Source organism: Mycolicibacterium fluoranthenivorans (genome assembly GCF_011758805.1).
Taxonomy (GTDB): Bacteria; Actinomycetota; Actinomycetes; order Mycobacteriales; family Mycobacteriaceae; genus Mycobacterium; species Mycobacterium fluoranthenivorans.
The window spans coordinates 1,885,436-1,943,106 of the sequence record NZ_JAANOW010000001.1 but is presented as its reverse complement, the minus strand read 5'-3'; the positions used below and the strand labels follow the sequence as shown (position 1 = coordinate 1,943,106).

The 57,671-nt window shown below is 64.3% G+C and carries 56 protein-coding genes (2 of these 56 running past the window's edge); 29 read left to right on the top strand and 27 right to left on the bottom strand.

Annotated features, from left to right (window positions below; translation table 11 throughout):
* Both FHU31_RS09505 and FHU31_RS09500 read right to left on the bottom strand, forming a co-directional pair.
* Positions 1–600, bottom strand: the 5' portion of a protein-coding gene (locus FHU31_RS09505; protein ID WP_167157752.1) for an alpha/beta hydrolase. The gene continues 291 nt to the left of window position 1, outside the view; only the first 600 of its 891 coding nucleotides appear in the window; its start codon is at positions 598–600; its stop codon lies off the left edge, out of view.
* Positions 601–657: 57 nt separating this feature from the next.
* Positions 658–1,254, bottom strand: coding sequence for a TetR/AcrR family transcriptional regulator (locus FHU31_RS09500; protein ID WP_167157750.1), 597 nt, complete (start codon positions 1,252–1,254; stop codon positions 658–660).
* Between the two features lie 54 nt (positions 1,255–1,308).
* Here FHU31_RS09500 and FHU31_RS09495 point away from each other — a divergent pair, with 54 nt between their 5' ends.
* Positions 1,309–2,490 carry a phosphotransferase family protein gene (locus tag FHU31_RS09495; protein WP_167157749.1) on the top strand — a complete coding sequence of 394 codons (1,182 nt, stop codon included), beginning with the start codon at positions 1,309–1,311 and terminating at the stop codon, positions 2,488–2,490.
* Positions 2,487–3,629 (top strand): Rv3169 family protein, encoded by a 1,143-nt coding sequence (locus FHU31_RS09490; protein ID WP_167157747.1) that lies wholly within the window; start codon positions 2,487–2,489, stop codon positions 3,627–3,629. The genes FHU31_RS09495 and FHU31_RS09490 overlap by 4 nt, the downstream gene beginning before the upstream one ends.
* Before the next feature lie 73 nt (positions 3,630–3,702).
* Here the strand turns inward: FHU31_RS09490 and FHU31_RS09485 are convergent, their stop codons facing one another.
* Entirely contained in the window at positions 3,703–4,053 is a 351-nt protein-coding gene (locus tag FHU31_RS09485) for a DUF4345 domain-containing protein (RefSeq protein ID WP_263988135.1), read from the bottom strand.
* Positions 4,054–4,090: 37 nt separating this feature from the next.
* On the opposite strand from FHU31_RS09485, the gene FHU31_RS09480 reads away from it, so the two are divergent.
* Positions 4,091–4,846 carry a helix-turn-helix domain-containing protein gene (locus tag FHU31_RS09480; protein WP_167157745.1) on the top strand — a complete coding sequence of 252 codons (756 nt, stop codon included), beginning with the start codon at positions 4,091–4,093 and terminating at the stop codon, positions 4,844–4,846.
* On the opposite strand, the gene mug is transcribed toward FHU31_RS09480, so the two are convergent.
* From mug to FHU31_RS09465, 3 genes are read right to left on the bottom strand one after another with little or no spacing between them, the layout of a single operon-like run.
* On the bottom strand, positions 4,811–5,329 hold the full coding sequence (mug, locus tag FHU31_RS09475) for a G/U mismatch-specific DNA glycosylase (RefSeq protein ID WP_167157742.1): 519 nt from the start codon (positions 5,327–5,329) through the stop codon (positions 4,811–4,813). The two genes, FHU31_RS09480 and mug, sit on opposite strands and share 36 nt — an antisense overlap.
* Positions 5,330–5,377: 48 nt before the next feature.
* A complete protein-coding gene (locus FHU31_RS09470) occupies positions 5,378–6,976 on the bottom strand; it encodes a flavin-containing monooxygenase (RefSeq protein WP_167157740.1) in 1,599 nt (532 codons plus the stop codon).
* Between the two features lie 45 nt (positions 6,977–7,021).
* The gene (locus FHU31_RS09465; protein WP_167160830.1) at positions 7,022–7,993 is read right to left on the bottom strand and encodes a TIGR03617 family F420-dependent LLM class oxidoreductase; all 972 of its coding nucleotides are present in this window, start codon (positions 7,991–7,993) and stop codon (positions 7,022–7,024) included.
* A gap of 59 nt (positions 7,994–8,052) precedes the next feature.
* Between FHU31_RS09465 and FHU31_RS09460 the strand changes: the two genes are divergently transcribed.
* Positions 8,053–9,381 carry a flavin monoamine oxidase family protein gene (locus FHU31_RS09460; protein WP_167157738.1) on the top strand — a complete coding sequence of 443 codons (1,329 nt, stop codon included), beginning with the start codon at positions 8,053–8,055 and terminating at the stop codon, positions 9,379–9,381.
* A 2-nt stretch (positions 9,382–9,383) separates the two neighbouring features.
* Here FHU31_RS09460 and FHU31_RS09455 read toward each other — a convergent pair whose 3' ends face one another.
* Both FHU31_RS09455 and FHU31_RS09450 read right to left on the bottom strand, forming a co-directional pair.
* Positions 9,384–10,307 (bottom strand): alpha/beta fold hydrolase, encoded by a 924-nt coding sequence (locus FHU31_RS09455; protein WP_167157736.1) that lies wholly within the window; start codon positions 10,305–10,307, stop codon positions 9,384–9,386.
* 53 nt (positions 10,308–10,360) lie between these two features.
* Positions 10,361–11,449, bottom strand: coding sequence for an NAD(P)-dependent alcohol dehydrogenase (locus tag FHU31_RS09450; protein ID WP_167157734.1), 1,089 nt, complete (start codon positions 11,447–11,449; stop codon positions 10,361–10,363).
* Between the two features lie 23 nt (positions 11,450–11,472).
* Between FHU31_RS09450 and FHU31_RS09445 the strand changes: the two genes are divergently transcribed.
* Positions 11,473–12,441 (top strand): NADPH:quinone oxidoreductase family protein, encoded by a 969-nt coding sequence (locus FHU31_RS09445; RefSeq protein WP_090355495.1) that lies wholly within the window; start codon positions 11,473–11,475, stop codon positions 12,439–12,441.
* On the opposite strand, the gene FHU31_RS09440 is transcribed toward FHU31_RS09445, so the two are convergent.
* From FHU31_RS09440 to FHU31_RS09395, 10 genes are all read right to left on the bottom strand, one after another.
* Complete coding sequence (locus FHU31_RS09440) at positions 12,438–14,096, bottom strand: CocE/NonD family hydrolase (protein ID WP_234901169.1); 1,659 nt, start codon at positions 14,094–14,096, stop codon at positions 12,438–12,440. The genes FHU31_RS09445 and FHU31_RS09440 overlap by 4 nt on opposite strands.
* Before the next feature lie 15 nt (positions 14,097–14,111).
* On the bottom strand, positions 14,112–15,641 hold the full coding sequence (gene mbtM / locus FHU31_RS09435) for a long-chain-fatty acid--ACP ligase MbtM (protein WP_263988153.1): 1,530 nt from the start codon (positions 15,639–15,641) through the stop codon (positions 14,112–14,114).
* 192 nt (positions 15,642–15,833) lie between these two features.
* Positions 15,834–16,655: a BtpA/SgcQ family protein gene (locus FHU31_RS09430; RefSeq protein ID WP_263988134.1), complete on the bottom strand. Its 822-nt coding sequence runs from the start codon at positions 16,653–16,655 to the stop codon at positions 15,834–15,836.
* 46 nt (positions 16,656–16,701) lie between these two features.
* Positions 16,702–17,472: an SDR family NAD(P)-dependent oxidoreductase gene (locus FHU31_RS09425; protein WP_167157728.1), complete on the bottom strand. Its 771-nt coding sequence runs from the start codon at positions 17,470–17,472 to the stop codon at positions 16,702–16,704.
* Between the two features lie 35 nt (positions 17,473–17,507).
* Entirely contained in the window at positions 17,508–18,578 is a 1,071-nt protein-coding gene (locus FHU31_RS09420; protein WP_167157726.1) for an ABC transporter ATP-binding protein, read from the bottom strand.
* A gap of 23 nt (positions 18,579–18,601) precedes the next feature.
* Positions 18,602–19,417, bottom strand: coding sequence for a carbohydrate ABC transporter permease (locus FHU31_RS09415; protein WP_167157723.1), 816 nt, complete (start codon positions 19,415–19,417; stop codon positions 18,602–18,604).
* Entirely contained in the window at positions 19,414–20,265 is an 852-nt protein-coding gene (locus FHU31_RS09410) for a carbohydrate ABC transporter permease (RefSeq protein WP_167160826.1), read from the bottom strand. The genes FHU31_RS09415 and FHU31_RS09410 overlap by 4 nt, the downstream gene beginning before the upstream one ends.
* A gap of 65 nt (positions 20,266–20,330) precedes the next feature.
* Positions 20,331–21,665, bottom strand: a complete 1,335-nt coding sequence (locus tag FHU31_RS09405) for an ABC transporter substrate-binding protein (protein WP_167157721.1) — start codon at positions 21,663–21,665, stop codon at positions 20,331–20,333.
* A 25-nt stretch (positions 21,666–21,690) separates the two neighbouring features.
* Positions 21,691–23,172, bottom strand: a complete 1,482-nt coding sequence (locus FHU31_RS09400; RefSeq protein ID WP_167157719.1) for an FGGY-family carbohydrate kinase — start codon at positions 23,170–23,172, stop codon at positions 21,691–21,693.
* Entirely contained in the window at positions 23,169–23,969 is an 801-nt protein-coding gene (locus FHU31_RS09395; protein WP_090355516.1) for a DeoR/GlpR family DNA-binding transcription regulator, read from the bottom strand. The genes FHU31_RS09400 and FHU31_RS09395 overlap by 4 nt, the downstream gene beginning before the upstream one ends.
* Positions 23,970–24,259: 290 nt before the next feature.
* Between FHU31_RS09395 and FHU31_RS09390 the strand changes: the two genes are divergently transcribed.
* The 3 genes from FHU31_RS09390 (at position 24,260) to FHU31_RS09380 (ending at position 26,440) form a co-directional block, all read left to right on the top strand.
* Positions 24,260–24,502, top strand: a complete 243-nt coding sequence (locus tag FHU31_RS09390) for a hypothetical protein (protein WP_167157715.1) — start codon at positions 24,260–24,262, stop codon at positions 24,500–24,502.
* A 67-nt stretch (positions 24,503–24,569) separates the two neighbouring features.
* Positions 24,570–25,781, top strand: coding sequence for a sensor histidine kinase (locus tag FHU31_RS09385; protein WP_167157713.1), 1,212 nt, complete (start codon positions 24,570–24,572; stop codon positions 25,779–25,781).
* Complete coding sequence (locus FHU31_RS09380) at positions 25,778–26,440, top strand: response regulator (protein WP_167157711.1); 663 nt, start codon at positions 25,778–25,780, stop codon at positions 26,438–26,440. Before FHU31_RS09385 ends, FHU31_RS09380 begins: the two co-directional genes overlap by 4 nt.
* Positions 26,441–26,444: 4 nt before the next feature.
* On the opposite strand, the gene FHU31_RS09375 is transcribed toward FHU31_RS09380, so the two are convergent.
* Both FHU31_RS09375 and FHU31_RS09370 read right to left on the bottom strand, forming a co-directional pair.
* Positions 26,445–27,020: a hypothetical protein gene (locus FHU31_RS09375; protein WP_263988133.1), complete on the bottom strand. Its 576-nt coding sequence runs from the start codon at positions 27,018–27,020 to the stop codon at positions 26,445–26,447.
* 439 nt (positions 27,021–27,459) lie between these two features.
* On the bottom strand, positions 27,460–27,822 hold the full coding sequence (locus FHU31_RS09370) for a histone-like nucleoid-structuring protein Lsr2 (protein ID WP_167157709.1): 363 nt from the start codon (positions 27,820–27,822) through the stop codon (positions 27,460–27,462).
* Between the two features lie 431 nt (positions 27,823–28,253).
* Here FHU31_RS09370 and FHU31_RS09365 point away from each other — a divergent pair, with 431 nt between their 5' ends.
* Positions 28,254–28,454, top strand: coding sequence for a hypothetical protein (locus tag FHU31_RS09365; protein WP_167157707.1), 201 nt, complete (start codon positions 28,254–28,256; stop codon positions 28,452–28,454).
* 35 nt (positions 28,455–28,489) lie between these two features.
* Here FHU31_RS09365 and FHU31_RS09360 read toward each other — a convergent pair whose 3' ends face one another.
* Complete coding sequence (locus tag FHU31_RS09360; RefSeq protein ID WP_090355530.1) at positions 28,490–28,795, bottom strand: DUF4193 family protein; 306 nt, start codon at positions 28,793–28,795, stop codon at positions 28,490–28,492.
* Positions 28,796–28,970: 175 nt separating this feature from the next.
* Between FHU31_RS09360 and FHU31_RS09355 the strand changes: the two genes are divergently transcribed.
* Both FHU31_RS09355 and FHU31_RS09350 read left to right on the top strand, forming a co-directional pair.
* Entirely contained in the window at positions 28,971–29,600 is a 630-nt protein-coding gene (locus FHU31_RS09355) for a TetR/AcrR family transcriptional regulator (protein ID WP_167157705.1), read from the top strand.
* Complete coding sequence (locus FHU31_RS09350) at positions 29,597–30,421, top strand: hypothetical protein (RefSeq protein ID WP_167157703.1); 825 nt, start codon at positions 29,597–29,599, stop codon at positions 30,419–30,421. The genes FHU31_RS09355 and FHU31_RS09350 overlap by 4 nt, the downstream gene beginning before the upstream one ends.
* Positions 30,422–30,464: 43 nt before the next feature.
* On the opposite strand, the gene FHU31_RS09345 is transcribed toward FHU31_RS09350, so the two are convergent.
* Complete coding sequence (locus tag FHU31_RS09345; RefSeq protein ID WP_167157701.1) at positions 30,465–30,824, bottom strand: Rv2640c family ArsR-like transcriptional regulator; 360 nt, start codon at positions 30,822–30,824, stop codon at positions 30,465–30,467.
* A gap of 102 nt (positions 30,825–30,926) precedes the next feature.
* On the opposite strand from FHU31_RS09345, the gene FHU31_RS09340 reads away from it, so the two are divergent.
* A complete protein-coding gene (locus FHU31_RS09340) occupies positions 30,927–31,409 on the top strand; it encodes an ArsI/CadI family heavy metal resistance metalloenzyme (RefSeq protein WP_167157699.1) in 483 nt (160 codons plus the stop codon).
* 399 nt (positions 31,410–31,808) lie between these two features.
* On the opposite strand, the gene FHU31_RS09335 is transcribed toward FHU31_RS09340, so the two are convergent.
* On the bottom strand, positions 31,809–32,426 hold the full coding sequence (locus FHU31_RS09335; RefSeq protein ID WP_167157697.1) for a DJ-1/PfpI family protein: 618 nt from the start codon (positions 32,424–32,426) through the stop codon (positions 31,809–31,811).
* A 78-nt stretch (positions 32,427–32,504) separates the two neighbouring features.
* Here FHU31_RS09335 and FHU31_RS09330 point away from each other — a divergent pair, with 78 nt between their 5' ends.
* Together FHU31_RS09330 and FHU31_RS09325 are read left to right on the top strand one after the other, a co-directional pair.
* Positions 32,505–33,842 carry an aminotransferase-like domain-containing protein gene (locus FHU31_RS09330; protein ID WP_167157695.1) on the top strand — a complete coding sequence of 446 codons (1,338 nt, stop codon included), beginning with the start codon at positions 32,505–32,507 and terminating at the stop codon, positions 33,840–33,842.
* Positions 33,843–34,177: 335 nt separating this feature from the next.
* A complete protein-coding gene (locus FHU31_RS09325; RefSeq protein ID WP_167157693.1) occupies positions 34,178–34,534 on the top strand; it encodes a hypothetical protein in 357 nt (118 codons plus the stop codon).
* A gap of 710 nt (positions 34,535–35,244) precedes the next feature.
* Here the strand turns inward: FHU31_RS09325 and FHU31_RS09320 are convergent.
* The 3 genes from FHU31_RS09320 to FHU31_RS09310 all read right to left on the bottom strand — a co-directional run bounded on the left by FHU31_RS09320 (position 35,245) and on the right by FHU31_RS09310 (position 38,810).
* Positions 35,245–35,640, bottom strand: coding sequence for an ankyrin repeat domain-containing protein (locus tag FHU31_RS09320; protein ID WP_167157691.1), 396 nt, complete (start codon positions 35,638–35,640; stop codon positions 35,245–35,247).
* Positions 35,582–36,829, bottom strand: a complete 1,248-nt coding sequence (locus FHU31_RS31220; protein ID WP_208410183.1) for a hypothetical protein — start codon at positions 36,827–36,829, stop codon at positions 35,582–35,584. The genes FHU31_RS09320 and FHU31_RS31220 overlap by 59 nt, the downstream gene beginning before the upstream one ends.
* Positions 36,830–38,048: 1,219 nt before the next feature.
* On the bottom strand, positions 38,049–38,810 hold the full coding sequence (locus tag FHU31_RS09310; RefSeq protein ID WP_167157689.1) for a hypothetical protein: 762 nt from the start codon (positions 38,808–38,810) through the stop codon (positions 38,049–38,051).
* Between the two features lie 296 nt (positions 38,811–39,106).
* Between FHU31_RS09310 and FHU31_RS09305 the strand changes: the two genes are divergently transcribed.
* The 8 genes from FHU31_RS09305 to FHU31_RS09270 all read left to right on the top strand — a co-directional run bounded on the left by FHU31_RS09305 (position 39,107) and on the right by FHU31_RS09270 (position 50,645).
* Positions 39,107–40,297, top strand: a complete 1,191-nt coding sequence (locus FHU31_RS09305; RefSeq protein ID WP_263987922.1) for an MCE family protein — start codon at positions 39,107–39,109, stop codon at positions 40,295–40,297.
* Entirely contained in the window at positions 40,297–41,328 is a 1,032-nt protein-coding gene (locus FHU31_RS09300) for an MCE family protein (RefSeq protein WP_167157685.1), read from the top strand. Before FHU31_RS09305 ends, FHU31_RS09300 begins: the two co-directional genes overlap by 1 nt.
* Positions 41,318–42,385 (top strand): MCE family protein, encoded by a 1,068-nt coding sequence (locus tag FHU31_RS09295; protein ID WP_167157683.1) that lies wholly within the window; start codon positions 41,318–41,320, stop codon positions 42,383–42,385. The genes FHU31_RS09300 and FHU31_RS09295 overlap by 11 nt, the downstream gene beginning before the upstream one ends.
* The gene (locus FHU31_RS09290; protein WP_167157681.1) at positions 42,382–43,776 is read left to right on the top strand and encodes an MCE family protein; all 1,395 of its coding nucleotides are present in this window, start codon (positions 42,382–42,384) and stop codon (positions 43,774–43,776) included. The genes FHU31_RS09295 and FHU31_RS09290 overlap by 4 nt, the downstream gene beginning before the upstream one ends.
* Positions 43,773–44,939, top strand: coding sequence for an MCE family protein (locus tag FHU31_RS09285; RefSeq protein ID WP_167157679.1), 1,167 nt, complete (start codon positions 43,773–43,775; stop codon positions 44,937–44,939). The genes FHU31_RS09290 and FHU31_RS09285 overlap by 4 nt, the downstream gene beginning before the upstream one ends.
* On the top strand, positions 44,939–46,588 hold the full coding sequence (locus tag FHU31_RS09280; protein ID WP_167157677.1) for an MCE family protein: 1,650 nt from the start codon (positions 44,939–44,941) through the stop codon (positions 46,586–46,588). Before FHU31_RS09285 ends, FHU31_RS09280 begins: the two co-directional genes overlap by 1 nt.
* A 217-nt stretch (positions 46,589–46,805) precedes the next feature.
* A complete protein-coding gene (locus FHU31_RS09275) occupies positions 46,806–47,453 on the top strand; it encodes a TetR/AcrR family transcriptional regulator (RefSeq protein ID WP_167157675.1) in 648 nt (215 codons plus the stop codon).
* A gap of 1,740 nt (positions 47,454–49,193) precedes the next feature.
* Positions 49,194–50,645 carry a hypothetical protein gene (locus FHU31_RS09270; RefSeq protein WP_167157673.1) on the top strand — a complete coding sequence of 484 codons (1,452 nt, stop codon included), beginning with the start codon at positions 49,194–49,196 and terminating at the stop codon, positions 50,643–50,645.
* 102 nt (positions 50,646–50,747) lie between these two features.
* On the opposite strand, the gene FHU31_RS09265 is transcribed toward FHU31_RS09270, so the two are convergent.
* A complete protein-coding gene (locus FHU31_RS09265; RefSeq protein WP_167157671.1) occupies positions 50,748–51,371 on the bottom strand; it encodes a hypothetical protein in 624 nt (207 codons plus the stop codon).
* 24 nt (positions 51,372–51,395) lie between these two features.
* Between FHU31_RS09265 and FHU31_RS09260 the strand changes: the two genes are divergently transcribed.
* The 7 genes from FHU31_RS09260 to FHU31_RS09230 form a co-directional block, all read left to right on the top strand.
* A complete protein-coding gene (locus FHU31_RS09260) occupies positions 51,396–52,256 on the top strand; it encodes a hypothetical protein (protein WP_167157669.1) in 861 nt (286 codons plus the stop codon).
* Positions 52,256–53,224 (top strand): hypothetical protein, encoded by a 969-nt coding sequence (locus FHU31_RS09255; protein WP_167157667.1) that lies wholly within the window; start codon positions 52,256–52,258, stop codon positions 53,222–53,224. Before FHU31_RS09260 ends, FHU31_RS09255 begins: the two co-directional genes overlap by 1 nt.
* 270 nt (positions 53,225–53,494) lie before the next feature.
* Entirely contained in the window at positions 53,495–53,746 is a 252-nt protein-coding gene (locus tag FHU31_RS09250; protein ID WP_167160822.1) for a tyrosine-type recombinase/integrase, read from the top strand.
* An 11-nt stretch (positions 53,747–53,757) separates the two neighbouring features.
* Positions 53,758–54,111 (top strand): type II toxin-antitoxin system RelE/ParE family toxin, encoded by a 354-nt coding sequence (locus FHU31_RS09245; RefSeq protein WP_167157665.1) that lies wholly within the window; start codon positions 53,758–53,760, stop codon positions 54,109–54,111.
* Positions 54,111–54,440: a type II toxin-antitoxin system RelB family anti-toxin gene (locus FHU31_RS09240; RefSeq protein WP_167157663.1), complete on the top strand. Its 330-nt coding sequence runs from the start codon at positions 54,111–54,113 to the stop codon at positions 54,438–54,440. The genes FHU31_RS09245 and FHU31_RS09240 overlap by 1 nt, the downstream gene beginning before the upstream one ends.
* A gap of 586 nt (positions 54,441–55,026) precedes the next feature.
* Positions 55,027–55,524, top strand: coding sequence for a toll/interleukin-1 receptor domain-containing protein (locus FHU31_RS09235; protein WP_208410182.1), 498 nt, complete (start codon positions 55,027–55,029; stop codon positions 55,522–55,524).
* A gap of 35 nt (positions 55,525–55,559) precedes the next feature.
* Positions 55,560–57,671, top strand: the 5' end (the start) of a protein-coding gene (locus FHU31_RS09230; protein ID WP_167157661.1) for an NACHT and WD40 repeat domain-containing protein. It continues 2,553 nt past the right edge of the window; 2,112 of the gene's 4,665 nt are visible here — the first part of the coding sequence; its start codon is at positions 55,560–55,562; its stop codon lies beyond the right edge, outside the window.

Below are 57,671 nucleotides of genomic sequence, written 5' to 3'. Positions count from 1 at the left end.
GTAAGCGGTGTCGAACACCTCTCCCATCCACGGTTTCATGATGGCCTTGCCGCCCAGCGGCGACCGCTTGCGTCCCGTCGCCGTCACCAGGTCCAGTGGCGCATAGTGCAGCACCTGTAGCGCGATCGGCGGACCGCCGTGTGTCAGCGCCATCCGGGACACGGCCGCCGACAGATTGCCCCCTGCGCTCTGCCCGCCCACACAGAGCCGGTCGCCAGCCTCCTGTGCCGCCGCCCAGGACACCACGTCGTACAACTGCTCGACGGGGGTCGGGAACCGGCAGTCGGGAGCGAGCAGATAGTCGGTGTTCACCACGGTGACGCCGGCGCGGGCCGCCAGGAAGCGGCACCATGGATCGTCCTGTTCGCGGTGCCCGACGACGAAGCCGCCGCCGTGGACGTTGACGTACACCCCGGCGGCCTCGCCGACCGGGTGGTAGATGGTTGCGGCGGTGTCACCGTGCCGGGTCGGGATATCGGCCTCGGTGGTGCGCCCGGCGATGTCCGGGAACTGCACACCCGGCTTCGGGCTGGGGTTGACGACCCGGGAGAACAGCCGGGCCAGGGCATCGGCGATGAGAGGAGTCGACAAGATGGACACCGCATCGACCATACGCACGAGGTTGCGGCGACGGGTGTCGGATCACCTAGTGGCGGGTCAGCGCACGATGCCGTGCACCACGATTGCGGTGGTCTGGTCCAGCCACTGGTCGTCGAGTTCCCAGCCGGGCACCAACAGCATGCGCAGCAGGTTCACCCCGCCGATGACCTCGATGAGCCGGTCGGGGTCGACATCGGGACGCACCTCACCACGCTCGACCGCGTGCACCAGGCGGTCCCGCACGACGCCGAACAATCCGGTGAACCGGCTCATCACCCGGTAACTCAGCTCGGCGTCGGCGGCCATATCGGCGATGACCCCGGGCAGCGCGGCACGCACGACCGGGCTGGTGAACACCGCTGCGGCCGCGGCGAGCATGGCGCGGACGTCGGTGGCGATATCGCCCTCCGGCATGCCGAGGGCGGTCGGCGCGGTGGGGAACGCCGCCTCGTGCACCAACTCGGCTTTGCTCGACCATCGGCGGTAGAGCGCGGTCTTGGTGGTGCCGGCGCGCTCGGCGACGGCCGCCATGGTCAGATTCGAATAACCGATCTCCACAAGCAGATCCGCAGTGGCGCCGAGTATGGCAGCGTCGATGCGCGGATCCCGGGGCCGCCCGGCCCCCTTGTCAATCGAAGACGAGTCTGCTTTCATATCGCTACCAATAGTAGCGTAATTGGCGACTCACGTGGGTTTGAGAGGAACACCGTGTCGAACGAACCGGCCGTCGAAGATGTCAGCCGCCTCCAGCACTCCAGCCGAGATGTCAGCACCGTGCCCGCCGCGATCGCCCAGTGGCTTGCCACGCAACTGCCCGGCAAGGACACGCCCGTGGTCACCGTCGAGAGCGGTGTGGACGCCAACGGCATGTCCTCGGAGACCATCCTGCTGACCGTCGACTGGGACGGCACGCAGCAGCACATGGTCGCACGCGTCGCCCCCACCGATGCCGATGTTCCGGTGTTCTCCTCATACCGGCTCGACCACCAATTCGAGCTCATGCGCCAGGTGGGCGAGCTCACCGATGTCCCGGTCCCCCGGGTCCGCTGGATCGACACCACCGGTGACGTGCTGGGCACCCCGTTCTTCCTGATGGACCGCGTCGACGGCATCGTGCCGCCCGATGTCATGCCCTACACGTTCGGCGGCAACTGGTTCGCCGACGCACCGGTGGATCGGCAGCGCGAATTGCAGGACTCCACCGTCGAGGTGCTGGCAAAACTGCACTCGATTCCCGATGCCGCGCAACGGTTTGCGTTCCTGTCCGAATCCGACCCACCCGGAGACACCCCGCTGGCCAGGCATTTCGGCTGGCTCAAGGATTGGTATGAGTTCTCGGTGCCCGATATCGGGCGTTCCGAGCTGGTCGAGCGGGCATTGGGCTGGTTGGCGGACAACTTCCCGGCCGAGGTGGCCGCCACGACTCCCGTGCTGGCGTGGGGCGACTCACGTATCGGCAACGTGCTGTACGAAGACTTCCGGCCGACCGCGGTGCTGGACTGGGAGATGGCGACCGTCGGCCCACGCGAGCTGGACGTCTCGTGGATCATCTTCGCGCACATGGTTTTCCAGGAGCTGGCCGGACTGGCAGGGCTACCCGGCCTGCCGGACGTGCTACGCGAGGAAGATGTGCGCGCCAGTTACGAGCGGCTGACCGGGGCCACCCTGGGCGACCTGCGCTGGTTCTACATCTACTCCGGCGTGATCTGGTGCTGCGTGTTCATGCGCACCACCGCACGCCGCGTGCACTTCGGCGAGATGGACAAACCCGAGGACGTGGAGTCGACGTTTTACCACGCCTCACTGCTGCGCCGGCTGCTCGAGGAACCGGCGGGCAGGAGCGAAGCGACCCGGGGAGAAGATCCGGCGCGGGGAAAGGAACACTCATGATCGGCCCGATGGACGAATTCCCGATTCATCAGATCCCTAAACCCATTGCCTGGCCGGGATCTTCGGACCGGAACTTCTACGATCGGTCCTACTACAACGCGCATGACCGCAGTGGGGACATCTTCCTCATCACCGGTATCGGGTACTACCCCAACCTCGGGGTGAAGGACGCCTTCCTGTTGGTCTCCCGCCGCGGCAGCGGCAGATTCGGCGGAAGCGGAGATACCCAGACCGCGGTCCACCTGTCCGACGCCATCGACCAGGATCGGCTCGACCAACACGTGCTGGGCTACCGCGTCGAGGTCCAGGAACCGCTGCACAAGCTGCGGATCACCCTCGACAAGACCGACGGGATCGCCGCCGACCTCACCTGGACCGGCCTGTTCGACGTCGTGCAGGAGCAGCCACACATCATGCGGCAGGGCAACCGGGTCACCCTGGATGCCCAGCGCTTCGCCCAACTGGGTTCGTGGAGCGGCTCATTGGAGATCGACGGCGAACACATCACGGTGGACCCCGCGGTGTGGATCGGATCCCGGGACCGCTCGTGGGGTATCCGCCCGATCGGCGAGGCCGAGCCGGCGGGCCGGCCCGCGGACCCACCCTTCGAGGGCATGTGGTGGCTCTACGTCCCGATGGCGTTCGACGAGTTCTCGATCGTGATCATCATCCAGGAGGAGCCCAACGGGTTCCGGTCGCTCAACGACTGCACCCGCATCTGGAAAGACGGGCGCGTCGAGCAGCTCGGCTGGCCGCGGGTGAAGATCCACTACCGCTCCGGCACCCGCATCCCCACCGGCGCCACCATCGACGCCACCGCGAGTGACGGTGCGGCGCTGCGTTTCGAGGTGGAATCCAAACTGCCCGTGCCGATTCACGTCGGCGGTGGTTACGGCGGCGACTCGGACTGGACGCACGGCGTATGGCGGGGTGAGAAGTTCACCGAGCGGCTCACCTACGACATGACCGATCCGGCTGTCATCGGGCGCTCCGCGTTCGGGGTGATCGATCACGTCGGCCGCGCCGTGTGCACCGAAGGTGACCGCTCCCCCGCCGAAGGCTGGGGCTTGTTCGAGCACGGCGCACTGGGCCGGCACGACCCGTCCGGGTTCGCCGACTGGCTGACCGTCGCGCCGTAACCGACGAGTCTGGAGCATCACACCTGCGCGGTGCTCCAGCGAGATCGACGTCAGGGTCGTGCGGGCAGGCGAATCACACCGCCCCGAACAGCGCCGCCGCGGCCACCGCTTCCACCAGGCAGTAGAACCAGTTGGGGTAGAACGGCGTCCGCCCGTCGAACACCGACACCACCCGTCCGACAGCCATCCCCGCCAGGGCGACACCGACGGTGATCAGTACACCGGTGCGCGCCTCCGGCACCCGTGATGCATAGACGAGCACCGCGGCGATGGCCACACCGAACCCGCCGTACACGGCGCGGACTTCAGCGCGAGCGGTCGCCGTAGCAAGGGTGACGCCGAACGGGCGCACCATGGTTGCCGGGGCCGTCAGTGCGTACAGACCCATACCGGCGAAGAACAGCGCCACGACGAGTTCGACCACGGTAACCTCCTGTTTCGTCAGCGATCAGGAGTCCAGCATGCCCAGCCCGGTACCGGCGGCGCTTCCACAAACCTGCTCCCCAACGGTGTGGTTGTGGCCCGGGCAGGCGTTGTACGCCGGTCCAGCGCTGGGATTGGAGCCGCATTCCGGGTCGGCGTGGTGCCTGGCCGTCGGGGTCGACGGACCGCTGACCGTCACCGTGGGCGCCCAGCAGGTCGTCACGCGGACGGCGCTCATCCCGCCGCGGATGACCCACCACTTGGCCCTGGACGGCCGTTTGGTGACCTGCTACCTCGATCCCGCGTCCGAGCGCAGCGCGTCCTGCCGGCGTCGTTTCACCCAGTTTCAGGGCGCTGTCGGCACCGACCATGAGCGCCGGGACGCGTTGTCGACGCTGCCCCAGGATGATGCCGCCGCGGCACGCTGGCGCGATGCCGCCGCCCCGGCCGCGATCCACCCCATCGATGCCCGGATCAAGATGGCGGCCACACAGATTCGTGATGATCCCGCGGTATCCATCCCGGCCGGAGAAATGGCCGCGGCCACCGGATTGTCCGAATCGCGGTTCCTGCACCTGTTCCGGCAAGAGACCGGATGCAGCCTGCGCCGCTACCGGCTGTGGAGCCGGCTGATCCGGGCCGGAACCGAGCTGGCGGCCGGCAGCAATCTCACCACCGCTGCTGCCGAGGCGGGTTTCGCCAGCCCGTCGCACCTGGCCGACCGCTTCAAGACGACGTTCGGACTGTCCGCCACCCAGCTACTGGCGACCGGCGTCACCATCCGGACGCCGTAATTCGGCATACGCGGCGACGAGCGCGTCGAGCGTGAAATTCCGGTTCAGACCGCTCGGATTGGGCAGCACCCACGCCTGTGCGCCCGCGATGCCACGCGGTTGCCGTCCCCACTCGAGATCGGGACGCGACAGCATCGCCGCCAGCGCACGCTTGCCCAGGAACGCGACGACCCGCGGCGCGTAATGCCGGACCTTGGCCTCGAACACCGGTGCCGAGTCACGGAATTCAGCTGCGGTGACATCACTGGCACGCGGGGTCGGCCGGGTGACGACGGCGGTGATACCGCAGCCGTAGGTCAGCAGCAGCTGCTCCTGGTCGGGTCGCAACCGGACGTCGGTGTACCCCGCCCGGTGCAGCACCGTCCAGAAGCGGTTGCTCGGACTGGAGAAGTTGTGCCCGGCAGCCGCCGCGGTGGACGCCGGGTTGATCCCGCAGAAGACGACATCCAGTCCGGTGTCCAGGATGTCGGGCGTATATCCCATCAGTGCGATTGTGCACTGTGGTCGAATCGAATCGATAGCTGCCCGGAACTAGATGGCGACCTTCGGTGTGACGGCCGGCTTGTCAGCGGCGGAGCTGACCGGCGCCCGGCCGAAGACCATCGACTCCCCGATCCGGTCGAGCCGGTGCTCCAAGGCATCGAGGGCATAGTTGTGCCGCACCTTCCACGGCCGCCGGGTACCGGATTTCGGCAGCGCATGCGGGGCGCGCTGCACGTACCCGGCGTTGAGATCCCAGGCCGGTCTCTCCTGCATGGCTACCCCGCCCAAATGTGGATAGGCATGGGTGTATCCGTGAGAGTCCATGTAGGCCAGCAGCTTTGCCACCGCTTTGGCGGTCATGTCGGCCCGTAGTGTCCACGAGGCGTTGGTGTAGCCGACACACCACGCCATATTCGGCACCTCCTCGAGGAGGTGCTCCTTGTAGACGAAGCGATCGGTGGGGTCGACGCGCTGCTCGTCGATGCTGAGTTCGATCCCGCCGAGTGCCTGCAGCGTCAGCCCCGTCGCGGTGACGATGATGTCGGCGTCCACCCGCTCGCCCGACTTCAACACGATGCCGGTGGGGTCGACGTGGTCGATGTGGTCGGTGACCACCTCGACACGCCCAGCACTGATGTCTTCGAACAGATCGCCGTCGAGCACCAGACACATCCGCTGGTCCCATGGCCGGTAGCGCGGGTTGAAATGCACATCGATGGGATACCCGTGCGGCAGTCGCGCCTTGTTTCGGTCGCGGATCACCTTGCGCCCCATGTTCGGGGCTTTCCGGAAGAAGACGTACGTCAGGTAGTGAACCCAGGCGTTGAGTGTGCGCACGATCTGATGAGACATCTTGCGCGGCAGCATGTTCCGGATTCCCTGCGTGAACGCCGGGACAGCGGACATCGATGCCATGTAGGTCGGGGAGCGCTGCAGCATGGTGACGTGGGCGGCCTGCTCGGCCAGCGCAGGCACCAGGCTGATCGCCGTCGCGCCGCTGCCGATCACCACCACCTTCTTGCCTGCGTAGTCCAATGACTCGGGCCAGAACTGCGGATGCACCACCTGACCGCCGAAATCCTCCAGCCCGGGGATCGGCGGGTTGTGCGGCTGGTCGTAGTCGTAATAACCGGTACCGAAGAACAGGAATCGCGCCCGGTACACCGGGCCATCGGAAGCGCCCCCCGTCGCTTCGCTCGCCCCGGAATTTTCCCCCGTCGCTTCGCTCGCCCTGGAACTTTCCCCCGTCGCTTCGCTCGCCCCGGTACGCACCGTCCAGGAATCGGTGGCCGAGTCCCAATCGGCCGAGAGCACCCGGGTGCCGAACCGGATGTGCCGGTCGATGCCGTATTTGCGCGCCACATCGGTCAGGTACTGGCGGATATCGGCGCCGTCGGCGACGTGTTCCTGCCGGGTCCACGGCTCGTAGGGGAAGCTGAGGGTGAAGATATCGCTGTCAGATCGAATACCCGGATACCGGAACAGATCCCAGGTGCCGCCGATGCGTTCGCGCCGCTCCAGAATGGTGTAGCTCAGCTGCGGGTTCTGTTCGTGGATGCGGTAGGCGGCGTTGATCCCGGAGATCCCGGCCCCGATGATCAGCACATCTGACCATTCGGGAGAGGACTCGACCTGCTCCTCGCCCATGGACAACCTCCTCGTGGTCCGTTGCCGTACCACCACCATAGGTGCTCAGGTGCGCAGCGCGTCAACGATCTGCGCCAGTGAATCCACCGCGATCGGTCCGGGCTGGTAGATGCAGATCCGGTCCGAGATACCGGCCACCCGGTCCCTGATATGGGCGGCCACCTCGGCGGGTGTGCCGCATGCGGCGATGGTGTGCAGCACGTCGTCGTCGATCAGCGCCCCCATCTCCGCCCATCGTCCTTGCTTGGACAGCGCGTTGAGTTCGGGCTGCAGGTCGCCCCATCCGTGCACGTCCAGTACAGGCCGGTAGGCCGGGGTGGAACCGTAGAACGCCAGCAATTGGCGCGTCGCGGCGTGGTCGTCGCCCACCGAGACGATGATCTCCGGCACGATCGCCAGGTCGGCGCGATCCCGCCCGGCCGCGGCGAGCCCTTCGTCGACGGCGGCCATCGTGACCTCGTGGAGGAACTTCTTGTTCCCGAACGGCATCACCAGCAAGCCGTCGGCGTGCTCGGCCACCGCCCGGGTCAGTCGCGGACCCAACGCGCCCACATAGATGGGCGGCGGTCCGTAGACGTTGCCGCGCGGCGTGAAGGTCGGGGTCATCAGGGTGTGCCGATAGAACTCGCCCCGGAACTCCAGCCGCTCCCCCGTCGACCAGGTGGTGAAGATGGCCCGCAGCGCCGCGACCATTTCGGTCATCCGCGCCACCGGCCGGTCGAAGTCGGCGCCGAACCGCTTCTCGATCTGGGTGCGGATCTGAGTGCCGAGCCCCAGGGTGAACCGGCCGCCGGACAGGATCTGATGGTCGATGGCCTGGTGCGCCAGGTGAATCGGATTGCGCGGGAATGCGATCGCCACATTGGTCATCAGGTCCAGGCCGCCCACGGTGGACGCCAACGTCAGCGGCGTGAAAACGTCGTGCGGACCTTCGAAGCTGAACACCCCACTGGCCCCGGCATCGCGCAGCGCCCGCGCACGGTCGGCAGCATCGGTCGGCCCGTACAACGCCGTCATGACCTTCACAGCGGCTCACCTTAGTGCGATTCTGCGGAGATTCGGGGCAGACTGTGCCTGTGGGCGATGTCATCGTGGTGGGAGCCGGATTCGCGGGACTGTCGGCAGCGCGCGAGCTGACCAAACTCGGGCACGAGGTGGTGGTGCTGGAGGGCCGCGACCGCGTCGGCGGCCGGTCGTACACGACCACGATCGCCGGCGTGCCGGTCGACCTGGGCGGCACCTTCGTCGGCCCGACCCAGGATGCGGTCCTCACGCTGGCCGCCGAGCTGGGCTGCGAGACCGTACCCACCCACAGCCGCGGGAAAAACCTGATCGATTGGCACGGACGGGTGCGGTCCTATCGGAGCACCATCCCCAAGCTGTCGATGATCGAACTGTTCGACGTGTCCCGTATCCAGTGGCGTTTCGAGCGGCTGTCCCGGCTGATCCCGGTGACCAACCCGTGGTCGGTCCCCGCCGCCGCGCGGCTCGACCGGCGCAGCCTGGACAGCTGGCTGCGGTCTGTGCACGCGAATGCCTCGACGCGGAATCTGATGGCGATCATGTCCCGGGTGACCTGGGGGTGCGAACCCGACGAGGTCTCGATGCTGCACGCAGTGCGCTACGTGAAGGCGGCCGGCGGCCTGGGACCGATGCTCGACGTCAAGGGCGGCGCCCAGCAGGACCGCTTCCCCGCCGGGACACAACCGATCGCGGTACGGATGGCCGAAGACCTGACCGTCTACCTGAACACGGCCGTGCGCCGGATCGCGCGGGAGGGCACCGGCTATCGCGTGGAATCGGCGGCAGAGTCATGGCACGCCACGGCGGTGATCGTCGCGATCCCGCCCGCCCATCGCGGGGCGATCGCCTTCGAGCCGGCCCTGCCCGACGAGCACCGGGAACTCATCGCGCATTGGCCGCAGGGCAATCTCAGCAAGGCCTACGTCGCCTACGAGAAGCCGTTCTGGCGGGCGGCGGGCTTTTCCGGGGAGGCACTGTCCGACGAAGGACCGGTGTTCATCACCTTCGACGTCAGCCCGAGCGACGACGGACCCGGGGTGTTGCTGGGCTTCGCCGACGCCCGCACCTTCGACCCGCTGCCCGCAGCGCAGCGCCGGGAACGGGCACTGCGCAACTTCACCGCATTGTTCGGCGACGCGGCCGCGAACCCCATCGCCTACATGGACCATTGCTGGGGTGCAGAACCTTTCGCGCCGGGCGGGCCCACCGCGGCGGTGCCGCCGGGGTCGTGGAGCAGCTACGGGCACGTGCTGCGGGCCCCGGTGGACGGCGTGTTCTGGGCGGGTACCGAGACCGCCGACGAATGGACCGGGTTCCTCGACGGCGCGGTGCGGTCCGGGCAGCGTGCGGCGGCCGAGGTGATCGACTACCTCAGTCGGTGATTTCAGGAACTGAGCTGTTGCCGCGCAACCGATTCGGCGAGGCTGCGCAATTGCCGGTTCACCTCGGCCGGCCGTTCCAGGATGGCGCAGTGGCCACCGGACATCTCGACGAACGCCGAAAGATTGGGTGCGTGTTCGGCGATATGACGCGACGAGTTGATCGGTAGCAGCCGGTCCTTGCGGCTGCCGATCACCAGCGTCGGCACCGTCAGGTTGTGCAGCGAAATATGTGTGGGCCCAAGGCCGTCCACCAAGACCCTGGCCCACCCGCCGCGGCCGGCCGGCGGGGTGGCGGCGAACAGCCGGTAGATCAGGTCGGCCACCTCCGGGTCCGCATCGCGGCCGACGGCCAGGTATTGGACGAAGCGCTTGTTGGGCCCGCCTGCGAGGTTGGGGATCGGAGTGGCCCCGAACGTCTTGAGGAAGGTCCCGGCGGCCCGGATCCGGGCCTCGGTGAGCGGGGCGGGCACCGGCGCGAGCCGCACATTGCGCAGCAGGTCCCCCGTGGTGGTGTTGATCAGGGCGACGGCGTCGGCGCACTGGGCGACGCGCTGCGGGTAGCGCTGCGACCAGGAGGAGATCGCGATCCCGCCCATCGAGTGCCCGGCGATGACAGCCCGCTCACCGGGCACCAACGTGGCGTCCAGGACGGCATCGAGGTCGGCGGCCAGGTGGTTGAGGCTGTAGCCGCGGCGCTCCCTGGGGGTTTCGCTGCGGCCGTGGCCGCGGTGGTCGTAGGCGATGACGCGGTAGTCGCCGGCCAGATCCGCGATCTGGTGGGCCCAGACCTCCAGGGCGCAGGTGATGCCGTGTGCCAGCACGATCGGATAACCGTGCTCCGGCCCGAACACCTGCGCGTGTAGCCGGGTGCCGTCGGCCGAACGCACCGTGAGCGTGCGGCTCGCAGGTAGCGAGGGAAGCGCCATCGCCTGCTCCAATCGTCTCGGCCTCTTTGCCGGACCGTCCAGCCTACGCCGTGTCAATCCGACGTGACGAGCACCGGCTTGATCACCTCGGCGGCCTTCGCCGCGGACCACACCCGGCCGAAATCATCGAAGGGGAAGCTGGTGACCAGTTTGTCCAGGGGCAACTCGCCACGCAGGTGCAGGTCGGCGAGGTACGGGATGAACACATGCGGGTCGCTGTCGCCCTCGACGACGCCGCGCACAGTGATGCCCTTGGCCATGATGAGCGCCACCGGCAGCTCGGCCATCGGCGCGCCGAGTCCGAGCAGCGCCAGGGTGCCGCGGGAGCGCAGCAGCCCGACCGCGGAAGCGACGACCTCCGGGCGGGCCGTGGTGTCGATGACGGCCGCGGCCCCACCGGTCAGCTCCAGCACGGCGGCCGGGACGTCGGTATCGGCGGGGTCGCACGTGTGGGTGGCGCCCAATTCGGTGGCGAGTGCGCGGCGCGCAGCGATCGGGTCGACGGCGATGATGGTGCGGCACCGCGCGATGCGGGCCCCCATCACCGCCGACAGCCCGACCGCGCCGGCACCGAACACGACGACCGCGTCGTCGGCGGCCGGGGTCAGCACGTTGAGTACCGCCCCCGCGCCGGTCTGCACACTGCAGCCCAGCGGTGCGGCCAACGCGGGGTCGATGCCCTCGGGCAGCGTGACGGCGTTGCGACTGCGGGCCATGGCGTAGGTCGCGAAGCTGGACTGGCCGAAGAATCCTCCGGTGATCGGCTGACCATCCAGGCGCAGGGCGCTGGTGTCGTCGCGGCGGCTGCCCCTCATGTTCAGGTTGGTCGACTGGTCGCAGTAGGCCGGACGGTCACCGGCACAGTTGGCGCACGTGCCGCAGCTGGCGAAGGTGAGCACCACCCGCGCCCCGATGCGGTCCTGTGCCCGGGGTCCCGCGGCCACGACGGTGCCGGTGCCTTCGTGCCCGAACACCATGGGCACCTTGGAAAACCAGGACGCCACGCTGATGTCGGTATGGCAGATGCCGACGGCCTCGATGCGGACGAGCACCTCGTCAGCGACCGGATCACGCAGTTCGATATCGGTGAGCTGCGGGTCCTGACCTGCTGCGCGGAGTACCGCGGCACGTGCTGATATCACGCCGGGATGTTAAATGGTGCTTCATGCGCGCCATACACATACCCCGGTTGGACGGTCCGTCGGTCGCGGAGTTGGTCGACATCGAGGAACCAGGCACCGACGGGGTGGTGATCGAGGTACACGCGGCCGGCGTGGCATTCCCCGACGCCCTGCAGACCCGCGGGCTCTATCAGTACAAGGCGCCGTTGCCCTACATCCCGGGAGCCGAGGTGGCCGGGGTGGTGCGCAGCGCACCGGCCGATGCCCATGTGCGCGCCGGGGATCGGGTGGCGGGACTGACCCTGCTCACCGGCGGGATGGCCGAGGTGGTGACGCTGCCCGCCGAGCGGGTGTTCGCCCTGCCGGACTCGGTGTCCTTCGAGGCCGGTGCGGGCGTGCTGTTCAACGATCTGACGGTGCACTTCGCCTTGCGGACCCGCGGCCGGTTGGCCGCCGGGGAGACGGTGCTGGTGCACGGTGCCGCCGGCGGGATCGGCACCTCGACGCTGCGGCTGGCACCGGCGTTCGGCGCCGCCCGGGTGATCGCGGTGGTGAGCACCGAGGCCAAGGGTGAGACCGCCCGCGCCGCAGGAGCCACCGACGTGGTGCTGGCCGACGGGTTCAAGGACGCGGTGGCCGAGCTGACCGGCGGTCGCGGCGTGGACATCGTGCTGGATCCGGTGGGCGGGGACCGGTTCACCGACTCACTGCGTTCCCTGGCTCCGGGCGGCCGGTTGCTGGTCGTCGGATTCACCGGCGGCGAGATCCCGACCGTCAAGGTGAATCGGTTGCTGCTCAACAACGTCGACGCCGTCGGTGTCGGCTGGGGCGCGTGGACCATGACCCACCCGGGCTACCTCGCGCAGCAGTGGGCGGAACTGGCCCCGCTGCTGGCCTCCGGCGCGGTCAGCGCACCCGAACCCGAGGTCTATCCCTTCGAGCGGGCCGGTGACGCCATCGCCTCGCTGGAAAACCGTAGTGCCACCGGCAAAGTCGTACTGAAGGTGCGCTAGGCCGGGTCCACCGGAACCGGTAGCAGCAATCGGGAGCCCGCGCCGACCTCATGGGATGACGACACCATCTGCGTTGCCGACCATACCGATTCACCAGTGCCGTGGTTGCGCGCATAGCGTGGATGTGAGCCGCCGGCGATCAGCAGTCTGATCCGCGATCCGGCCGAGAATCGGTGCGCGATCGGGTCCAGGTCCAGCTGCAGCACCGGTTCGGCCCCAGGTGTCCGTCGCACGTAGCCGTCGCTCACATTGCGGGACGCGCCGTCGGGCCCCACCTCACTGATCCGCACCCAGACGTCGGCCCACCCGGTGTCGGTGCGGTGCACGAGCTCGATCCGCGGCGTGCCGATCACCTCCAGCGCCTCGGTGAGCGGGGCAGTGGTGAAGGTGACGACATCGGCGCGCGCGGCCAGAGCCCCGTCCTCGCAATACCCGCTGGGCGCGAACAGAAGTCGGCCACCGACCGTCGGGGTCGGGTCGGTGGGGTCGAACACGAACCGGGCGATGGTCCCCGCATCGGCAGGCCGCCGGCCGGACAGTGCGGCCCGGGACTGCAGGTACAGCACCGTGTTCTCGGCAGGCGGTGGCCATGCGGGCAGCTCACGCCACGGGCTCTCGCTTGCGCCGGTACCACTCCCCGTCGCTTCGCTCGCCCCACTACCACCACTGACGTAGATCCGCGCCCCGCTCCAGCGTGGTCCGGACAGCCAGGCCAGCGTCTCGCGGACCGCGTCGCCACCGCCCTCGGCATGGGTCCACGGCCCCACGATCAGCGCCGGCTCGGCACCCCGGCGCGCCAGCGCGCCGTACTGCTCAAGGGTCTGGGTGAGGAACACGTCCTGCCACCCGGCGATCAGCAGCACCGGCGCGCTCACCCGGTGCAGTGCGTCGTCGAGCCGGCTGGGCCGCCAGTAGGGATCAGCGGGATCCGGTGTGGTCAGCCAGGACTCCACCCAGGGGACGCGGCCGTCGAGCACCCGGTGGCCGGCATCGCGCAGCGGCACCGTCTGCAACGGCCGCCGCATCCTGCGTACCGTGGTGAGCGCCCGCACCAGGCCGCGCACGGTGCCGCCGTCTTCCTGATGAGCCACCTGGTAGCTCCAGTTGAGGATATCGGCGAGCGCGAATGAACCTGTACTCCAACAGGACTCGCCCAGATTATGGGATGCCATGGCGATGACCGATGTGGTCAGCTCCGGCGGCGGGTCGGACAGCAACGCCCACTGGGTGAACCCGAGATAGGACGCCCCCATGGTGGCGAACTGCCCGTCGAACCATGGTTGAGTACGCAGCCACGCCACCGTGTCGGCCGCATCCGCGGTCTCGTCGCGGCCCGGTTCGAAAGTTCCACTGGAACCGAAAGTCCCTCGCGTACTTTGCAAGACGACACGATATCCGCGTCCGGCGTACAGCCCGACAACCACCGTGACCAACAGACTGGAGCGGCCGTACGGGGTGCGCATCAGCAGCGTGCCGACCGGCTCCGACTCCGGCGTGTAGACATCGGTGCGCAGCCGCTCGCCATCCCGGGTCGGGACGTCGATATCGCGGGTCACGTCGTAGCTCGTCGTCGGCGGCCCCAGGCCGAACCGGGCGGCGGCGACCCGCAGCACCAGTGCGGTCAGCATACGTTTGGCCAGCGTGAAATCAGACATGTATGTCCAGCGTAGCTAACGGCTCTCCAGATTGCGCCTGACCTCCAGGCGACGCAGCTTGCCCGAGGACGTTCTGGGCAGGGTGCCCGGCCTGACGAAGATGACGTCCGCGGGCATGACGCCGCATCCCGACGCGACGTGCTGCATCAACCGGGTACGGGCACCGGCCTCGTCGGGACCGCGGAACTCGGCGGTGACCACCAGGGCGGGCCGCACCGAGCCCTCGCCGATGCCGACGGCCACCACGGCACCTTCGCGCACTCCGGGGACCTGGGCGGCCAACTGCTCGACCTCGGTCGGGAAGATGTTGCGCCCGGCGACCGTGATGATCTCCTTGGCCCGGCCGCACACCACCAGACCGCCGTCGGCGAAGTAGCCGAGATCGCCGGTGCGGAACCAGGATTGATCGCTGTGCGGCTCGTCGCCGAGATACCCGGTCATCATCGAGGTGCCGCGGAGGGCGATCTCACCGATAGCCCCGTCGGTATCGTCGTCGCCCGGTTCGATTCGCACCTCCATCCCGGTGATCGGTTCACCGAGCACGGCGCGCCTGCCGGTTTCGGTCTCGACCGCACGCAAACCCATCCCGGGCACGGGAACCGTGACCGCGCAGTTGGATTCGGCCAAACCGTAGGACGGCGACAGGGCACCCGCATCGAAGCCGAACCGCGCCATCTCGGTCGCGAACCGTTCGGTGAGTTCGCAGTCGACGGGCTCACCGCCGTTGAGCGCGAAACGCAGTGCGGACAGGTCGACGCCGGTGACGCGGCGGGAATATTTGCCGATCATCCCGTAGGCCATATTCGGTCCGGCCGTGATGGTGGCCCCGCTGTCACTGAGCCAATTGAGCCACCGGAACGGTGAGGCCTGGAATGCCGAGGTCGGGGCCTGCCACACGTCGATGGCCGCGACCGCGCCCGACAGCAGGAAGCTCAGGCCCATATCGTGGTAGAGCGGCAACCACGAACACCCGACATCGTCCGGTCCCACCCCGATGCGTTCGTTGAGCCCGTTCAGGTTGGCCAGCACCGCCGCCGGTGACATCGCCACCGTGCGTGGCGTGCCCGTCGAGCCGGCGGTGCCCTGCAGGACGGCGACCGGCGCGTCGACGTCGGGCAACGCGACGGTGGACGACCGCCGCGGATGCGCGATGGTGGCCAGCTCGGCCACGGCCGGCGACTCGGCGGCGAGGCGCTCCAGATAGCTCCCGTGACTCAGCACCCGCCGGATGCCGATCCCGGCGAACCGTGCCAGTGTGCCGTGCGCCCACTCCGCGGGATCGGCGCCACGGATGGGGCCCGGCAGGATCGATACCGCGGCGCCGGCCAACTGGGCGCCGATGACCGCTGCGACGAACTCCGCGGTCGGCTCGCCCACCAGACCGATCGCGGTGATGCCGCCATCCGAGGCCCACTCGGCCACATTCTCGGCCCTGGCATAGATCTCCGGCCACGGGTGCCGAACCCAGATGCCGTCCTCGAGCAACACCAGATGGTTGCCGCTGACCGGCAACCGCTCACGCAGCACCGCGGCCAATGGGTTCACCATCGACGTGCAATTCGGGCAATGATCGTAATGAGGGTCATATCGCGGCCCCAAGCGCGCCGAGCGTCATGGGAGGAAATTACAGCAAAGGACCGGCACGTGGGCGCGTACCTTGACGGCGCCGTCAACGGGGCACCGGCATGGGACCAGAGATCGACTCGCCGTGAGCCGAGCCCGGTCCCGTGCCCCGGATCAGGCCAGCTGTTCCCGGAATGCCCTGGCGGCGAGCATCAGTTCCTCGACCCGCTTCTGGTCGGCGCGGTTCTCGAACACACCGTCAGCCTTGAAGTACGTCCCCACCACGGCCCCGTCCGCGACGCAGAGTTGCGTTGCCACGTTCTCGGCCCGCACCCCGGTGTTGACGAACACCGGTACGTCACCGGCCGCGGACTTCACCACCCGCAGCGCCTCGGTGTCGGTCGGCGCGCCCGCGGTGGCCCCCGACACGCAGATCGCGTCGGGCAGCGTCGCGAACACCGTGGTGCGGGTGATCGAGGCGAGGTCGCGCGCGGCCAGATAGGTGGCCGACTCGGGGACGATGTTGAACAGCAGCTTCACCGCGGACCCGCCGACGCGTGCCCGGTGCCGGGCCACCTCGCCGACGTTGGTGTCCCACAAGCCGAAATCACTGGCGTACACGCCGGTGAAGATCTCCCGGACGAACTTGGCACCGGTGGCGACGGCCAGGTCGATGGAGGCACGCCCGTCCCACAACACGTTGACGCCGTAGGGCACGAAGAGGTCGGGCAGCAGTTCGCCGATGATGCGGGCCATGGTGATCGCCGTGATCGGTTCGGTCTTGGTCAGATACGGCAGGCTGAACTCGTTGCTGATCATCACGCCGTCCACTCCCCCGGTCTGCAGCGCGTCGAGCTCGGCGCGGGCCCGGTCGACCACCGCGGCGATCCCGCCGGCGGTGTCGTAGCCGGGATCTCCGGGCAGTGCGCTGAGGTGGAGCATGGCGATGACGGGCTTTCGTACTCCGAAGACCTCGTCGAGCCAGGTGGTGGTCACTGATATGCCTTTCTTATTGACTACAAAGCTGATCGGGAGCGGACGGCTAATCCATGTAGGCGCCGCCGTTGACGGCCAGTGCCTCACCGGTGACGAAGCGCGCGTCTTCGGAGAGCAGGAAGGCCACCACACGGGCGACATCGTCGGGCTGTTCCAGCCGCCCCAGCGGGGTGTCGTCGATCATCATCGTGCGCACACCGTCCGGCGTGGATCCGCGGAGCTCCGCCTCCCACTCCAGTTCCCTTGTCTGCATGGGTGTCTCGACGTAGCCGGGACACACGCAGTTCACCGTGATGCCATGCTCGCCGAGCTCGTAGGCCATCGCCTGGGTGAGGCCGACGACGCCGAACTTGGACGCCACGTAATCCGACAGGTAGGGCACCCGGCCCTGTTTGCCCGCCATCGACGCGGTGTTGACGATGCTGCCGGCGGTGCCGCTGCGCACCATGGCACGGGCGGCCGCCTGACCACACACGAAGACGCCTTTGAGGTTGACGTCCATGGTCTGGTCGTAACGGGCCACCGGTGCGTCGAGAAACTTGTGCATGAACGAGATTCCGGCGTTGCTCACCCACGCATCCAGGCCGAGTCGATCGGCGATCCCGTAGGCGACGGTGGCGGCGTCCTCGGGTGCGCTGACGTTGAGCACCGCCGATTCGTGCCCGGCCTCCTGGTGCGGCAGGCCGGCCGCGACGTCACGCGCGGCATCGCCGTTGATATCGGTGACGACCACGCGCCAATCACGTTGCGCGAGGGTGGTCGCGATCGCCCGCCCGATGCCGGATCCAGCACCGGTCACCACGACTGTCTTGGTCATATATCTGCTTGTCCTCTTCTCTCAGGTTCTATGCGTCACGCGCCGGTCAGGCGCAGTTGTGTCCGTGCGTCGAAGGCTTGAGCGGCACCCGGCCGGACCGAGAGCGCCACCGCGGCGCCCTCGGTGATGCCCGTCAGGCGTGCGGTCTCCACCACACTGGTCAGTTCGGTGCCGCGCGCCTCGATGGTGACGATGGCGCGCGGACCCAGTAGTTCGATCAGGGTCACGTGTGCGGTGGCAGCTTCATCCCCAGAGGCCGCCACCGGCACGAGGTCGTCGGGCCGGACGCCGAGGATGAGTGGTCCGGTTGCGGCCATCCCGTCGACATCGATGGTGAATCCGGTTGGCACGGTGAAGGTCCGGCCGACCAGCTCGCCGTCGAGCAGGTTCATCTTGGGGCTGCCGACGAAGGAGGCCACGAAGGTGTCCGCCGGGCGGTTGTACACCTCCAGTGGGGTGCCCTCCTGCGCGGTGCGCCCATCTCGCATCACCACCATGCGATCCGACAGCGTCATGGCCTCCTCCTGGTCGTGCGTGACGTACACGGAGGTGATGCCGAGTCGACGCTGGATCTGCAGCAGTTCGGTACGCGTCTCGACCCGCAATTTGGCATCCAGGTTGGACAGCGGCTCGTCGAACAGGAAGACCGACGGTTCCCGGATGATCGCGCGCCCGATGGCGACCCGCTGCTGCTGACCGCCGCTGAGATCCTTGGGCTTACGGCCCACCAGCTGGCCCAGGCCGAGCGATTCGGCTACCTCGTCGGCGCGGCGCAGCGCCTCGGCGCGCGGCGTCTTGGAAGCCCGCAGCGGGAAGGCGATGTTCTCCCGCACACTCAGATGCGGGTAGAGCGCGTAGTTCTGGAACACCATGGCCACGTCGCGGTCGCGTGGCTGCAGGTTCGTGACGTCGCGCTCGCCGATGGTGATGGTGCCCGAGGTGACGGATTCCAGTCCGGCGAGCATGCGCAGGGACGTCGACTTGCCACAGCCCGACGGTCCCACCAGCACGGTGAAAGAACCGTCGGGCAGTTCAAGGTTCAGGTCCTTCACGATGGACGTGGAGCCGTAAGACTTGTTGACGCCGGAGAAACGGACTGTTGCCATGACGCGTTGCTACCCAATCATTTCTAGAACTTGACCGCGCCGCCGCTGATGCCCTGCACGAGCCGGCGCTGGATGAAGAAGCTCGCGATGACGACCGGCACCACGGCGATGAGGATCGCCGCGCTCATCGAACCGATCTGTACGCCGCGGAAGGTGTTGAACCCGGCGATGGCGACCGGCAAAATGGCCGCCTTACCCGGTGCCAGGATGAGGCCGTAGAAAAGGTCGTTCCAGGACAGGGTGAAACCGAAGATAGCCGCCGCACCGATCCCGGGGAACACCTGTGGAAGGACTACCATCCGGAACGCCTGGAATCGGGTGAAACCGTCGACCTGGGCCTGTTCCTCCAAGGACCGCGGCACCGCCTCGAAGAACCCGATGAGAAACCAGGTGACCACGGGCAGAACGAAACTCAGATGCGCGAAGATCACCGGCACCACGGTGTCGTTGAGCCGCAGCGCATAGGCCATCGTGAGGAAGGGGAAGACCAGCACCGCGGGCGGCAGTACCTGCGCGGCGAGCATGCCGAACCGGGTCGCGGTGCCGCCGGCGCGGAACCGCGCGATGGCGTAGGCGCCCATGCTGCCGACCACGACACTGATGCCGACGGTGACCAGTGCGACCAGCGCGCTGCGTCCGGCCGCCGCGAGGATGCCCGAGGACAGCACGTTGCGCCAGCTGTCGAGCACCGGGGTGAAGCTCAGCAGAAACGGATCATTGAGCTGCTGGGCAGTTTTCACGCTCGCCAGCGCCACCCATAGCACCGGGAACAGCACCGTGATCGCGGCAGCCCACAGCAGGGCGATCCGGCAGGCGGTCAATAGGCGGGAGTTCTTCATGACTGTTTCGCCTTCTCCATCCGGCGGAACGTGACCACGATGACCGCCAGCACGAGTACCAGCACCACGAACGCCATCGAGGACGCCGAGCCGAGCCGGAAGAACTGGATGCCGGTCTGGTAGATGAAGTACTGCAGCGTCTCGGTTTCGGTGCCCGGGCCACCGCGGGTGGTGGCGAAGACATACTCGAACACCTTCATGGCGTCCAGCGACCGGAGCATGATGGCCACCACCAACACCGGAGCCAACAGCGGAAGTGTCACCCGGCGCAGCACATACCAGCCACTCGCGCCGTCCACCCGGGCCGCCTCCAGGGGTTGGCGCGGAATGGATTCCAGGCCGGCCAGCAGGAGCAGCACCATGAACGGCGTCCACTGCCAGACATCGATGAACGCCATGGTGAACAGCGCCCGTCCGGGCCCGAAGAAGTCGTAGTCGATGCCGATCGCCCGCAGCAGGTGTGGGATGGCACCGAGTTGGTCGTTGAGCAGGAAACGGAAGATCAGCCCGACCGCGATCGGGGTGATGAACATCGGAGCCAACAGCATCGAACGGGTCAGATCGCGTGCCCAGCGCTGCTTTTGCAGCGAAAGGGCGAGGGCCAGCCCGATCACCAGTTCCAGCCCGACGGCGATGAGTACGTACAGCGCGGTGGTGCCGAACGCGTGCCAGAACTCCCCGTCGCCCAAGGTGTTGACGTAGTTGTCGGCGCCCACCAGATTCGGTGTGCCGTGATTGGTGAGCTTGAAGTCGGTGACGCTGAGGTAGAAGGCGTATCCCAGAGGGAAACCGACCACCCCGACGAAAAGGGCGATCAGGGGGGCGACCATGCCGTGTTTGAACTGCACCATGGTCATCGCTCCTTTCGTGGGGCGGTCGGTTTCGGGAAGGGCCAGCTCGTCGGGGGGGTGAGCTAGCCCTGGATCTTCTCGGCGGCGGCCTGCGCCGCAGCCAGCGCGTCGTCGACGCTCTTGGTGCCGGCGACGGCCTCGTTGAGTTCGGTGCCGACGGCCTGGATCATCTCCTCGCCGCTGGGCCCCTGGCTCAACGGCGCGGAGTTGGCCAGCAGCTTCTCCACCGTCTCGTAGTAGTCCGCGCCGAACGTGCCGTTGAGCACGGCCGGATCCTTGAGGGTGCTCTGCCGGATCGCGGCGCCGCCCTTCTCCGTGCGCACGACATCGTGCGGTTTGGCCGTGATCCACGAGGCGAACGCCCACGCGGCGTCCGAGGCACCGGAGTTGGCCGGGATGGCCCAGCTCCACGAGCCCAGCACCTGCTTGCCACCGGGGATGGTCGCCAGCTTGAACTTGCCGGCGGACGGGCCGGATCCGGGTTCGTTGACGGCGGGCAGCTGCCAGTTGTAGTTGATCATCGACGCCGACTGGCCGGCGGCCAGCGAGCGCTGCGCCTCGTCCATGCTCCAGTTCAGGCTGTTCGCCGGGGCCGCGTTCTTGTACGTGTCGATGTAGGCCTCGAGCGCACGCTTGGCTTCCGGCGTGTTCAGCGTGGGCTTGCCGTCGGGGCCGTAGATGGAACCGCCCGCGGCGAACAACCAGTTGCCCCACTCTTCGAAGATCTTGTACCCGCGCTGCGGCTGCATGGCGATACCCGCACGGTCGCCGGACTTGAGCGCCTTGGACACCGAGACCAGTTCGTCCAGTGTGGTCGGCACCGTCTGCTTGGCCTGCGCCATATCGTCGGTGTTGTAGAGGTATCCGAGTGCGTAGTTGTAGAACGGCACGCCGTAACGCACGCCGTCGACGGTGGTGATGTCGGTGAGCGGCTTGAAGAAATCGGCAGCATCGTAGTCGGGGGTGCTGTCGATGCGGGCATCCAGCGGCTGCAGGAACTTAGCCTTGGCGAAGTCCACCATCCACGGGTTGTCCACCACGATCAGGTCGTAGTTCGGGGTGCTGGACTGGAACGAGGACACCAGCTTGTCGCGCATCTGGTCATAGGTCAGCTGTTCGATATCGACCTTGATGTCCGGGTAGTCCTTGTTGAAGTCGGCCACCATCGATTTGACGATATCGCTGTCGGGGACGTTCTCCATCAGGATGCGAACGTTGCCCGAGGTACTCTTCGGGATCTCGCCGGTGCCGGTGGCCGAGGGCGACGAAGCCTGCTCCGGGCCTCCGCTGCCCGCGCAGGCGCTCAGCAGCAGTGCGACGGCGGACACCAGGGCGAACAGGGCGGCCAGGAAGAACGGCCGCCTCCGCCCTGGTGTCGGGGTGGTGGTGATTTTCATTGCGGCACTGATCCTTTCGTGTTACTCATCGAGGTGTACGAGCCAACCGGTGCGAGATGGGCGTCATCGCCGCACCGAGTTCACGCCATGCCGAATACCCGTCGTCGTAGGCCGCAGCCCGGGCCGGATCGGGTACGTACGGCGCGTCCAGGGTGATGAACCGGCCGGCATCGGACCAGTCGTCCAACGCACCGATGCCGATGGCGGCGATCACCGCGGCGCCCAGCGACGCTCCGGGGTGCCCGCGTACGGGCAGCATCTCCAGGCCGAGCACGTCGGCGTGGATCTGTTTCCACAGTGTGGATTTCGAGCCGCCGTTGGTGATCATCACCCGACTCAGCGGGATGCCGATATCGGTGAACACGTCGACGTGGTGACGGAAACCGAAGGCGATCGCCTCCAATACCGAGCGGTACATGTCGGCCCTGGTGTGGCCGAGGTGAAGACCCGCGAACGTGCCGCGCAGGTCCGGGTCATGCAACGGGCTCTTCTCGCCGAGAAAATAGGGCAGACAAAGGATCTCGGCGGGCGCGCGCTGAGCCGCCTCGTCATCGAGGGCGCTCAGGTCGGCGCCCCCGACGAGCGCCTGGAACCAGCGGATCAGGCTGCCACTGGTGGCCATACACCCATTGGGCAGCCAGTGCCCGGGTACCGGGTGCGCATCCAGGTAAAGGCGTTCGTCGACGACCTGAGTGTCACTGGCGACCAGGATGTCGCCCGCACCACCGAGTTTCACCAGCGCGTCGCCGGGCCTGTTGACTCCGGCGGCGTACGCGGACAGCACATGATCGGCGCCGCCGACCACCAGTGCCGTGCCCGCACGCAGGCCGGTCAGTTCGGCGGCCCGTGCACTGAGTTCACCGACGCGAGTGCCCGGACGGTGCACCGGCGCGAGGGTTTCCGGGTCCAGCTTCGCGGCCTCGAGTACAGGGGTGGCGATCGGTCCATCGATGCTGAACAGTCCCGATTCCAGCGCCCAGTTCTGTTCGACGTGACACGGCGCGCCCAACGCGGTGAGCACCCAGTCGTAGGAACCGACCCAGTGTGCGGTGCGAGCATAGATCTCGGGTTCGTGCTCACGAAGCCAGACGGTGGTGGGCGCCACCGACTGCTGGGTCAGTGCGGACCCGGTCAGGGTGACCAGGTCGACCCCGGACAATGCAGCGCCGAGTTCGGCCACCTCACGGTGGGCCCTGGCATCGTTCTGAAGGATGGCCCGCCGCAACGGGTTTCCCTCGCGGTCCACCGGGACGACGGCGGGCACCATGCCCGACGTGGCGACGGCGCCGACGGAAGCGGCGGAAACGCCACCGACGGTGAGGACTTCGCGGATGGACTCGACGACATTGTCGTGCCACTGCGTGGTGTCGGCTTCGGCGATACCCGGCCCGGTCGAGTACAGCGCGGTCTCACGGGTGGCGGTGGCAACGATGCCACGGTCCGTGCTGAACAACACCGTCTTGGTGCCGGTGGTGCCGATGTCGACGCCGATGGTGTAGTCGCTCACGAGTTGGCGTCCTCATCCCCGGCGACGCAGATGACTTCCACACCGGCACCGCGGGCGGCGACCAGGGCCGGATGGTCGACCTCACCGTCGGTGACGATGACTCCGATATCGGCCAGTGCGGCGATGCTGACGAACGTGACGCGCCCCAGCTTGCTCTTGTCGGCGGCGACGATGACCCGGTCCGCGCGACGGCTGGCCGACCGCTTCACCCGACTCTCACCGTGGTGGTAGTCGGAGATCCCGCGGTCGACATCGATGCCGGCCACGCCCATGACGAAGGTGTCGCAGTTGTACTGAGCCAGCGTGTCCTCGGCGGTCGGACCGATCAGGCTCAATTCGCCCGGCCGCACCTCACCTCCGGTCAGCACGACGGTGGTGTCCGGTTCGTCGACGAGTTCCAGCGCCACCAGGATGCTCGGCGTGACAACCGTCAGGCCGAGGCGGCGGCCGCGCAGTGAGCGGGCCACCGCGAGCGCGGTGCTGCCGGAATCCAGGATCAGGGTCTCACCGGGGCTCACGAGATCGGCCACGGCATCGGCGATATGCCGTTTCTCCTCGGCGGCGTCGGCCACCCGCGTCGCGAAGGAGGGTTCGGCATCTTTGCCTTTCACGGCGATCGCGCCGCCGACCACTCGGCGCACCACACCCAAGGCCTCCAGCGCTTCCACATCACGCCGGATGGTCATCTCGGATACCGCGAACTCGGAGGCCAGTTCGGCGTAGCCGACTTCGAAGTCGCTTCTGACGCGCTGCTCGATGCGGTCGCGACGGGTCTTCGCGTCCACGCTCACACCCAACTCCACTGTGTAAAATTCACATTAACAGTCACCGATACCGGCCAGACTGCCCCTGATGCGTTCATTGCGTGTGAATCTATGACATGAATTGTGAGCTGTCCACACAAAAGTGAGATTTTTTCTCACCCGCCGACATGGACTCGAGGACCGGGGCGCGCAACGCGTGGTCTCCTGCCCTGGCGGGGCACTCCTCCTACCACGGTCGCAGATCAAGATCGCCCCTCGGCACGATGTGCCGAGGGCTCACGCTTCGTAGCGTCGAGGTATGACACCAGAAGTAGCCAAAGATCATGGCTAGCAACACAAGTCCGCGACGGGTCGGCCTGTTGAGGTTCCTGCTGATGGGGCATACCGTCGCGCCGGGCATCAGTATGGCTCCCGCAGTCGCGCGCGGTGCCGCCCGACGACGGCTCGCCGCCGTGCTCGTGGCGGTACGCAACACGCCGGCAGAGAAGTACCTGCCCTACTACCCGCCTCGGCGCGCCGCATTCGTCGAGGACGCGGCCATGGCCCGCGAGATGTACCGGCTCTAGGCCTCCTACCCTGGTAGTACAACCCGGGCATGACGTGCACGAGGGCCCATCGCCTTAGCATGAGACGATGCTGGAAGCGGCCACACGCTACATACGGGCCTGGGCGCGTCTACAGCAGCCGCGCATCCCGGGCGGCTTCAGCTGGCCCTTCGTTCTGACCATCGATGTCACCATGGTGATGATCGGCGTCATCGCCACCCTGCAACGGCCGATGTCGGACTGGCCGGCCGCGGTACTCGCCAATGCGATCGCGATCATCCCGTGGGCGATGTTCTTCGTGTTCAAGGACCACCGATGTGAGGGCCCCGCGCTGTGGGCGGCCTGGACCGCCGCCTCGGCCATTCTGCTCTTCGGCACCTCCACCCCCATTCACGGCGACTTCGCACCGTTCCTGCTCGGACTGGTCGCCGGCGTCGTCGGCGCCATCACCTCGACCCGCGGCGGCGCGCTGGCCGCGACGTCGGCTGCCGCCCTGTTGGTGTACGCCGCGATCACCCACCGCATCGACACTCCCGCGATCTACCTGAGCTTCGTCGGGATCGCCTGGCTGATCGGATATCTGGTGCGCGGTCAACAGCTGCTGCTCGTCAAACAGCGCGAAGCCCAGGCACAGCTGGCCACGCTCGCCGCGGCCGACGAGCGCCGGCGCATCGCCCGCGAAGTGCACGATGTCATCGCCCACTCGCTGAGCATCACGCTGCTGCACCTCACCGGTGCACGGCACGCACTCCAGCATGACGGCGACGATGTCGAGGCCGTCAACGCGCTGCAGCAGGCCGAACGCCTGGGACGCCAGGCCATGGACGATATCCGCCACACCGTCGGGCTGCTCGCGGCCGATGCCGACCCCATGGCGCCGGAACCCGGTGTGTCCGACATCTCGACTCTGGCCGAGGATTTCGCGCGCGCCGGGTTGGACCTCACCCTCGAGATCGGCGGCAAACTCGAATACGTGTCCGCCGCTGCCGGTCTGGCGCTGTACCGGATTGCCCAGGAGTCGCTGTCCAATATCGCCAAACACGCGCCGGCCTCGCCGGCCACGGTGACCCTGACGGTATCCCGCACCGCCGCGACACTCACCGTGATCAACGCGCTGCCCGACCACGACATCCCGCCGAACACCACCCAGGGCCGTGGTGTCCGCGGCATGCGCCAGCGCATCGAACTGCTCGGCGGCACCGTCGACATCGGAGCGGGCCCGGTCAGCTGGTCGGTGCAGGCCACCGTGCCGTCGTACGCGGCGGATATGGACCTGCCGGCCAGGATGCGGGCCTCGTGACCGCCGGCGCGCCGGTCACCGCGCTCATCGTCGACGATCAGGAGCTGGTGCGGTCCGGACTGTCGTTGATCCTGCGCGAGAAGCACGGCATCGTGGTGGTCGGCGAATGCTCCGACGGGGACGAGGTCCCGGCCGCCGTCGACACATACCGTCCCGACGTCGTGGTGATGGACCTGCGCATGAAACGCGTCGACGGTATCGAGGCCACCCGACGGCTCACCGCCGCCGGGGGCCCGCCCGTGCTTGCCCTCACCACCTTCAACGACGACGAGCTGCTCTCCGATGTCCTGCGCGCCGGTGCCGACGGGTTCGTTCTCAAGGACTCCCCCGCCGAAGAACTCATTCGCGCCGTACGGGCCGTCGGCAGCGCCCAGAGCTATCTCGACCCAGCCGTGACGGCCCGCGTCCTGACCACCTACCGCAACTCCGCGGCGCCGGTCGCCGACGGTTCCGCGCTGGCGGAACTCACCCCGCGCGAACGCGATGTGCTCACCTTGATCGCCAAGGGCCACACCAACACCGAGATCGCCGACGAGTTATTCATCTCGGGGCTGACGGTGAAGACCCATATCGGCCGGATCTTCACCAAACTCGGCCTGCGCGACCGTGCTTCGGCGATCGTGTTCGCCTACGAGCAGCGCATCGTCACGCCCCGGTAGGGCGCTACTTGCAGAGTTCCTCGACCGCGGCGTTCTGGGCGTCCGCATCTTTGAGGCGCGCGTCCTGTCCCGGATCGCTCTTGGGTACCTGTGCCATCGCGGCGGCGCCGATATCCATCAAGGTGTTGCCGAACTTGCGCGCTGCGTCCGCAACGTCGGCGGGCGCGGCGGGCTCGATCCGGGCCAGCAGGTACTGACCACCGCCGTAAAGCGCGAGGCGCGCGTTGGCCGCCACGGCCAGCGCGCCGGTCACATCTTCGTCGCCCCCGGGGGCCTGCAGGGCGCTGCTGTTGGCCACACCGGCGCGCACGAGTTCGAACGCGGCGCACAGCTTGGTCTTGGCGTCGTTCTTCTCGGTATCGCTGAAGGTCGGCGCGGCCGCCTCGGCGGGTGCGTTGGGTGCACTGTTCGTCGGATTTCGCCACATCCACGCCGACGCACCCAGGGTGGCTATCGCGATCAGCACCGCGATCATGGCCAATACACCGGGACCGAAATTGGACCCGGACTTGGCCTCCTCCGCATCCGGTGCGGAATCCTCGGATACGTTCTCGTCGTCGGGCTCGTTATCAGCGGACACGAGGGCAAGGGTAACAATCGGATGGGACCTGGCTTGATCGTCGGTGCGGCGCGACCCCGGCCGGCGTTGCCCCCGAGGGACGGTTTGCCGCTCGATCGACACCGACGAGCCCAATACACGATGGAAGTGGGCGTCAATTCTTTTTGCTCGCTATTGCGGCGCGCCCCGTCAATCCTGCGACTATCCGGGAATCCACGTCGCCGCAAGAATTGCCGACTCGCACAGGTCGCCATCGGCGCATCCGGCGTCGGCAACGTAGTCGATGAATTGCTACCTCAGGGCCAGAGTCCGGCGCGCCTCGAAACGGTGAGCGGGAGGTCCGGCAGTGCTGAGTCTGAATAGCGGAACAGATCGTTGGTTATCGCCACTGTTCGTCAACGTCGACTTCTCGTCGAGAAACTTCCCTATATCGACGAGAAGTCGACGTTCGTGCCGATATCTAGTGCGCAGCCTCGAAGGCCTCGAGGATCTCGCCCTTGATGCGTCCCCGGTCGGAAACCTCAAACCCGTTCTTCCTGGCCCACTTCCGGATGGCCGCGAGCTGCTCCTTGGAGCCGCCGCCGTTGCCACTACCGTTGAGGGAAATCGATTTCACGGCGCGGCGCGGGCGCGATCCGCGAACCTTCACCGCTGCGTCGACAAACGGCTTCAACGCCTTATCGAGCTTGGCGATGTTCGACGCCGCCAAGTCGATCTGATACTCAACACCGCGCACCGAGAACTCGATACGCTCACCGCCGCCATCCGAAATTTCAGAACCATCCAGGTCGTCAATTAATTGGCGGACAACTCGTTCGGCCATTGGAAATGCCCCCATCTCTTCGATTGCCTTCGCAGGCTACCAGCGAGTACACGCTCTTTCACATATCAACTACCAGATTCTAATGATTCAGGGCCGGTTCATAGCGACTTGACGGGAGATGCTCATCTCACATAGGAGGCCGGAGACCTTTCGTATTGATTCGGCGAATCCGACAAAGCCGGACCGGAATCATCACCGCGGGTTAGAGGCGACACCGATTTCTCCGACACGCCGCCGTGGCAGCCCGAGTGGATTTCACACCGATAGGTGATCGCCGTTACGGCGACGGCCCACATTCGGGCGTGCACACATTATTCGTTGACACCCACGTCAATTTCTGTAACCGGAAGTGGACGCTGATGCCCTGTAGACAAAGATCGATTTCCGCACACTCCCGGTTTGATGTCCCGGCTAGCGGGTACTCCGCCTGGATGGACCCTGAGAGCCTTCCCGATGACGTGCCGATTGCCGACGCCGTCGAGCAGTTGCGCGACCTCACCGCAACGGACACCGATATCGAGGCCACCGCCACTGGGCCCGACACCCCACCGCTGGAGGCCGAAGCCCCCGACTGGCAGGAGCAGAACGACCCCGTCGAAATCGATCCGGAATCCGACGAGTACGGACGCTGAGGCGCCGACTCACACCGCTTTGCGTGGACGGCTTGTCAGGCGCAGTCGGCGCAGACCGTCTCTGCCCCTCGGGCGAAACCGAGCCGATGCCGGTGCGTCACCAAAAAGCATCTGGTACAGGTGAATTCGTCGTCCTGTTTGGGAACAACCGTGACAGTGAACTCTTCGCCGGAGATATCGGCACCTGGGAGCTCAAAGGACTCGGCCAGTTCGGCTGGGTCATCAGCATCTGTAGGCACGGGCTTCAATTCGGCAGCCAGGTCGGCCAGCGGGTCCGCGACAGTGCCCTCCTCTTCGATCGTGCGCCGTCGCGGTGCGTCGTAGTCAACTGTCGCTGCCATGGTTTCATCCGTCCTTACCGAGGGGCCGCAACAATAGCGCCGCGGATACCGATAGCGCCGTGTACCCCGTGTCGGGGTCGATCACACCTGCCCACGGACGGGGAAACGCACGCCCTCTCAATTCTCATTGACGACTGTCATTGACGATCGTCAGCAGTGACCGTACGGTGACGATATGCAGTCGTCGCACACCACGCGAAAAGACGGATCGCCCACCGGCAGCGCCCGAGAGGCCCGACGACTCGAAACGCGCGCGCGCATATTCGATGCCGCGGTGGCCGAAATGGGCCGTTCGGGCCTGGCGGCCGCGGACGTCACCGCCATCGCCAACGCGGTGGGCGTGGTGCGCGGAACCTTCTACTTTCACTTTCCGACCAAGGAACACGTCTTGGTCGAGTTGGAACGCCACGAAGAGGTCAATATCGTCGCCGAACTTCGCGACGCACCAACCGGTGACGGCGACCTGGTATCGATTCTGCTGCTGTTGGTGCGGCACGTGCTCGCCGCAGAACGCCGATTGGGACCCGTTGTCTTTCGGGACATGCTGGGATTGCATTTCTCCTCAACACGGCCGGTCGAAGACGAGGTGGCCGAGCACCCACTTGCGGAGTTCCTGTCCGACGTCGTCACCGAGGCGCAACACGCCGGACGGATCCCCCCGGAGGCGGACGCAGGTGAACTCGGGGTCTTCTTTCTCACCGGCCTATTCGCGTTGCTTGCCACCGGCGTGCAGGACTCCCCCACCGCAGACGCGGTGCTGGGTCGTTATGTCACAACGATTGTCAAAGGAATGGAGACACGGTGAGCACAACGAGTATCGAGGGCTATCGCGACTATCTGCGCAGGCGCGACGGTGAAGCCGACCTCCTCAATCGACGCCTGGCGAATCGCGAAGAATTCTTCGACCATCTCGAGACCAATCCGATCCGGTCACAGCGGCCTGCCGACCGGACCACCTTCCTGCGAAACCTCCGACGCCGGGTGCCCGAACCGGGTCTGGACCGGAAGATGCTGTTCCTGTTGGCGACCGCCAAACTCAATCAAGCTGAGCGGTTCGGCGTCGGACTCGGCGAAACCTACGGGATGAACAGCGACGAGGACCTGCCTCCCGAGCGTGTCTATCTCGAACTCGAAGAGCATTATCACACAAGGCTTCTCGCCTACGTGCTGGATGTTTTCGACTTGACCTTCCAGGTGGTGCCTCCCCCGTTCGTGATGCGCCAGTTCGTCAAAGCGGGAGTGTTCCTGCCCGAGCGGCTCGGGGTGATGTTCGTCGGCGCAGCCGAGATGGCGGGGTGCGTGATGTTCGATGAACTCCGACGCGTCGGGATGGAACTGTTCGCCGACGAGCCCGAAGTCTGCGAGCGCATTCAGCGGCTCTACACCGAAATCCTCACCGACGAGATCGGTCACGTCGGCTACTGCGCCTCTCGATGCACACCCGCCGAGCGAGCGATCATGAGACGTGCCTATCCGCTCATCGGCCGGGTATTCGCACGACAAACCGTGGAGATCAGTCTGCTCATCGACCCCGCCGAGCTCCGTGCACGGCTGGACCGGCCCTTCGACGTCGACGAACTGACCGTCGGCCTGGATAACGAGACGTATCTGGTCGCCCATCCCTGACGGCCACGCCCTATCGCATTGCGCGCCAGAGCGGCGTGGCGACTCACCTGCAGCAGTGGGGATCCAAGACGACGCACAACGCCTGCATCGCTTCCGGATGAGCGCGGTGAAACACCTTCATGCCGCGGCGCTCAGAGAGCACCAGGCCAGCGTTGCGCAGTTGAGTGAGGTGGTGACTCACCGTGGATTCGGTGAGCGCGAGCGCGGCCGCCAAGTCGCCACTGTTCTCTTCCCCCGCCGCCGAGGAGAACAGGTAGGACATCACCTTCACGCGCGCGGGATCGGCAAGCGCCTTGAGCCGCAGGGCCACGTTGAGCGCATCGTCATCGCTCATCGGGCCGGCGGCGACCGGGGCGCAGCACACCGGCGCGGACGTATCGATCACGGGCAGCGCTTTAGGCATGGCCCAAGTCTGCCAGAAAGATTGACATATATCCAAAAGGTGGCATGCTGGGCGGTGTCGCATTAGTTCGATATATGTCCAACAACCCGAGGAGGGTGAGTCATGTCCCGTGTACAACTGGCACTCAACGTCGACGACCTTGAGGAAGCAATCACGTTCTACACCAAGCTGTTCAACACCGCCCCGGCCAAGGTGAAGCCCGGCTATGCGAACTTCGCCGTCTCCGAGCCGCCACTGAAGCTGGTGCTCTTGGAGAACCCCGGCAAGGGCGGCACCATCAACCACTTGGGCGTCGAGGTCGCCTCCAGCGAGACCGTGCACGACGAGATCGCCCGCCTGACCGGCGAGGGCTTGTTCACCGACGAAGAGATCGGCACCACCTGTTGCTTCGCCACCCAGGACAAGGTGTGGGTGACCGGTCCGGCCGGCGAGAAGTGGGAGGTCTATACCGTGCTCGCGGACTCCGACACCTTCGGCTCCAGCCCGCAGCATCTCGACGAGAACGCCGATGCCGCGGGTGGGTGCTGCGGGAGTCAGGCGATCGACCTGGATACGCGCCTGGCCGGAAGCCACCCCGCTCAGTAGCAGTGCCGCATCCGCGGATTCGAACCGGCGGCGAAGGTCACTTTCGACGGGGGCACGCCGAACCAGCTGGGCACAGGACTTCGCCTGACGGCGATCAGAACTATGGTTGCCCCGCGACCTGGCACCTACTGTTCGGAACCGTGACTTCAGCGCGACGAACGAAAGAACCGCTGTGACGACGCTCGCCGAACACACTGCGGCTTCACACACGGCGCCCACTCCGGTGCGGCCGGGCCCGCCATAAGTTCGGGACCGTCACGGGCATCAGTGATGGGCCTTGGCTGACAAGGCTTCTCACCGCGATCAACAGGCACGGATCCGCCAACTGGGCTTTGCTTTCCAGGCGCGTTCAGAGGTCACGTCCGCAGTCGGGCCGCGGTCCTGACTCCTGCGGCCTCGCTAGACGGCAGCGACCGCGTGTTCCAGGTACGGGGCGATGTTGCCCATGGCCCGAGTGACGTACTCTTCCTTCTCACCCACGGGCGCAACGTAATGCAACGCGCTTTCCGCTGCGCCAATGCCTTCGAGGCGAGCAATGATCCACGCGGCCAGATACGGTGACGCCAGACAACCGCCTGCGGTCGCGACGTTACCCCTGGCGTACAGGGGTTGATTGAGGACCTCGACGCCGGCCTCGATCACCCACGGCTTCGTCGTCAGATCGGTACATGCCGGAACACCTTGCAGCAAGCCGAGTTTGGCCAGGACCAACGTCCCTGAGCATTGACCGGCGAGCAACTGTAGTGATGGGTCGAGTCGAAGTTGTTCCATCAGGGCCGGATTGGCCACCACCTCGCGTGTCTGCATGCCACTGCCGACGATCACGGCGTCGGCGGAGCGGGCCTCCTGCAGGCTCGCCATCGACTCGATCACCACACCGTTCATGGAACGCACACGCGGTGTCGGGCATGCGATCGAGACGCGCCAATCAGCTTTGCGCACCCGATTGAGCACGCCCAGGGCGATCAGCGAGTCGAGTTCGTTGAAACCTTCGAAGGTGAGGATGGCGATGTGCATGGGTGTCTCCTGTCGTCGCCGAAAGCGTAGGAGACCTATTCATGACATTCAAGAAATTGTTCTAGATACAATCGCGGCGTGCCGGCTCCCCGCTACAAGACGATCGTGGACGCGCTGGCGTCCGATATTCGCTTGGGGCGGTTGACCTCGGGAACACGTCTGCCCACCCATCGCGACCTCGCCGCCCGCGAGGGCATCGCGTTGGCGACCGCGTCGCGGGTGTATGCCGAACTCGAAGCCATGGGCCTGGTCAGCGCCGAACAGGGGCGGGGCACCTTCGTGCGGGAGGTCACGCTGTCCCCCGGCCATGGCATCGACCAACAGGTCACCAGAAGCGGCACCGTCGATCTCAACTTCAACTACCCCTCGGTGCCCGGTCAGGCCGAGACACTCCGGCAGGCACTACGCGACCTCGCGAACTCCGGTGACCTGGAAACTCTGCTGCGGTATCAGCCCCACGGCGGCCGACCACACGAGCGCGCCGTCTTCGCCGAGCACCTACGACGCCGGAAACTCGCCGTCGACGCCGAGCACGTGCTGATCGTCAACGGGGCACAGCACGGACTCACCACCACGATGCTGGCGGCACTGCGCCCCGGCGACGTGGTCGCCGCCGACGCCCTCACCTACCCGGGCTTCAAAGTGCTCGCCGAAAGTCTGCACCTCGAACTGGCACCCATCCCGTCGACCCAGAACGGTCCGGACCTCGACGCGCTCACCCGCCTGTGCACCACGCGCAGGGTTCGCGCCGTGTACGCGATGCCGACCATGCACAACCCGTTGAGTTGGGTCATGGACCTCGCTGCGAGACGGCGCCTGGTCGACATTGCCCAAGAACATCAACTCCTCATCATCGAAGATGCCTCCTACGCCTACCTCGACGAGAAGCCACCCCCTCCCCTGGCCGCGCTGGCCCCCGCCTGCACCGTCTATGTATCGGGGCTGTCCAAGAGCGTCGCCACCGGGCTGCGTGTCGGGTTCCTCGCTGCCCCAACATCATTGATCTCTGCGATCGAGCGCGCCATCCGCGCCACCACGTGGAACACGCCGGCATTGACGACAGCCATCGCGACCCGCTGGCTTCACGACGGCACCGTCGACCGGCTCGAAAGCGAAAAACGTGCAGACGCGCGGGCCCGACAAGCCATCGCCCGTGAGGCATTCGGTGACCTGGCGCTCATCACCCACCCCTCGTCGTACTACGTATGGCTCCCGCTGCCCGAGCCAGCCCGCGTAGACCGGATCGCCGCAGCACTGCTGCGCGAGAACATCTCCGTGTCGACGGCCGAACCCTTTTCCATCTCCGGCCAGGTCCCGCAGGCGCTTCGACTCGCCCTCGGCTCCGCGGACATCGACACCCTCGGCGTGACGATGAGGACGGTCAGGCAGGCCGTCGATGCAGAGATCTACCGCTAAGAATTGATATGCCGGCCCCACCGCCAATGAGGTATCCGACCGAGAGCCTGGCGGAGCGCACGACGGTCTCCACACTCCACGGTATGAAATGCTCATTGCAGTTTTGATCTGGTCTGGCTTCGATTGCGTATTTCAGCGTCACGTGGCCTCGCCAGCACACACGGCGTTCCAGGTCCGTCAACAACAATTCGTTCGCTTTGCGAAGATTTTCAAAAAGCTTTGCCAATGAGAATGACATGGCCTCGCTTAGATTCAGGCGAGCGAAAGCGAATGTCAACCAAATCTAGTAACATGACGTCGTATAGCCTGATATTCGAACGCGTAAGGGGACGTTGGTGTACGGCATTTCACCCGAAGAGAATTTCGACTTTCTCGACCGGAAGTTGCTACAGCAGATGTGTTTTGGCGAGAATGAGCTAATTCTTCGCTTCGATGATCCTACGATCTCCATCGTCATCATGGCCGACATCGAGATCGTCACCCACATTCGTGGACGTAGATTGGCAGAAGACCCGCGCTCGCTTGCCAGTGATCTCGTAGACTTTCTCGGTAAGACGATCACCGATATTAAGTCCACTCAACGCGCCTTGTTTCTGGTATTCGATGATGAATACACGCTAATACTGCACGACTCGGACGAAAATTATGAGTGTTTTACTATAAAAAACGGCGATCGCATAATTGTGGTCTGAGGCGAGATGGCTCGGCCTTCTCGTTGACTGGAATAGGCCCGATAGATGCGTCGATTTGGACGAAGTGCACCACATGGATAACCCGTCACCACTGATGGCCTGCACCAGCTATTCGTACATTGCCAGCGGCGTAGTCAGCCCTTCGGGCTGTACTTTTGAGGCCCATGCATGAAGTTCTCAGCGCCACAGCGGGGGCAGCGCAGTCGGTACTCATGCATGGTCGGCGCCTCCGGATCGGAACGCCACTCACTCACATGGATTTCAAGGAATTCGTCATCATTTGCGGGACAACGAATATTGTCCCAGCTCCCAGCGGCCACGTGTTTTGTCGCCTCAATCCATCGCCCGCGCTGCTCCCCCACGCTAAGCATCATCTCAACCTCCCAAACCAGCGAACCCGCACGGCGCCCGTCTATGACAGAGCTCTCGGCTCGTGAACGTTGAGGCGTTGTATCCGTGCGGTGGGCAAGAACCACGCGGCTAATCCCACCGACAAGAACCCTTGCGACCCCGCCGCGACGCGCACGGTCTAGAGAAAGGACTCCCGGTCCGGAAACGAGATAGGCGTTTGCCAACGGCCGGGGCCGCAAGGGTGAACCACGGCCAGCATCTTCACGACACCGGTCCCATCAGGGGCCACCACAACCAGATTGGTTAACGGCCCTCGCGAGGATACCGGCAACGGTTCGGAAGCAAGTAGAAACGCAATGCTAGCTGTTGGCCTCGGGACCCCTTTTGGCGAAGGCATCCAAGTAGTCCGATTTCTGGAGTCGTTGCGCTAGTTTCAGCGGGCTGTTCCCGCTTTCATTCTCGATAGTGGGGTCTGCACCGTAATGGATGAGTAGCTCAACGAGGGGTAAAGTGCCGTCCTTGCCAAAGACGGCACGCCATAGGGACGTGTTTCCCCATTTGTCCTGGAGATCGACCTGGGCGCCGGCTTCCAGAAGTGCCTTTGCTGCGTCATAGTTCTTGTTGATGGCGGCCATGTGCAGGGGGGTGAGGCCGTCGGCGTCGGGTTCGTTGACGTCGAAACCTTCGTCGATCGTGTCACGAACACTGTCCTGGGTTCCCCGGACAGCCGCTTGGTGCAGCGGGGTGCGAGCCATGTGAGGACTCCTTCGGTCTAGCCCTTCGGTTTGGGATGGTGTTGGCTGCTCTTCTTTTTCTTCTTCTTGCTTCTTCGGCGATCTTCTTCGCCGCCCCGGTCGGGGTGAACATCGTCGCGACGTCCGCCAACGTGGAAGCCACACCGAGGGCTTGGTTGTCGGGCATGGCTTCTGAGGCGATCTGCAAACCGGCGGCACTCACATTGGCGACGGCAGCGGCGATCGCGGCTGCCCCGGCCGGCCCGCCCACACCGGTGACCGCGACCGCGGCACCGGCGACGATGATCGCGGTTTCCATTGGGTTGTTCTTCACGAACGTGCCCACAGCTTTGGCCCCGGACACCGTGGCCGACGCGGCAGTGGTGACCGCATCCCCTACTGCGCTGGCAGCACTGCTGATCGTGGAGGTGAAAGAATCGAAAAGTCCGGCCGGCAACGGTGCCCCACCCATACCGCCCACATGCAGCGGCGGGTCGACGAAGACCGGCCACACGGTGTCCGGGCGGGGGTCGATGACCTCCGACAGTTGATACAGGCCGGGTCGTAGTTGACGCGCCACGTACGACGACGGAACGAGTCGGCCTGTGGCGTCGCGGGTTTCCGCCGGGGCGAACATGCCGACGGTCTCGGCGGTCGGGGTGGCCCGGTTGATGGTCAGGTAGCCGTTGGTGTGGGCCAGCATCACCGTATCGGCCGGGGTGCGCACGAAGGTGGTGACCATCCGCACCCCACCAGCGGTGTTGATGCGGGCCACCGTGCGGGTCCCGGTGGCGGTGTTCTCGGCCAGCATGTCGAACCCGGCACCGGTATCGGGGTAGACCACCTGCCCACCGGAGGTGTGCTGGGCAGCACCCAAACCTGCGGGCAGCACCACCTGCACCGGCCCCGCCGCAGTGTTCGAGGTCAACCCGGCAACAGGGTCGGTCGGCAAGCCCGCCGCACGCTGCCCCGCCGTCAACGCCGCATCGGCCGCGGTGACGGTGGTGGATCCACTGAATGCGGCCCACGCGGCATCGGCGAATCCTTGAGCTAGCGAAACCGACCCCGCACCGGCACCGGGCCGGCCTCGGTCAGAAAGCCAGTGCACCCCACCCACGGTGAGCGCCACCGTGACGATCAACGCGAAGCTGACCTGCCACCACCGACCGATACTCCACCCCGACCGGTCACCCGGCAGAAAATCCCCCACGATCATTCCCCCCAAAATTCAGATCCCCGGCCCGCCAGCTACGACGAGCATCTGCAAGGTGTAGTCGGGAACCCACCCCGAAACCGAACGGTGATCTAGCCCACAGCAACAATCTCGGCGATCTCGCCCGATACTGCGCAGCGCACATTCACCCGTCACAGATGCGGAAGATCCCAGCACAACCCCGATGGCGCACCCTCACATATCCGCGACTGGAATGTCAATCCTGTAAGAGTGGTGGCTATCGGGCAACCTTCCATGCGCAGAGCCCAGCCATCTCACCGACACAGCCCCCACTGCATCGAGCAACGACAAGGTCGATGGGCGCAACTGAGACCAGAAACATCCCTCCCACATCTACTAGGACTGAGGCAGCCCCAGATGCTGCTTGGCGACTGCGCTAAGGACGGAGGTTCGCATTGCCGGACTGCCGGTGTGAACTGAGCCCTCGATGATCGCTAGCTCAGCGTCGGGCCGAGCTTGAACACGCCGGCGGCCGACCACCGGCACCGCGGTGCGCAAGAAGAAGCCATCCTCGTTGGGGATGCCCGCAAACTGGCGCCAGCGAGAGCCCGCGGTGAACTACTGCTTGTAGTTCCATGCCACGAAGGAATTGGAGACCGAGTGCGTGACCCTCTCCGCCCCCAAACCCGCGCGCCCACAATTTCCCGAACTCGTTGGCTTTGCAAATGTTGCCAATGGGCATGAAAACGGCCCCCGGAGAGATCTCCGGGGGCCGTTCCTACTGGTAGCGGGAACAGGATTCGAACCTGCACCTCTGGGTTATGAGCTAGATACCGGGAATTCTTGCACCTACGTTGAGTTCCAAAAGTGCAGGTCATTCTGGGTGCATGGTCCGGGCTATAGCGCTCGATCCCACCGCTCGGAGGGGGTTTCGCAGAGTTTTGTTCCCAAATTTGTTCCCAAATCTGCCAGGTATTTGTTCCCAAATCTGCCAGGTACGAGACCACACGCAGTTCCAACGGCGTCATGGTTTCGAACACCGGACCCGGTGATTGCGAGTCAGCGCCTCCGGCCAATGGTCACCGACCTGAATCGGCACAGGGCGCTTACCCACTCCAGACATCGCCTGCCAACGATCAGTCACTACCTAGAGTGGGGTGAGTCGTTGTGCAACCACCGACGGAAGCGCATTGCCGGAGCGTGGCGCCCTACCCGTCTTGTCCGCTAACCATGCAGCCAAGCATGTAAATGGAACCTAGAATTTCACTTGAAGATCTTGGCGAGTCAGCCTGCGGACACCCCAGAAGTAGGTGACCAGTGGCATGGTGCACCAGAGGACGTTGATCAGGACGAACTTGACCCACATTTCTACTGGGCTGGACATGCTCTGCAGGTTGTTGGCGATTTCCACGCCGAAGTAGACAGCTGGCAGAGTGACCTCCACGATCATTCCCGCCATAATCAGCGATAGCTGAATGCTGGTGAATCGCTTTCCGTTTCGGAAGAACTGACCTAGCGCGTACGCCTCGAAGAGGCCGACGAACAGGGCGATCCATTCCATGCAGACGATGAGCGGATCACCGTTGAGGTAGCGGGCGTCTCCGCCAAGGAGAATCGGCGACCACATGTAGGTCCAGAGCGACCCGCTTTCGACGCCGGCGCGGATCTGATCGAAGAGCAGAAGCCAGGGCAGTTCCCAGATGAAACGCGGGATGAGTGCGATGAACACCCAGACGATCACCATCGCACTCAGGCGCTCCCACTTGGTGCGGTCGCGCTGATCGGGTAGTGGCAGCCACGGCAAGATCAGCGCTGTCGCAAAGCATCCGACGACGACGAGCACCAACACTGTCGACGCTACGGCGTGGGATACCCCGGCGTGGAACTCCAGATACCAGAACACCGGATGGATGGCGAAGAAGAACGCGAGGACCCCGAAGAGCGCCTTCTGAAGCGAGGACAGTCCGCGCTTGGCCGATGACTCCCGCTTGCCGTCACGAGCGATCGTGTCTGTCATGTGAACCTCCGCATTGAGGGAGCAGGGCCGGTCGCGAAACCTGCCTTGCGGGGCGCCGGCCCACACATCGGGTGACGACAACCTGGATACGAATCTGAGCTTCGATCCGACTAGGTTTATATCACGTGTGATGTTATAACGATCAATATGTTTCTGCGCCCGATCGCTGCCCGCGTCCGAAACGCGGACGCCGCGCTCGCCACACCGGCAGACTCATCGCCGCTGCCGGTGTGGCGATGCGCGCGCACCAATTCGCCGTCGCGGTCGGTGTGCGATGCAGCAACGAAGAGCGTCGGGTGAGTCGTCGCGCTCACGTACGCGTCGCCGCGGCAGTGATGACGGCGCTACTTGCTTTCGCATCGGGCGTCGTCTATCTGGGGTATCAGGGCGCGTTCGCCGACACTGACACGGTCACCCTCACGTCCCAGCGTGCGGGACTGGTCATGGATCGCGACGCGAAGGTCAAATTTCTGGGTGTCCCGATCGGCACCGTGTCCCAGATCGACTATGACGGGGCCTCGGCGCAGCTGACCCTGGCGATCCGCGCCGACGAACTCGCCAAGATCCCGGCCAACGTGACCGCACGGATCGCCAGCAACACGATCTTCGGCGCGAAGTCCGTCGAATTCCAGTTGCCCGAGCACCCGACCGCCGACCGGCTATCCCCACGTGCCCACCTACAGGCCTCAGACGTCAGCCTTGAAGTGAACACCTTGTTCCAGACATTGGTCGACACGCTGCGCAAGATCGACCCCGTGCAGCTCAACACCACGCTCACTGCGTTGGGAAATGGACTGCGCAGCAACGGAAAAAACCTCGGAGACACCCTAGCCACGTTGGGCGATCTCATGAGCCGGATCAACCCGCACCTACCCACGCTGCAGTCTGATATCCAGAAACTGAGCAGTACCGCCGACATCTACAGCTCCGCCGCCGACGACCTGGTGTCCGCTCTGGGCAATGTCCCCACCATCAGCCGCACAGTCGTCGACGAGCAAGACAATCTCAGTGCCACGTTGCTGTCCGCGGCCGGCGTCGCCACTGCCGGCGCCGACACCCTCGCGCCGGCCGAAGGTGACTTGATCGCGGCGATCCAACGACTCCGCGCTCCGTTGACCGTCTTGAGCGACTATTCACCCGAATATGGCTGCCTGATCACGGCATTGGCGAAGGCGTACAAAAAGTTCGGCCCCTACATCGGCGGTGTGAAACCCGCACTGTTCGTCAACGCCGGCTTCATCCCCGGTTCGCCGGCCTACACGTATCCCGAGAGTTTGCCGATCGTCAACGCCTCCGGTGGGCCCAACTGCCGCGGATTGCCGGACCTGCCCACTAAACAGGGCGCAGGCTCCTGGTATCGACCACCGTTCCTGGTTACCGACAACGCCTATGTCCCCTATCAGCCGAACACCGAACTACAGTTCGACGCCCCCTCCACGCTGCAGTTCCTGTTCAACGGCGCCTACGCCGAACGAGACGACTACTGATGACCACGTCCCGGACCGGCCTCAAGGTCGGCGTGTTCACGGTGGTCATGCTGCTCGTGCTAGCGGGGCTGGTGGTGACGTTCGGCCAATTCCGATTCGGCTCCAGCACTGTGTATCACGCCGAATTCACCTCGGTTTCGCGACTCAAAACCGGCCAGGACGTCCGTATCGCCGGCATCCCGGTCGGCAGCGTCGAAGAGATCGCCATCGACGGTGATCATGCCGAGGTCACCTTCACCGTCGATAAACGACAGCAGCTCTACACCTCCACGAGAGCCGCGATCCGCTATCAGAATCTCACTGGTGACCGCTACCTGGAGATCCTGGCCGGACCCGGCGATCTACGGAAACTTCCTGCCGGCGCGACGATCCCGCGCAGCAACACCAAACCCGCCTTGGATCTGGACGCACTGCTTGGTGGTCTGCGGCCGGTGCTCAAAGGCTTGGACGGAGCCAAGCTGAACGAGGTCAGCAATGCCCTCATCGAACTGCTGCAGGGCAAGGGCGGGACCTTGTCGACTGTGCTGGCCAACACCGCCAGCTTCACCCAGACCATTGCCGCCCGAGATCAACTCATCGACCAGACGATCGACAATCTCAACACCGTGCTCAGTGCAGCGGATGAGAAAAGCGCCGACCTCAGTACCGGGATCGACCAACTCCAGCAGCTGGTCACGACTCTGAGCCGCGGCAGCGACCCCATTGCCAACGGCTTGCCGCCACTGGCCTCTGCACAGCAGGACCTCACCGATGTCCTGAGCACCGCGCGGCGCCCCTTCCAGGGGGTCATCGAGAACACCGGCCCACTCGCCACCGCACTGGATGACCGCAAGAAGGATGTCAATGCCGCGATTGAGCCGCTCGCCGAGGACTACCTGCGACTGAGCGCGCTGGGCGCCTACGGGTCGTTCTTCAACATCTATTTCTGCTCGGTCAAGATCAAGATCAACGGCCCGGCCGGCAGCGACATTCTGTTACCCGCGGTGACCCCACCCTCGACCAATAACGGTAGGTGCGACTTTGCCAAATAATCCCGAGCGCCGAGACCCGCTGCGCACCGGAATCTTCGGTATCGCCGTAGTGACCTGCCTGGTACTGGTGTCCTTCAGCTACACTGAGCTCCCGTTCTGGCCCAAAGGCCAGCGGTACACCGCCTACTTCGCCCATGCGGGCGGTATCGCCACCGGCAATCCGGTGCAGATCTTCGGATACACCGTCGGAAAAGTCGACAGCGTCGAACTCGACATCACCCATCGCGCGGCCAAGATCGGCTTCACCATCGATCGCAAGATCCGAGTTGGGGACCAATCACTGGTCGCCATTAAGACCGACACCGTGCTCGGCCAACGTTCCATTGAGGTCGCACCCCACGGATCCGGTTCTGTCACCTCCATCCCATTGGCCCGCACCACAACCCCCTACACCCTCAACAACGCCCTGCAAGACCTCGGACACAACGTCGGCGAACTCGATCAACCCCGATTCGTCGAGGCACTCCAGACACTGACTGACGCCATGCGCGATGCCACCCCGCAGGTGCGGGCGGCCCTCGACGGCATCACCAGCCTGTCGCGCAGCGTCAACAATCGCGACGAGAAGGTCCAACAGCTCCTGCATCACGCCAAGTCGCTCTCTGATGTCGTGGCCGCCCGCTCCAGTCAGATCGACCAGCTGATCACCGACGGCAACGTCCTTTTCGGTGAACTCGCGGCGCGCCGCCAAGCCATCGACCAACTCATCACCGGCATCAAAGCACTGGCCGGACAACTCTCCGGTTTCGTCACCGACAACCAGGAACAGCTCGGCCCCGCCCTGACCAAGCTGAACCTTGTACTCGACAACCTCAACGAACGTCGAGAACACATCTCCCAAGCGCTCACCCGGCTTCCCGCATATGCGACCGCGCTCGGCGAAGTGGTCGGCTCGGGCCCTGGCTTCCAGGCCAATGTGTTCGGAGTGCCACCGCCAACCTTGGGCGGAGTCCTTCTCGACTCATACTTCCAACCCGGGAAGCTACCTGACAGTCTCGCCGACTTCCTGCGCGGCTTTCTCACCGAACGCGCCGTCGTGAGGCCGAAATCACCATGACCACACTCAATGTTCGGCTCCGCAACGGATACCGGCGCCTCTACCTGCTGGCGGTCCTGCTGACCGTGCTCGCCGGCGGTCTGCTGACCGCATGGCCCAAACCCCAGCCCCTGACCATCACCGGGTACTTCTCCTCGGCCGTCGGCCTGTATCCCGGCGACGATGTCGAGATCCTCGGAGTACCGGTCGGATCCGTAACCAGCATCAAACCCGGGCCAGAGCACTCCGAGATCACCTTCACTATCCGGCCTGATGTTCCCGTGCCGGCCGGCGCCGCCGCGGTCATTGTGGCACCAAACCTACTGTCAGCGCGCAGCATCGAACTGGCACCGGTCTACACAGACGGACCCAAACTCGCCGACCACACCACCATTCCCGCCGATCGCACCGCCGTTCCCGTTGAATGGGATGACGTCAAAGATGAACTGACCCAGCTGTCGACCCGGTTGGGACCGCAGAACGGCCGCCTCCAGGGTCCGCTCAGTGACGCCATCAATCAAGCAGCCGACACCTTCGACGGCAACGGTCAATCGTTTCGTGACGCCGTCCGTGAACTCTCCAAAACTGCTGGGCGACTTGGTGATTCCCGTCACGATCTGGTCGGCACGGTGAAAAACCTACGCACCCTTGTCGACGCGTTGTCTCACAGCAACGACCAAATCGTCCAGTTCACCGGCCACGTCGCCTCCCTGTCACAGGTCTTCGCCGACAGCTCCACCGACCTGGCTGGCGCGCTGGATGCCCTCACGTCCGCACTGGCCCAGGTCAAAACCTTCCTCAGCCACAACAACACCACGATCGGCAATCAGGTGAACAAGCTGACCGAGTTCACCTCGCTGCTCACCGAGCACAGCGAAGATATCGAACAGGTACTGCACGTTGCGCCCAACGGCCTGGCGAACTTCTACAACATCTACAACCCCGCCCAAGGCTCGATCGGAGCGATCCTGTCTCTGCCGAACATCGCCAACCCGGTCCAATTCCTCTGTGCGGGCGTGTTCGACGCGGCAGCGACCCCCGAGTACTTCAAACGCACCGAGATCTGCCGGCAGCGCATGGCGCCCGTCCTCAAGAGAATCATGATGAACTTCCCGCCCGTGCTCTTCCACCCCATCAACACCATCACCGCCTACAAGGGCCAGATGGTCTATGACACACCACAAACCCAGGCCAAGGCCCAAACACCGGTATCGCAGCTGCAATGGCAACCGCTACCCGGAATGAGCCCGCCGCCTGGCTCGCCCCCACCCGATCTGGCCAGCCTGCTGCTTCCACCACCGGCATCAGAGGCAGTCCCGACCCCACCGACTCCACCGGGGAACCCCGCTGCCGAAACCGATCCGGCGCAACAACCCGCGCCGGCGCCACCGCCACCGGGACCCGGCCGATGACCCGCATACGACTCCGCGGTCGGGCATCGCGGCGGCTCGCCGCGTTCGGGTCACTCATCACGGTGGTCAGTGGGTGCCAGTTCGGCGGCCTCAACTCACTGGACATGCCCGGCACCGTCGGGCACGGCGCCGGATCGTTCACGATTACCGTCGAACTACCGGATGTGTCCACACTGGCGCAGAACTCGCCGGTGCTCGTCGACGATGTCACCGTCGGCAGCGTGTCCGGACAACATGTCAGGCAACGCGCAGACGGAACCTTCTACGCCGCACTGCAGCTCTCGCTCAGCTCAGCAGTACACCTGCCGGGCAACGCCGTCGCGACCATCGGGCAGACCTCACTGCTGGGCTCTCAACACGTCGCGCTCGCCGAATCTGCCACCGAAGCACCCGAAGGCGCGTTGTCCGACGGCGCCACGATCCCGCTGCAGCGGGCCGGCCGCTATCCCACCACCGAGGAAGTCCTGTCCACACTGGGTGTCGTCGTCAACAAGGGCAATCTCGGTGCACTCCAAGACATCACCGACGAGCTGTACTCCGCCGTCGCCGGCCGCGCCGGGCAATTCACCAACCTACTTCCGCAACTGGCCGACCTCACCGCATCGATTGACCGGCAAAGCACCGACATCGTCAACGCCACCGAGTCGATCAATCGCGTCGCCGCAAAATTCGCCACCAAGGACACCACGGTCACCGCCGCACTGGCCGCTCTTCCGCAAGCAACCCAGATTCTCAACGCCAACGCCGGACGAATCGTTGACACCTTCGCCGCACTACGCCGCTTCAGCGAGATCGCCTCACGCATCCTCGCGCAAACCAAGACCGACATCACCGCCGACCTCAAGGCCTCTTACGCCGTCGTCAAACCACTAACCGATCACGCGCAGGAACTCATCGACGCCCTCCCCATCACCGTGACCTACCCCTTCCCTCAAACCGGGATCAAACAAGCCATCCGCGGTGATTACCTCAACGCGATCGCCACCCTGGACCTCACCCAGCGCCGCTTCGGCGAGAACATCTTCACCACCTCACCGCTGGACCCAAACATGAAGCACCTCAACGAAATCCTCACCACGCCGGACTTCCTCATCGGCGAACAGGCCAACCTGTCCGGACAAGCTGCCGACCCGTTCACCATCCCGCCGACAGGACCCCGCTAATGCTCACCCGGCTCGCTCGCTGGCAGCTGAGCATCTTCGCGGCCGTCACCGTCTTCGCCATCGGCACCCTGGCGTTGTACTACTTGCGCGTGCCCGAAGCACTGGGAATCGGGCGGTACACCGTCACGGCCAACTTCGCCGCCAGCGGCGGGCTCTACCCCAACGGCAACGTCACCTACCGTGGCTCCACCGTCGGGCGCATCACCGCCGTCACGCTGACCGACAACCTGAGCGTCGACGTACACATGCGGCTCTACTCCGACACCGCAATTCCCGCCGACGTCACCGCGGCAGCCAAAAGCGTCTCCGCAATCGGCGAACAATACGTCGACCTCATCCCCACAGCCGACAGCCATTCGGCCGCCGATCTGCGCAACGGATCGGTGATCGACCGATCCCACACCACCCTCAGCGGCGACATCGCAGGACTGCTACGCGAGGCACAAGGACTGGTCAGCTCGCTGGATCAAAGCAAACTGAAAGACGTCCTGCGCGAAACAGCAACCGCCTTCGACGGCTCCGGTCCCGAACTTGCACGATTGATCAACTCCACCAAAGCGCTGCTCGACGAACTCCACGCCGGCAGCGAAGACACCACCACCCTGATCGACCAACTCGGCCCGTTCCTCGACGCCCAGATCCGCAGCGGCGACAACATCACCTCGCTGGCCGACGGACTGGCCCGATTCACCACCCAACTACGCAAAGCCGATCCGCAGCTGCGCGCGCTGCTCCAAACCACGCCCGCAGCAGCGGAGTCGGCGACCAATACCTTCAGTGGCATCAGGCCGTCGTTCCCGATGCTCGCCGCCAACCTCGCCAACTTCGGCCGCATCGGTGTCATCTACCACAAGTCCATCGAACAGACTCTCGTCGTTCTTCCCGCCGTGACCGCCGTGCTGATCAGCGCAGCTGAACAGCTACCCGCCGATGAAGGCGTCAAAGTCGACTTCAAGCTCGGATTGGGCGATCCGCCACCGTGCAATGTCGGCTTCATCCCCCCCACCGAGATCCGATCCCCGGGTGACCAAACGCTGCGCGACCTACCAAAAGACATGTACTGCAAAGTTCCGCAAAACTCGTCCGCGGTGGTCCGCGGGGCACGCAACTACCCCTGCCAGGAATTCCCCGGCAAGCGCGCTCCCACCGTGGCCCTATGTAGGGACCCCGCCGGCTATATTCCGATCGGCAACCAGGCGTGGCGTGGGCCCGCCGTCCCCGAAGCGACAGCGATTAACGATCCACGAAACATCCTGCCCTACAACAAATTCCCCTACATCCCACCGGGTGCAGATTACGATCCTGGTCCCCCGGTCACCCAGTTGCCCCCTGGCGTGCCCCCCGGCCCGGGGCCAGCAGAGTATGCACCGTATCCGCTGCCCGTCCCGCCAGTCACACTTGGCCCGCCACCGCCGCCTCTGCCCTACAACCCGCCCCCTGACCAACAGGTCCCACCCTATGGACAGAACCCTGTGCCGGCGCTCACCCCTTCATCTGCTCCCGTCGGAGCGCCATCGGAAATACCGCCGCCCGTCGCCAGCCCTACCGTAACGACGTACGACTCCAGCAACGGTCTGTTCCAGGACCAGAACGGAGACCTCGGCGTCTTCGCCGCCGCCAGCAGCAAGATCAAACCCGCTGAGAACTGAGCCGACCTCATGCTCGCTCCTCCGCAATCCTGACACGCGGGTGACTTTTGATGAGAGGCCAACGCGAGGCACCTAGGATCGAGCCCGTGGTCGCGGAAAACGTCTTTCATCATCCTGGACCGCAGAACCCCGTTAACGGAGCGGGCCGTTCAGCTTTGCGCTGTGCCTGCCATGCTGGCAGCGACAGTCACGACCGCTCGGCAGAATCACCTCTTCCATGACATCCAAGTCCAAAGATTCCGCAGCTCCGAGGCGATCCCGGCAGCGAGTCCAAGAACGTGCCGACCGGACCCGTGAACTGGTCATCAACGCAGCCATCGAGTGCATCCGCGAAGAGGGCTTCGCGGCAGCCAGCACCCGACACATCATCGAACGCGCAGGAGTGAGCACCGGGGTCGTTCAATACCACTTCGGCGACCGCGATGGTCTGCTCACCGCGGTCATCGACCACGCTATATCCACGCTGGTCACGTCTGTGAACGATCTAGCCGACAAGGTCGCCGGGATCAAAAACATAGACGACCGAATGACAGCTCTGGCCGACGCTGCATGGGCAACCTTCCTTAACCCCGCCAGCATGACGGCCATGGAAATCCTCATCGCCACGCGGTCACTGCGATCCACACTCGACATCGAGCAACTCATCGACCTACAACCTGGCCTCGAACGTATCGCCGAACTCATCGGAGCACCGTCGCCTCACGCGAGGGCCATCGCCGACCTTCTCTGGGCCGCCCCCGTCGGCCTCATGGTCGGTCAAATGGTCACCACCGTGCCACTACCGACCGAACCCCAACGACAAGCCATGGCGCAGCTGATGGCCGATCACCTACACCGCAGCCGGACCCGACGCCGGACTGAGTGACAAGCTTTGTCATGGAGTTGAACGCCGGCACGGTCGTCGTCACGCGACAGCCAGGCGGGTTTGGTCAGCCACGACCGACGGTCTACCGCCGCCGCGTTTTGTGCCCTAAGCGCACGAACGCTGTCGGGCAAAGCTGCCTCTGAGGCCTGCGCCGTGTCGGTGTGGGGCCCTACGGCCTGGACCACTCGACCCAACGTTGGCGCACTCAGCGGACTCGAGTGAAGTCGCAGCAGTTGCCCGACCGATCAGTTCCCGAACTCGCTGGTTTTGCGAATGTTCCCAAAAGTGTTCCCGAGCAGAACGAGAACGGCCCCCGGAGTAATCTCCGAGGGCCGTTCTACCTAGTAGCCCTCGAACGATTCTGTTCAAACACAGCGTGTCGCCAGAGGTCTCCCGTCTCCCCGCAAGAGACATCCACCCATGTCGCCCCGGCAGTTGGCCAGCGTCAACGGCAGCGGCTCACCGCGACGCTGCGGGCTGACGTCGTGGGCTACTACACCAAAGGCATGGCCACTCGGCAAGTCGCCGCCATGGTCGGGATTGGACGGACAACTGTGCTCAAAATTCTGAAAGATGCTGGTGTAGCGGTCCGGCCGCAGGGGCGGAAATACTAATTAACCCACGGTCACCGTCCTACCACTCCGGGGTTCGAGTAAGACCTCCGTGCTAGAGCTGGTGAAACGTTACTCGAACCCCGTGTACCAGGGGCAACGGTTACGGCAGATGGCTGAACTGGTCGAGAAATCAGTGAATATGCCGGTCAGGGCCCGCGATCGATTGGTTCGCGAGCATCGGGGTAGACCGACGACTGTCTGCTGAGATGATCAGTGAACTAGTGCAGGCGTATCGGGAGGGAGCATCAACAACCCAACCACGACACCGTTATGAGGTTGGCCAAGGCAGTTTCATCAAGATCCTGCGTGAGCATGGGGTGGACATGCGAAACCAGGGTCTTGCCGACGACGTTGCTATCGCGGCCGAGTTGTATCGCAGCGGCATGACACTGGCGCGGCTCGGCGAGCAGTTCGGGATCTCCCCTAATGTCGTGCGGCGAGCGTTAGTTGCTGAGGGTGCGGGCGCGGGGAGGGAGTAAGCCGCGCTCACGGCACTAGCTCGACCAGATCTGGTGGCCCTCGGTCGGTTCATTCCGAACATAAAGTTGATTTACCGGCAACCACATTTCGATGCGACCAATCGACCTCCGAAGTTCGTCTCTCCTCCGCGTCAACGACATCGGATCACTGCCCAACTCCGCGCTGATGTGGTGGCAGCGTACAAGTCCGGGCAGACGAGCCGGCACGTAGCAGAAGAGTGGGTGGTTGGGCGGACCACGGTTCTGAACATCTTGAAGGCTGCGGGTGTCTCTGTGCGGCCGCAGGGGCAACGGTACTGAGAGTGAATAGGAACCTTCCCAGTGCGCCAGGGCACGCAGTCCTGCGCCGGCACGTATGCGGATATGGCTGTCGAACTGCACGCAACAACAACGCCGGAGCGGCTATCGCCACTCCGGCGTTGGTCGTGCGGGAAGTCATCGGAGGCAGTCTCGGATAATTTCCAGCGCGAGTCGAGCTATTTGCACCGCTGCCGATACCCATAATGCGAGGCGCTCGGGTGTCCGTTTCTGTCGAGTCAAGTCAGTCACCTCCTTCGACCAGCTACTCTGTCCAAAATGTATCCTGAGTACATAATGGAGCGGTAGGCCAAAATGGACTTTTGAACCAAGTTGGAGGAATCCATCGCATGGGAGCAGCAGCTGATCAGGGGCGGGCACGGTCGGGGGCGACTAGGAAGGCCGCGACGCAGGCGGCGATCTTGCGCGCCACCGAGGACTTAGTTCGGGATGTTCGTGCGCAAGGCGGTAGCGCGATGTTCATCACGGTCAAGCAAATCGCTCGCCGCGCTAACGTTGCGATTTCAAGCGTTTACAACCACTTTCCCGCAGGTGTGGGCGCAATCGCGCTGCAGCTAGCCGACAACGCCAAGGTGTCGAACCGACCCCTAGACCCTGAGGTGCAGGCGCTGGCGCGGACCGAACAAGCCAGAATGATGGCGAGTTCAGACGCCGAGGCGAAGGTGAGGGCCGAACTTCACTTCATGTGGCGCCGGAGTGATGCGGCGCGAGCCCGCGAGCTAGTGGCACAGGCCGATAACGACGGATCAAGCGCCGAATTACGGTTCCTTTGTCGAGTTGCGCTCGTCGAAACCTTGGATGACAACCTCCCTGTTACGCGAGACGAGGTGATTGCGATCGCGCAGCAGGCAGAAGCTCTAGCCGGAGAACACGGCTTGCATCACGTGCAACGGCAAGCCATGCGGGACACCCACGCGACGGCACTGCTTACGCCAGTTGATCATCTCGTCGCCGACGCTCACGCGGAGGAGGCCATACGTCTCCTTCGAGAGGGTGCGTCATTCATACGCAAACACCAAATCTCGATGACGAGAGATGGGTGGCTAATCAATGCCCTATCGCGTGAGTTCATCGCGGAGGTCGTGTCGTGTCGCGACACCAAGGACGAGGATGAACTACGTCAAATGTTCGAGGGCTGGGTATCGAAGTTCGTGCAGGCCGTCACGACACAGGACGACACACGAGTCGAGCGACCAGACACCATGTTCCTTGCCGATCTGGTCAATATTGTGTTGACAGTGGAAGCGGTCGGCCTGTTCCGACCTCAAGTGGCCGCGGATTGCCTTCAAAAGCTTGAGCGGCATCGAGCGGCGCTTCGTTCTAAAGATCCCGACGAGTACGACTACTCATATCAAAGCGCCACCTTCGCAGCCGAAGTGCTTCATGGCAAACGCTGTGACTTCCACGAGATCCCTTTGCACGATCTCGCCAAACTGTCGCTAAAGGGGCTCACCTGCACCCAGCTCGCTGCCATGCGCCTCGGCATGGTCGCCGATGTCGACAGCCTTATCAACTCGCTTACCGTGGGTCCACGCGCACTGTCGAACATGGCTTGGGAGTACGTAAGACCGGAGATAGCTATGTTCGACTGCACTGAAGTGCGCGACCGCCTGGCCAAGATCTTCCGCGCGTCACCGGGACGCACCGAGGGACACACGTACTTTTCGCTAGAACACCTCTTTGCGCTCGAAGCTGCGACACGCCAAGCAATTCGAACCGGCCAACCGTTTGAACCAGCCGTCAAGGAACGCATCAATGCGATCTGGAGCAACATCGCCTAGATTGTCGACCGGCCCACAGTGCTCTCTTACGCTATGTCCTGCCGGTCAATTCGAGATTCCGCATCCATTTGATGTTCATTTCTCGATGTGGATTACTTCCACTTACTCGGTAGGGGGCGATAGGTCGATCTGGGTTGTTGCCCGTTTTTCGATCGCTGTACGGCAGGCGGCCTGCAGCGTCTCCGCGACCACCAGTGAGGACTCTTTCATGGCCATGGACACCTTCTTGCCGGCGACAACCTCGCTCAGACTTTCGGTGTCCGCATCTACAACTTCTTGCAGCTCCGTCAGACCAAGATGTTTCAGCGCGAGTAGCTGCTGCCGATTGAGGCCGAGGCCCAGTTGTGCCAAGTCGATCAACTCTGGCGGAATGCCAAATTCAAGGCGGGTGATCGTCCTGCTGACCAGATCCTGAATCTCGCTGACATGCGCCGCATACAGCTCGATCAGGACAGCACCGACTGCGGGCAGTAGGTCCCGCGTCCGGTCAGCGACGGCGCGGACGACGCCCGCCATCGCGGGTCGGCCCCACACGTGCTGGTTCAGATTTGTCTCCAGCGCGGACATTTCGATGCCATTGATGAAGAATATTGTCGACGCTGCTTTCTTAGCCCGACTGGCAATCGTCTTCGTATCGCGGGCTGTTGTCTGCAGCGCCCGTAGAGGCCTTCGATCGACTTGCTGTTGCGCAAGGACGGTCGTCCGTCCCAAATTGCCTGCTTGCATATCTCTTAGGTTTATGATGCCGTCGTGGCGGATGTGACGATCGTAATCTTTACGTTCAATAAGAACGAAGCAACCGCCGTCACCGAGTTGCTGAATCGCGTTCATGTTGGCTTACCTGCGTTCGGGCCAACAGTGTGGGCGCTGATTGGGGCCGGACAGGAAGTAGTTGAAGGCCAGCTTTCTGATGGTCGGGTAGCTAGGTTGGAGCACCGCCCGTTGAGTGCCCAAGGGAATGTCATTGCGGCCGCGGCGCTCAGCAGGTCAGCTTGGGGGGAGCGCGCCGACTACTACTTGTTCTACGGCTGCTGCGGAGCCGTAGATACGAACCATGTTGGTGAGATATTTCGGGTTGCTTGGGTGTCTTACATGTCGCTCGGCGTGGTGTCCGATTCCCCCCAAGGCGAAGTCGTCAAGCTAAAAAATAAATGGATCGTACGCACCAAGCCTAGCGAGCAAGAGCCACTCGACCCAATTGAGCTACCAGCTTGGTCGGGCGCTCCAGGCTCTGAGCCAGTGCTGGGTCTTCGCGATGCGCACGTCCTTGCGACGGACAAGGTTATTAAAGTCGCACCAGGCATTGAACCTGTTCCGATACATAAGCCACCCAGTGGTGCTATCTACTCCAAGGAGGATTGGACGTATGCGCAGGCGCTTGCGCAATACGTGGGAATGGAACCTGAGACGCCCATCCTGATTGACATGGAGACCTTCGGGATCGCTTCCACCATGGAGGCAATGGGTTTGGGCTTGCGAGTGGTCGTCTTGCGCGTAGTGACCGACGCCTTAACGGATAAGCAGGGTCAAACTGATGCGGTTCAGCTTGCGCGGCTGAGAGCGGGTTCAAATCAACTCGCGGGCGCCATCGCGACTATGCTGGGTATGTAATGGCGATAGAGCAGGAGCCTGGGACGCTTGAGGCTGAGGTGCGCAGGTTGCGCGCCGGTATTGTGAAGCCTGCGCCTGCAGCTGATCCGCAGGAATCGGAAATGCTCCGGATCGTTTGGGCCGCATCGCAAGTCTGGGACAACCAGCTCGATAGGGTGGATCGCTTCTCCCTCCCACTCCTCCCGTCGGTCCACCCCACCGCCAACCGAGCCAGCGCGGCGACTACGTCACGGCTGTTCTTAGATCAGCTCGCTTCGGACTATCGACGCGTGGGACCACCGGAACTCGACCTTCGCGAGATAGAAAGCAAGCGCAATTCGCACAGCGGTGCGGCGATTCTAAAGCGAGCGGGTGTCGTTAGCCGGCCAGTGGCGCCGCTAGCCGTTGGGCAGTACCTTGCATTTTACGAACGACCGCTACAGCGGAACTTGGAATCTGTGTTTTCGCCGTGGCTATCATCTCAACAAGCCTTAGACGGCGAATTGCTGTACGCAGCTACATTTGGTGACGTTCTTGGTCCTTTAGTTCAGGTGGTATTAGATTTCTATCCGGCAGAGCTCCCAAGTTGGTCTGACTATGTGGGAGACATCTGGTGCGAACAGTTCCTTGCGTCAGGAGCTCGAATTCTGAGAGATCCGATGTTGCTCAGGCCTTCACAGACCGAAGAGCTTCTTGTCGTCAATCCTCGACAGGCCGCAGTTGATGTCACGGCGACTCTTGACCATGTGTTATCTCTCGCCGCAGAACTCCGCCCCGTGGAGGATGTGAGAGTCAGTGAGGCTTGGAGCAAGCCAAAAATCGACCTTATTCTGTCGGGCGCAAGGCTAGAAGAAGATGAGTTCAGACAGTTCATGGCAAATGTTGAAGACCTGCCCGCAGATATCACGATCCTTCCTACGTACCTGAGCGGCCATGGCCACTTGACCGCTGAAACCGATATCGCTGAGCCCGGCGACTTAAATCCATAACGGGTTTTAGCCCGCCGCCTTCCACACGACTACCGACTCTTCCTGGTTTAGGACCGGACTGCGCCCCGAAGGCCGCACGTCCATGTCGACGGTGACTTCGATGTGGTGAGCCTCGGCTACAGGAGTTGGGATGCCATGCCCTCCTGCGGATCTGGCCGAGATCGCCGGTGTGATGTCAGCGTCATGCCACAACCTGTGAGCTGACGCACGCCGGCGACCAACTCGGTTCGCCCGCGATGCACGCCCGGTCAGGGCCGCGCTAGGGCTGGTCTGTCCCGCATCACGTTTCACGATCTGCGCCACACGTATGCCACCGGCGCCCTGCGGGCCGGGGTGAGCCCGAAGATCGTCAGCGAGCGCATCGGCCACGCGAACATCGGTTTCTTCCTAGAGACCTACGCTCACGTACTCGACAACGACGACAGTGAAGCGGCTGAGCGGGCCGCCTCGTTCCTGCTCGGTGACAGCTGGACAGACGGCGACGATGCTCCCGCGAATCTGCCCCCGCACGATATAACGTAGAGGTTATACTGATGTCGAAGCGTTGGGACGTGATCCTGCTCGACGAGGTCGAACAATGGTTCTTCACGCTCGACAGGGACACGATGGCGACGGTTGCCGGCGCCATCGACCTGCTGGAGCTGGAGGGGCCGACATTGGGCCGGCCGGTCGTCGACAAGGTGAACGGCTCGAGGTTTCACAACATGAAGGAGCTGCGCCCGGCCGGCACCAGCATCCGTGTCCTGTTCATCTTCGACCCGGCCAGGCAGGCGATCCTGCTCCTGGGCGGCGACAAGGCAGGTGACTCGAAGCGCTGGTACGACAGGAACATTCCGATTGCGGACGCGCGCTTCGAGAGCTGGCTGGCGACCGAGCACGGAGGGTAATGACCATGGCGCGTAACTGGCGAGACATTCGCGCGGATGCGATCGCGCAGGGTGCACTCGATGCCGAGCGGGCCAGCGCTGCGCGCGAGGAGATGCGTGAGGCCGTCCAGGCGCACCGTCTGGCCGAGATCCGCAAGGCGCTGGGCCACTCCCGCCAAGCGGACGTTGCCGCGCTTATGGGCGTCTCTCAGGCCCGCGTTTCGAAGCTAGAGAGCGGCGACTTGTCACACACTGAGCTGGGCACGCTTCAGGCGTACGTCGCCGCGCTCGGCGGTCAACTGCGCATCGTCGCTGAGTTCGGTGATGACACTGTCGAACTGACGGCCTGACGCCACGGAGTTAAACGACCAGAAGCGTAGGAATTGCGGCCTGTCAACCGCACCTTGTGAGGAACCTGGAAAGCTCGATGCTCGACGGAAGTGTCTGCACCGGGCGTTCGCGACAATACGGGCTATGTCAGCAACGGTGAGTCTCGAACCCGCGAAAGATCTCGACCTCCTCCTCCGCCCCCTCGGCTTTGCGCAATGCCGCGCACTACCTGTCTCAAACGCAGAGGTGATTCAACTAGCCGCCATTACGGAGATGACCACATCATTGAGACGAACGGGACGACGGCCGTCTCGGTGGAGTTGGCAGTTGCCCAATCAAAGACTGACCTACAACATCACTGAGACCAGACGGTATTCCTGCGATTTGGCCCTTCGCCGCATGTCGTCGTGTCCTTTATTGTCTTCCGGCCTCTTCCGGCCTCAATTGTTCGACCTCAGTGAAACTGGCGGCAATCACACTCAATCCGACGCACTCCGGGCACTGTTGCCGCGTAGCGGTGATCGACGCATCGGATGGCGCGCTGTAATCGTCCGCGACATGCGACAACGTAGGGTATCGTGATTTTATCGTGAGAAACGTGAGGAGATGATGTTGGCGCCACCGCCGATCCGGGTAAGAGTGTTTCTGAGTTGGTGTCACCGCGATGTCGCTCTCAAGACGGACTTGGTGGAGCGCCTCGAACCGAATCTCGCCATCTTGGGCGGGATTGATTTCTCCTGGTGGGAAGATTCGCAGCTGGAGATCGGCGAGGCTTGGCGACGGGGAATCCTTGATCGACTATCAGAGTGCGATTATGCGCTGCTGCTTCTCAGTCCCGGATTCTTTGCCAGCCGGTTTGTGACGACCGAAGAGTTGCCGCGCATCATCGGGGCCAAAGCGAGCGCGCGTGCGCTACCCGTGATGCTCCGCACGGTGCCGCTCGACGGGTCCCGAACCATGCATGGCGTCGAGAACGCCCAAGTCTTCACCGATGCGGGCAAATCCTATGCCGACCTGGCAGGAGCACTCCGAGATAGGTACGCAAGTAATCTCGCGACGGCAATACAAGGTCGCGTTCAGGGACGCGGATGGCGGCGGCTTTGACGACACAGCGACTCTCGCGACTACAGGTTCAAGACATGATTGAGCGCCTGGCCGATGACCTGACCCCGAGGCAGCGTGGGCGCTTGGCTGAACTTGCCGAGTCGATCGGCGATGACGGAATGATCGCGTTTTCGCGAGCCCTCGAAGTGACCACGACTGGCTCTGACGAACGGGCGAGACAGGCGGCATTCCGCCAATTTCGTAAGTCGGTGCGGTCGGCCGCAAGCGCGGTCGGAGTTGCGTTTTCGATAGAAGTCGACGGGCAGAAAATCGCACCTACCCAGCGCCGGTGCTGGTTCGAGGGCACTGACATGGCGGAGGCGCGGCTGACCGATATGGCTCGACACGAGGCGAGCCGGGGCGCACCGAGTCGACCCGTGGGAGCGCACGTTCAGGAGGTGTTCGACGGGCCACCTAACGTCCTCGTTCACGCCTGTGCCGCATCCGAGCACGAACACGACCCCAAGTTGCAAGAGTTTGTTGGCGCCTTGACAACTGCGATGGCCGTTCGCTCCGACAGACAGTGGACAGTCACCAGCGACCTTGACATTCGCCTCGGCATTGGTAACGACGAGCTGATGGCTGGCGCGGACATTGTTGTCGTCTTGGTAAGTCCAGCGCTGCTCGGCGGCGATGAGCGGCAGCTTTCCCGGATCGTGGCGCATCGCCGAGTCATATTGGTCCCCTACTATCCGCTTCCGCGAGGTCCGCTGAAAAAACGCGGCCTCAATCTGGACCACTTGCTGACCGGAAAGGCATGGTGCGCATCAACGCCAGCCGAACGGCGATCCCTTCTCGATCAGGTGGTGAGGGAGATAACCGTCGAGGCGGACCGCCCAATGGGAAACGGGCGAAGCGCAGGTCGCAGCATCGAACAGTGGGTGCTGCTGAACACGCAACGCCGCGGGGACGTCACTGCTCACGTTCCCGGCACACTGCGAGAGACATCGTTGGAGTCCGCCGCCGTGGGGTTGTCGAAGGAGCGGCACCTCGGCGATCCAACCCCTGCCATAGACCGGCTCCTCGATTGGGCGGCTGGAACTGACGAGCCGCGGCTATGTGCGTTGCTTGGCGACGTCGGGACGGGTAAGACGACGACTGCGAAGCTACTGACACAACGGTTGCTCGATGAGCGTCGCACCAGCGCAGCTGTCCCGATGCCGCTGTATTTCGACCTCCGTGATGTACCCAAGCGCGTAATTGTGGCTAACCCGACGCTGCGCGAGATTCTTGACGCCGTTCTGCGTGGAACAGAAGACACAGGCCCGCACCCGACGGTTGATGATGTCGTGACCTGCATTCGCCAGGGGCAGTGTTTGGTCATCTTCGACGGGCTCGACGAAGTGCTGGTGCACCTCCCGCCGCAGGAACAGCAGCTATTTACCCGGACCCTTTGGCGCGCAACGGCTGATCTGGGTTCGACCACCATGACATCAGACCGGCTGCGGTCGAAGCTCCTTCTCACCTGCCGCACCCACTTCTTCCGGTCGATACGTGACGAAGCAACTCATTTCAGTGGCCAAGATCGCGAGAGCGCCATCGGGCGTGACCACCTCGCATTGCTGATGGTTCCGTTCACCGAACCACAGATCCGCGCCTACATCGCCGCCAATGTGCCAGACGTCGACGTCGACGCAGTGATCGCAACGATCGATGCCACTCACAATCTCCGCGAACTGGCGACCCGCCCGCTGACCCTACGAATGATCACCGAGCAACTCGAGTACATCGAACAAGCGCGACTGGATGGGCGCACTGTCCGCGCAGTCGATCTATACGGTGCGATTGTGTCGCGGTGGCTTGCCCGCGACGAGGGCAAACACTGCCTTTTGCCCCAGCACAAGGTCCTCTTGATGGAACATCTGGCAGCAGATTTATGGCGGACGGGCCGGTCGGGTTGGGATATCGCAGACGTCGAGCAGTGGCTTGTGATGTTTCTTCATTCACGTTCTGATCTAGAACTCCACTACCCACAGCGCATGCCGGACCAGTGGAAGGACGACTTGCGGACCGCGACTTTCCTGGTCCGGCGCGACGACGATACGTTTGAATTCGCGCACACTTCTTTGCGCGAATACTTCCTGTCACAGTATCTGGTGCGCGCCTTGACTGAATTTTCGACCGACCCCGATCGGCTGGCGAAGACA

Coding starts and splice junctions, on each gene's coding strand:
- FHU31_RS09500 (WP_167157750.1), bottom strand. CDS start 1,254: ATGAAAGCAGACTCGTCTTCGATTGACAAGGGGGCCGGGCGGCCCCGG.
- FHU31_RS09490 (WP_167157747.1), top strand. CDS start 2,487: ATGATCGGCCCGATGGACGAATTCCCGATTCATCAGATCCCTAAACCC.
- FHU31_RS09480 (WP_167157745.1), top strand. CDS start 4,091: ATGCCCAGCCCGGTACCGGCGGCGCTTCCACAAACCTGCTCCCCAACG.
- mug (WP_167157742.1), bottom strand. CDS start 5,329: ATGGGATATACGCCCGACATCCTGGACACCGGACTGGATGTCGTCTTC.
- FHU31_RS09470 (WP_167157740.1), bottom strand. CDS start 6,976: ATGGGCGAGGAGCAGGTCGAGTCCTCTCCCGAATGGTCAGATGTGCTG.
- FHU31_RS09465 (WP_167160830.1), bottom strand. CDS start 7,993: ATGACGGCGTTGTACGGGCCGACCGATGCTGCCGACCGTGCGCGGGCG.
- FHU31_RS09455 (WP_167157736.1), bottom strand. CDS start 10,307: ATGGCGCTTCCCTCGCTACCTGCGAGCCGCACGCTCACGGTGCGTTCG.
- FHU31_RS09445 (WP_090355495.1), top strand. CDS start 11,473: ATGCGCGCCATACACATACCCCGGTTGGACGGTCCGTCGGTCGCGGAG.
- FHU31_RS09440 (WP_234901169.1), bottom strand. CDS start 14,096: ATGTCTGATTTCACGCTGGCCAAACGTATGCTGACCGCACTGGTGCTG.
- FHU31_RS09425 (WP_167157728.1), bottom strand. CDS start 17,472: ATGACCAAGACAGTCGTGGTGACCGGTGCTGGATCCGGCATCGGGCGG.
- FHU31_RS09420 (WP_167157726.1), bottom strand. CDS start 18,578: ATGGCAACAGTCCGTTTCTCCGGCGTCAACAAGTCTTACGGCTCCACG.
- FHU31_RS09415 (WP_167157723.1), bottom strand. CDS start 19,417: ATGAAGAACTCCCGCCTATTGACCGCCTGCCGGATCGCCCTGCTGTGG.
- FHU31_RS09405 (WP_167157721.1), bottom strand. CDS start 21,665: ATGAAAATCACCACCACCCCGACACCAGGGCGGAGGCGGCCGTTCTTC.
- FHU31_RS09390 (WP_167157715.1), top strand. CDS start 24,260: ATGGCTAGCAACACAAGTCCGCGACGGGTCGGCCTGTTGAGGTTCCTG.
- FHU31_RS09385 (WP_167157713.1), top strand. CDS start 24,570: ATGCTGGAAGCGGCCACACGCTACATACGGGCCTGGGCGCGTCTACAG.
- FHU31_RS09370 (WP_167157709.1), bottom strand. CDS start 27,822: ATGGCCGAACGAGTTGTCCGCCAATTAATTGACGACCTGGATGGTTCT.
- FHU31_RS09365 (WP_167157707.1), top strand. CDS start 28,254: ATGGACCCTGAGAGCCTTCCCGATGACGTGCCGATTGCCGACGCCGTC.
- FHU31_RS09360 (WP_090355530.1), bottom strand. CDS start 28,795: ATGGCAGCGACAGTTGACTACGACGCACCGCGACGGCGCACGATCGAA.
- FHU31_RS09355 (WP_167157705.1), top strand. CDS start 28,971: ATGCAGTCGTCGCACACCACGCGAAAAGACGGATCGCCCACCGGCAGC.
- FHU31_RS09345 (WP_167157701.1), bottom strand. CDS start 30,824: ATGCCTAAAGCGCTGCCCGTGATCGATACGTCCGCGCCGGTGTGCTGC.
- FHU31_RS09340 (WP_167157699.1), top strand. CDS start 30,927: ATGTCCCGTGTACAACTGGCACTCAACGTCGACGACCTTGAGGAAGCA.
- FHU31_RS09335 (WP_167157697.1), bottom strand. CDS start 32,426: ATGCACATCGCCATCCTCACCTTCGAAGGTTTCAACGAACTCGACTCG.
- FHU31_RS09320 (WP_167157691.1), bottom strand. CDS start 35,640: ATGGCTCGCACCCCGCTGCACCAAGCGGCTGTCCGGGGAACCCAGGAC.
- FHU31_RS09310 (WP_167157689.1), bottom strand. CDS start 38,810: ATGACAGACACGATCGCTCGTGACGGCAAGCGGGAGTCATCGGCCAAG.
- FHU31_RS09300 (WP_167157685.1), top strand. CDS start 40,297: ATGACCACGTCCCGGACCGGCCTCAAGGTCGGCGTGTTCACGGTGGTC.
- FHU31_RS09290 (WP_167157681.1), top strand. CDS start 42,382: ATGACCACACTCAATGTTCGGCTCCGCAACGGATACCGGCGCCTCTAC.
- FHU31_RS09285 (WP_167157679.1), top strand. CDS start 43,773: ATGACCCGCATACGACTCCGCGGTCGGGCATCGCGGCGGCTCGCCGCG.
- FHU31_RS09280 (WP_167157677.1), top strand. CDS start 44,939: ATGCTCACCCGGCTCGCTCGCTGGCAGCTGAGCATCTTCGCGGCCGTC.
- FHU31_RS09275 (WP_167157675.1), top strand. CDS start 46,806: ATGACATCCAAGTCCAAAGATTCCGCAGCTCCGAGGCGATCCCGGCAG.
- FHU31_RS09270 (WP_167157673.1), top strand. CDS start 49,194: ATGGGAGCAGCAGCTGATCAGGGGCGGGCACGGTCGGGGGCGACTAGG.
- FHU31_RS09265 (WP_167157671.1), bottom strand. CDS start 51,371: ATGCAAGCAGGCAATTTGGGACGGACGACCGTCCTTGCGCAACAGCAA.
- FHU31_RS09255 (WP_167157667.1), top strand. CDS start 52,256: ATGGCGATAGAGCAGGAGCCTGGGACGCTTGAGGCTGAGGTGCGCAGG.
- FHU31_RS09245 (WP_167157665.1), top strand. CDS start 53,758: ATGTCGAAGCGTTGGGACGTGATCCTGCTCGACGAGGTCGAACAATGG.
- FHU31_RS09240 (WP_167157663.1), top strand. CDS start 54,111: ATGACCATGGCGCGTAACTGGCGAGACATTCGCGCGGATGCGATCGCG.
- FHU31_RS09235 (WP_208410182.1), top strand. CDS start 55,027: ATGATGTTGGCGCCACCGCCGATCCGGGTAAGAGTGTTTCTGAGTTGG.